Origin of the sequence: Gracilibacillus alcaliphilus (assembly GCF_016909015.1) — a bacterium.
In the GTDB taxonomy this organism is placed as follows: Bacteria; Bacillota; Bacilli; order Bacillales; family Amphibacillaceae; genus Gracilibacillus; species Gracilibacillus alcaliphilus.
Map to the genome: position 1 here is coordinate 1 of NZ_JAFBFA010000003.1, position 57,671 is coordinate 57,671.

Genomic DNA, 57,671 nt, shown 5'->3' on the forward strand with positions numbered 1-57,671 from the left:
CATGAAAATGACCGTTGTTTGCCTGGATTAAGCTTTATTTCCAGTGATTTTATGGAAATTGGGTCATTTTCACTCTTGAAATTCCGAGAGTCTATTTTGATAAACAAACCCAAGTTGATTGGTCACTGGATTTGTATAGGTTCTACATTTTATTTGATATAATTTACTAATGGTTTCAGGGGTCAGCACCTCTTCCGGTGTTCCTTCTGCATATATTGCTCCCTCATGAATGGCATAGATATAATCACAATATTGAGCTGCCATCTCCAAATCATGCAAGGCTGCCAGCACTCCTATATTTAATGCTTTTACACATTGCAGTATTTCTAATTGATAGCGAATATCTAAGTGGTTTGTCGGCTCATCCAAGATCATAAATTCTGGCTGTTGGGCAATCGTACGCGCCAAAATTGTACGCTGCTTCTCACCGCCAGACAGGGAAAGATAGCTTCGATCTTTATATGCTAATAGATTAGTCCGTCTTAATGCTTCTTCCACTATTTCCATATCTGTCTGATTATCCACTTCTAGCAGTTTTTTATGAGGAGTTCTTCCCAATAACACCATTTGATGGACAGTTAAATCAAAATGCATTTCATTGAATTGCCCAACTACTCCTAATCGTTGAGAGATTTTCTTTTGCGGAGCATGCAGTAAATTCATATCATCTAAGTGCACAGAACCTTTATGTGGCAGGATACTTTTATAGATACTTTTTAATAATGTTGATTTTCCGCAGCCATTAGGACCAATTAAGCCAACAAACTTTTGATTCTCAACTAACAGAGATATATTTTTGACGATATCTTTTTTTCCAAGCTTCGTCTCTAACTGCTCCACTACTAATTGCATATACTACCCTCCAAAGTTATAACCTCGTTTTACGATCATGTAGATAAATAATGGTGATCCAATAACAGATGTTAGAATACCGATCGGCAATTCCACATTCTCTACTAAGATACGTGATAATACATCTGCCCACATTAAGAATAGACCTCCTAATAAAAGCGCAGATGGCATTAAACGCTTATGATCAGAGCCAAACAACCCCCGGCAAATATGTGGAATAATTAAACCTACAAAGCCAATCATTCCTGAATAGGCAACCATCGTTCCAGCAATCAATGCGGCAATAATCATGTATAACTTGCGAAATAAACTTAAATTAATGCCTAAGGTAACCGCTGATTCATCCCCTAACAGCATTGTGTTTAATATCCGGTGTTGAAAAAGGAAAAGAGCACAGCCTGCGGCCACGGTGATGGCCAAAATCGGAACCTTGCTCCAACTTGAGGAAGCCAAACTACCCATTGTCCAGAACGTTACATTTTTAATACCTTCTGCATCATTGGCAAAGAAAATAATTAAACTTGATAAAGAGCCACATAAGGCACCAATCACAACTCCTGATAAGACCAACTTGATAGAAGTTACTTTTCCTCCAATACTAGAAAGGAGCAGAACTAAAGCCGAAGTAATGATTGCCCCGACAAACGCACCAAAGGCTACACCCAATTGTGCTAAGATTGCCCCGCTGCCAAATCCAACTAGAATAGCAAAGGTAGCTCCTAATGAAGCACCAGATGAGATCCCCAGTATATATGGGTCGGCTAATGGATTCTGAACGATAGCTTGCATGACTACCCCACATAAAGAAAGCCCCATTCCAATTAATAAGGCGAAGATGACCCGAGGCATCCGCACTTGCATAATGATGTTTGTATATGAATCACTCTCCACCTGGTCCAAAGATCCAAAATGACCATTCGTGATAGTATGTAGTACAATCTGCCTCGATTGTTGAAACGGGATCTGAACCTGTCCGATGGAAACGGAATATACTGCTGTAATTGCAATACCACAGAAAAGGCAGATCATAATCAATACATAAGATGTTCTATTTCCACCTATCCTGCTCTGTTGTTCATTATTCAACTGTTCACCTCCTCTTTTTAATTGATAATGAGAATCATTTTCATTATAGAGGATGGATTTATATTTTGCAATCTATATTTATATATTTTTTCTGCAAAATGCGGAAATTTTCTGAATTTTCGTTCTATATAGGATAATGAGGAGGTATTCCTGATAGTAAAAAAAGCGGATTGATGCAAGTAGGCAAATGGTTAGTTTGTGAACGGGGTATGGTTATGATTTTGATCTAGTGAGGCTTTAATCTGTGAGTAAAATGGGCAAATTTAAAGAAAGATTGGAAATCGTAGTATAATGATAGAGTGGGCTTACATAAATGAATAATTGGATAGATCTATTTTGTGCTAACCTTAGGCAAACATAAAATACTAGGAAGGTTGGCACCTCACTAAAAGATGGAAACAGCTATCGTGGAGGCAAGTGGAATAGATGGAAGCGGTTAGCACTTTTTATATTTTCAAGTCTTGGTGCGCAAAGGGTTATGATGAGCGCTGTCACATCCTTGTGTGATGTGTGGATTGAAATACATTATGTTCCAAACCACGTATAAAATCGTAACGGTCACACCCTTTATGAAGGCCATACATAGTACAAGTTACAACTCTTTAAAAGTAATGCCAGAATTAGCAACTTCCATACTTTACTACTACGAATTAGTCTCAATCTTATTGCTCAATTTGCAGCGGTAGCCTTAATTAAACACCATGGCAAATAGCCCTAATCAGCGTTAACCTCTAATCAAAGGCAACTCTGTTAAGGCTATTAAACTGATTTTTTAGCAGAATAAGCTGATACCACTTATCTAAATGCCCTTTTTCAAAAACCGTTATTTAAGGTTCCAATAATAATTTCCAAATTAACTTTACCAACAGTTGATTAATAAATCGGTACTGGCTGTTGATCATCAGTGGGTGCTTTAGGCCCTTGAGAAGTATAGTAATCTTGATAATGAACCGTTTGTACATCTAATTTCTAAAGATTTTATATTCCTTTTTGGATAAGCATCTAAAAAGATAAGTTCTCCTTTTTGTTGATTATCAGTAACATTTCCTCCTGTACCAAAACACCTCAAAAAGAAATCTGAATCTGCTATCACCCTTTCCTTATCCTCCATTATATTTCTCATGGAATAACAACATATCTGATAATTCCTTTTACTGCACTGATTTAATCTACGAAACCATCTAGAAATTTACTCGCATCACTATTGAATTTCCACATTACACCAAATTTGTCGATTAACATTCCAAAACTTGCTGACCATGGTGTAGAAGATATCGGCATAATCACAGTACCACCTTCCGAAAGCTTTTCGAAACATTGTCTATTCATTTCTGGAACAGCATCAATAATACTGATTAAGACGGTATTACCTGTTGTGATTTCGCCTGCCGTAGCTTGCATAAAAGGCGGAACATCAGAGATCATTAAAATATTCCCTGAAAACTCAATACGAGATTCCATAATCATGTTTTGTTCTTCTACCGTTAATGGGGCATTTGGATCTTGAGCAAAAGCACCAAATCTCACCATTTTTACATTTGTTGCTTGTAATGACTTTTCATAAAAGGCTAACGCTTCTTCTGCTCTTCCATCAAATTGTAGATAAGATATTGCTTTCATAACTTTACTCCTCCTTTTCATATTTGAAGTATAATAGGACATAGGCGACAACATCATGTCGTATACGGGAGGGGAATATGAAAAAAATTGAACGACTTATCTCGATAGTGATGATCTTGTTACAAAAAGAAGTTGTTTCGGCATCAGAATTTAGTCGACTTTTTAATGTAACGAAACGAACAATTCAACGCGATATGGAAGCACTAAGTTATGCAAACATCCCAATTTATGCGGAATACGGTGCTAAAGGGGGGTATGCGCTAATGGAAGGTTATAAATTTGATAAACGATTACTAAATCACAAGGATATTGAAAATATACTCGTAGCTTTAGGTGGTTTTGAAGGACTGATTACGAATCAAGAGATTCAAACGACTATTCAAAAAATCAAAGGAATGGCCAGCAAAGATATTTTCCCAAAACTTGGTGTATCTTTTTATGATTGGGTTGGAAGAAGTCAGATTAAGGAAGAAATTTTATTTATCAAGAAGGCAATTGAGAATAATTTGTTATTAAGGTTTGAGTATGTAGACCAAAAAGGAAACATAACTTATAGAGTCGTAGAACCCTATAAATTACATTTAAGTGAAATGCATTGGTATCTTATTGGTTATAGTTTAGAACGCGAAGACTATCGAACGTTTAAATTGACGAGAATAATAAATATCCAAAAAGACGGTTTTTTTGTCCCAAGGCCTGAAATGGAATTTAAGGATGAAAAAAAACACAATGTACAACAAAATTTGGTTACTGTACAACTATCGATAGATGTTGCTGTAAGGGATCAATTTATCGAGAGATACGGAAAAAATGCCGTTACAAAAGTAAATACAAGAAGTTACCTTGCGACAATTGAATTGCCTGAGAATCAATTTTCCTACCAATTTATAGCCGGATTTGGTAATAAAGTTAAAATTATGAAGCCAAAAGGTTTTGTTTCTAAATATTTGAACTTTCTTGAGGAAGCAATGAAGCTGTACAAATAAAATGTTTATAGGTCAGCTTTGAAGATTCCTGATGGATAGGGTTTGTCAAATAAAGTGTGTAAGTTCCCATTCACTTAAGGTACTTTAACACTCTATCTTTCAGTTCATCAGAAGTAGAAGGTGGTTCATAACCATTGCCCTGTTTTGGATATGGCCACCTTCCCAGTTGGATTCCTTACCCTTCCTTTATTTAATTCTGTCCAATTACTTATTTTCTTTCTTGGAGAAAGCCTTTGAGCCGGTTCAATATCTGATATTTCCTCTTTATACCATCAATAATCCAACCAAAGCATAATGCTTCCGTGACTTCAGTTTGTTCATTCAGGCTTACCATTCCTTAACAATACCTTGTCGTATTTGAATTTTTCTCAAGCCAACCTCTCAATTCCTGTCTTATCTTAACTCTAATTAAATTCTTAATCTCCATTTTTGAGTATATCCTTTCTAATTCAATATGAGTGATTTCGCACCAATGTTATTGGAATCCAGACCTTTACCAAAGAAGATGAAACACCTGCTATAATATGTAAGAAATAATTAAGTATCTTATAAAAAATACATATACCCATATTTAAAGTGCTAATGTTTGTATTAAGCGATCGAACGCTTTTGTTGAACAAAGAGCCATCTCGAATCGTCTGCTAAACTGCTGCGATAGTTAAACAATTGATAACCATAGAATAACGCAAACGCTTGGATCATTATCCAAGCGTTTTTTAGTAATATGCCGTATCCCTACTCATACAGTTATACCGTACCTCTCTTCTTAACAGCTATCCAAATCTCACTGTACACATTATCAAGGTCTGTATAATCTTCGATATACGATATTTCTGGTGCTTCCACTAACTGATAGTCAGAAGCGGGCAGCCACTCTGAGGCAATCTTCGCCCATGTTTCCTGAAGTTTTTTGGGGAATTCACCTTGAGAGGAAAAAATCGCCCAAGTCTGACTTGGCACCTCTAATACATCCACGTCTTCAAACAGATCTTCCTCCGTTGTAAGCATGCCGATCATATGATCTAGCAACCCTGCTTCCTGCATTCGATCACTATCAAAATTATAAGAAGCATTTATCACTTTTTTTGGTTCGATATTGGCATGCCGATGCATAACTTCCCACTGCTTATCAGTAATGCTTTTTGCCAATTGTTCAATTTCTGGGTTGACTCCTTCAAACTGAACTGGCACCCGTTTACTAACACCAATGACCTTAAACGCTTCTTTCTCTACGATTTTATAATCCATATTTATTCCTCCTTGAATCGTTAATTGGAAGGTAAGTTTTGGAAATGTCCGCAACCGCTGTCTTTGTTGCTGTTTAACTTCAGAAGGGCTGAATCCTGCCCATTCGCGAAAAGCACGCGAAAACCCATCGACAGAATCATAACCATACTTAAAGGCTGTGTCAGTGACACTTACACCTTCACGTAATAAATCAAAAGCAGCATTTGACAGCCGGCGATTGCGAATATAAGCTGTCAGTGTCATACCTGATAAAAAGGTAAATAATCTGCGGAAATGGTAAATGGATGTCCCAGTGATTTTCTCTAATTCTCGTTCCTCTATCTCTTTATCCAGATGTTCTTCGATATACTGCATGGCTTGATTCATTCCTTTCAACATTTCCATCCCCTCCTTCCGTTGATTCCAGTATAGCTGGTATAAGCAGCCAGCACCCGACCAAAAATGAATGACTTTCATCGGGTAAATAATTTTCACATCAATAACTAGTTAACAACACCTTCCCCTTGCGCTGATCAGAAACAACTGCAAGTGCTTGATGTATATCTGCTAGATCATAGGAAGCTTTTACTGACATAAGTGTTAAGTGCTGGTTTTCAACCAAATGAATGATTTGTTGAAAAGTCTGCTGCCATGTTTCATTAGAAACTTGATCGTTCCAATGCCTTAGATGAAAAATATCAGCATGAAAATTGGCATGTAATCCCTGCCAATTAATTGAAGAATCGGATAATAAACCAATATTGATAAATTGACCGCCTGAACGCACACAGGCTGCCAGCTCCTCACCAGCCTGTCCCCCAATGGAATCGATAGCTGCGTTGGCACCCAGACCATTGGTCAGATCTATGACTGTTTGGTAGAGAGAATGTCTGGAGGTATCTATAACCGCACTTGCGCCAAGTTCTAACAGGTTTTGTGTATGTTGGCTGTTTCTGGTCACTGCAATGAGACGAAAGCCTAAAATGTTTGATAGCTGGGCATAAATATGACCAATTGCGGACCCGCCAGCATTGATCAACAGGATCTGACCTTGCCTTAATCGCAGTTTTTCCACACTTGTCACCCATGCCGTAATGGGATTGATATAAAGTTGGGCAGCAATTATATCAGGGATCTCATCCGGCACAATCACAATCAACTCTACTGGCACGTTGACAAAATCCTGCCATGTGCCTTCCCCGCGCAATGGTAATACGCGTTTTCCTATCAGTGTTTTGCTAACGGCTGATCCGACATCTTCCACTATCCCTACCCCTTCATAACCGAGCGTGAAAGGCAGTAATATTCGATTGGCATAGCTGCCGTGGACCGGGATCATATCAGAGGGGTTAATTGGCCGAGCCAGCATTCGAACTAATACTTCGGTCGCTTTTGGCGGTTCAATCTCCCGTGGCTCTATCTGTAATACCTTCATAGGTTCACCAAATTTATAACAACAAATAGCTCGATTTTGCAAAATAGCATGTCCTTTCCGTTAAGTTCTTGCTTCTATTATAACGAAAAAAAATCGCAAATAAAAAACCAAAGAAATATCTCTGGTTTTTTACTTTATCTATTATTCTACTGCTCTGCCTCTTCTTTGCATATACCACATCATAACAGCTGCACCAATAAGCAATACTCCTGCTAGCAATAGATTATATTGATCTGTCGCTGTCTGTGGTAAGAGACCAAAATACTTTTCATCTTGCTTATCTGTAGTATCACGCTGGTTATTATCTCCAGCTGCTGTTTCATTATCATTATCATCGTCATTTCCAGACTCCTTAGGTCCAGGCGTCTCTTCTTTTTGCTTATCATCTGTTCCATTTGACGTTTTATTGTCTTTCGGATCACCCGATCCATCTGAAGGCTTTGGATCTTCTGGATCTTCAGGAATTGGAGTTTCTGCATGAGCAAACACACCATAATTAGAAAAGTGTGACACAACTAAACTCACTTCTTGTGCTTCTGAATCCACTGTACCCTTTTGATTTTCCCATGTACCTGTAACCTCATTGAAGTAATAGATGTTTACTTCACCTGTGGTATTGTTATCATACCCCATAATCAGCTGATAACTGCCTTGATAATCCTCAAACCCGCTTGGAAATGTAAAGGAGAAATCCAAGACATCGCCAATTTGACTGAGATTTTCTGCCTTTGCAAGTAGTTCCTCATCTGTCACAGTTACCGTAAGGGTTGTACCATCTGGAAGGTCATTCGGTAATAATAATCTTACTTCTGTTCCGGCAATATAGATCCATTGCCCTTTATTTACAGCCATTTCTTCGCCTAAATTAATCTCTAACTCGCTTGGAGCAGGTTCTGGGCCTGGCGTTGGCTCTGGATCCGGTGTTGGCTCTGGGCCTGGTGTCGGCTCTGGGTCAGGCGTTGGCTCTGGATCCGGTGTTGGCTCTGGGTCAGGCGTTGGTTCTGGGTCCGGTGTTGGCTCTGGATCAGGTGTTGGTTCTGTTACTTCTGGGAATGACTCACTTATTCTACCCATAAATGCATCCGCCATCACACGATAACCTGCTTCATTTGGATGGATATCTGCCGGATTAGGGAGGTATGCCTCGTGCTTCCCTGCAAACAGATCAAAAGTAGGGACAAAGGTTGCTCCTGTTGCCGTTGCAGCTGCTTGATTCGCATCGTTTAAACCAGCTAATAATGGTACCGTGTACGTTTGTAGCTCTGGTGATAAATAAGGTAAAGCATTATAATAGCCTAGTACATACACTTGCGCCTCTGGATTTGCTTGTTTCACTGCCGCAACTATTTGACCTGTATTTTGGCCAGTAGCTTCTAGCTTGCTCGGAAGGCTTGCAAGCATTTGCTGTACTTCTTGTGCATTTGCTACTAAACTATCAATGTGCCTTATCCGCTCATCGTATTCACTGACTTTAATCGAGGCATCATCGATCATAATTTTTGCTGTATCTATCTGTTCTTTAGCGCTTGTGTTCAATGTTCCTGCTGTCGCTATACTATCTGCTATTTCAGGGAAAAGAGCTGCATAATTATCCATTTCTGTTGCAAGCACTGTGATAGCTTGATTAATTCTGTCTAAATCCCCTGATACAGCTCCTAGCTCATCGGATATAGTACGTAATAACTCCCTAGAGTTGTCCTCATCAATTAGAAAGTCTTCTTTTGTCTTTTGTATATTATTTTCTATATTTCCCATGTTTTCTTGTACGCTTGCTAAATTGCTTGTAACAGACACAATTGCTTCTTTCACACCATCTGGTAACAATGCCTCAAACGGTGCTATTTGTTCTGCTAATTCACTGACTATTATGTTCACAGCATGTATATTTCCAGCAGCCTCATTAATTGATTCCTCTGCCAGTCCTATAGCAGTCTCAATTTCTAGGTTAGCACCACTTGCAACGTCATTTTTCATTTCAGCTACAGACTCTGGGTTCAAATAAGCAGGGTCAAATAAGGCAACCTTTGACATATCCACTTCTCTCAAGAGGTCATTTGCCCCAGCACTAACCGTGACAATATCCGCTTCCGCTAACTCCAGTGCATTTAGCTGTGCCAGCACTTCTGCTGAAGTTGCGCCAGATACACCTTTGTTATAAAAATTCACATCATATCCTTTAGCTTCTAAATCATTCACAATGTTACCTGCATAACCAATCCCAATTTGTCCATTTGATAATTGCCCTGCTGCCAAAGAATCACCTAATGAGACATAATTAAGTCCCTCCTTTTGCACGCCAGTCTTTGCTAACGTTGTCATCGGTGCCCATACAAGTAACAGCACTAACATGACTAGCCATACTCGTGACTTCCTCCTAATCTTTCGCAAATACATTCATCCTTTCTATTTTTTATACTCTCATTTACAGAGCTGCTTAAGATAGTGTGCTCCGCAATTGGAATCAGGTAAAGGTAGCATAGAAAAACACGATACATATGTAATCTTTAAATGAATTACTCGTATGTTGCTGCTTTACTAGAATATATCTATTCTAACGAAGTCTCTCTTCCCTTGAATACTGAGGAATGTTAATAGTTTTATCATTTTTTTGCTAACACACCTCTGTTTATATGGAGATTTCAGCCAGACAATAAAAAAAGAGTCTGCTCTCTCTCCTTATGTACACTCTTATTTATGATACCTGTTTTCCAATTCATTGTGATCAACCCTTTCTACAAAAAAAGCAAAAAGGTGGAGCAGGGAGGTGGAGGTTTTTTTGTAACATCCTGCTTTTAAATTAAAAGTAAGGGTAGAAAGATAAGTTGGATTGGCCTCCAGCTTCTTTTTCTTTGCACCAAAAAACCACCCTTATTACAAGGGTGGAAAACGATCGAAAAGCTATTGACAGATGCAATAAACAGTTTTAAGGCTGGCAGCTGCGGGATGTTAGTTCATCCCTCCCGACTCCTTTCTTATTCAAACAGCTTTACGTTGAAAATATAAATAACCACCGAAGAAAAATACAATAAAGCTGCCGCCTACAACCATTAACAGCTGCTCCCAAGGGATAAAAAAGAAATTGTCCCCCTCACCGCCAATATTCATCATCAAAAATGGCTGTCCCCATGGATAATAAGGACCGAACCGCTCGGAATTAATCACTAATAAGGAAGGCAATGTAAAAATGACATTAATCGAAAATGGTGCCGCAAAATTTTTAAAAATCATCGACATCCATAACTGTAAGGCCACAAGCGGAGACGTTGCTACCCAGCCGCCCAAAATACTCCTCCAGACAATTTCCCAAGGGAAGGGATCTGTAATACCTTGAATGGCGCCTAATATTAACATAGACCCTAAATAGAGTAATTGCATGGTAAGAACAAGGAACAATACCAAAATATATTTGGTCAAGTAAACCTTCCCTCTTGTCACAGGTAATGCTAATAACTGTTTCCATCCCCCTTCCTGATGTTCATAGCGGCAAATAAAGCCTGCTACTACTCCAGTAATTAAAGGCAAGAAAAGTAAAGCATAGGTTGCATTTGCCATCACCAGCTTTATTATCCATTGATTTGCTTCCCCTATATCCCCCATGCTGATTTGTCCGAGAAATAAACCAATTAATGGCGGGATAAATAACAGCCAGATTACCCACGATTTTCTTAATTTATACCATTCCGATCTCATAATAGATAACATTTATTTAACATCCCTTCGTTTAAAATCCGTCATGCCGATGAGATAGATGGCCAGTCCCATTGCAATCCCCATTAACCCATTAAGATAAGGCTGATCCCATTGATTATCCAAACTCGGCCATTTCCAAATCACCCAATCCGGCAAGTACATAGCAGAATAGGCAAAGATCACACTGATCACTCCCACTGTAGTAGGAATTGCTTGATTTGTGCAGACTGTCGCCAGCCAAAGCTGCAATCCCAACACTGGTAAGGAAGCAAAAAAAGGCAGCAGGCTGTACTGGATGATTTGCAGATAAGGAATATCTTCTCCCAAACCTAATGTTAACCCATAAAAATACGTCATTAGCAGCAGAATAATCGATGACACAAATAACAGACAGCTAATCATCGTGAATTTGGATAAATACACTTCCCGCTTGGACACCGGCAAGGCAATTAATTGCTTCCAGGCATTTGTTTCATCTTCAATACTCGCCATAAAAGAGGTCAAAATAACAATTCCTAATATGATAGCAAGTGGTGTGAAGGCACTAACATTACCAATATACTGCTGCCAATGATCATCTGTCAGTGAGAATAAATAGTCTTTTCGGACACCATAATTGACCATCTGCAAAGCTACCACACCGATTGGTCCAATAAAAGTTAACAGCCAGAGGCCTTTACGTCTGATTTTCAAAAAGTCAACCGCCAGTAACCGAAGGATCATCTTATTTGTTCCTCCTTTGTCATCTCTAAAAAGATATTCTCTAAAGATCGCTTCTCTTCTTCCACCCGATAGATGGCAAAGCCTTGCTCTACAAGATATTGGACGATAGAGGCCACCTCTTCATCAGCAGTTGTCTGGATTGCGACACTATTTTCCTTTATATCTGCCTTTTGCCCATATACAAGCAAGGCTTGATGTACTGCCTTAGGATCATTCACTCTTAAATGAATCGAGGCTTGAGCAATTCGCCGCATCGCTTCGATCGAATCTTGAAAAATCATCTTCCCTTTAGATATCACACCAACTGTTGTAGCCATTTGGTCAACTTCAGATAGTAAATGACTGGAAATCACCACTGTTATGCCATATTTCTCAGGTAATTGCTTGATGAGCTTACGCATTTCAATAATACCGGAAGGGTCTAACCCATTAGTAGGTTCATCTAAAATTAACAGTTCTGGCTGATGTAACAAAGCAGCAGCAATTCCTAAGCGCTGCTTCATCCCTAGCGAAAAGCCTTTTACTTTTTTATTAGCAGCATCTTGAAGGCGGACCAGTTTCAACACTTCTTTCATCCTTGCCCGTGGTACATCGACAATTTTTCGAATCGCTTCTAGATTCTCGTAAGCTGTTAAATGTGGATAATAAGATGGATTCTCCACTAATGATCCAACACGTTTTAAAATAGCAATGCGGTTATTTTTTAAATCCTTGCCAAACAAATGTACCGAACCAGAACTAGGCCGCATTAACCCCAGCAGCATCCGAATAGTCGTCGTCTTGCCCGCCCCATTTGGTCCCAGAAAACCATAGATTTCTCCTTTGGGTATTCGGATTTCCACCCCATCTACAGCCTTCTCTTTTCCGAATTGTTTTGTTAATTGATTGGTTTCTACAATATATTCCATCCTAATCACCTCTACCTTCATCATAGAGGGGCAAAGTTAAAATGAGGTAGGTGGTTTGTTTAAAATTCGTTTAAAAAAGAGACAGGCAAAGCCTGTCTCATGATCTATTCATAGCTGTATCTAGTATACTCTGGTACACTCTATTCCACTTGTGATAATAATTAGTTACCTCCTTTGGACTAATCAATATCCTCTCACTAGATTCGTAATCGGCTTTAAATGGATGGAATTGATTAATATCCATGCGGTAAAATATCTGATATCCCAATTTTGGATAAAGACCTTTCGGATCCCACAGAGGATTGTCTGCATGGTCAACCTCAATATAGCCGAGCAGAGAACAATCACCGGTAACGTAAGCTTCTTCATATGCCTCGCGTTTGAAACATTCTTCCGGTGTTTCCCCTGATTCAAGATGCCCGCCAGGCATATCCCATCCTCGTTCGTTTAAATGGACAAAAAGAAGCTGTTCCTCTTTGAAACACATGCCGTGAACACTAGTAATCAGTTGTTTAGACGGCAATTTTTTTGCCATCTTCCATGTTAATTTTACTTTTGCCTCTCCCCAATAGGTATAGATGGTAGTCATTTTTTCCTCCTTGCCACGATGATAACCACGTGAGAATTTCATCTGTTGTTTTTATGAAAATCACCCGCTTTGGTCTTATTTTTCAATAATTAAATTATACTTGAAATGGGTTGATAAAGTGAAACTTCGTTCAGTGGGGTTTCGACGCATAGGATATGCTAGTGCAAATCACTTCGATGGGATGAGTAATCGCAATCCCAGACGTTGCGACACGACGTCGCGAACTTAGTCTGTTTCCTCTCTCCACCACTGAACCCTTAGTTGAACCAATCGGGCCGTTATTGGTTGTTGGATCTCCCACTTAGACATGACGTATTCCCTTATTGCTTGAAGTGGGAGTCTTACGACGCACAGGATGTGTTAGTGCCGACAATGCCACAGGACGTGGTGTTGTTGTCGGCCAGCCAGTTACACTGCGATAAATTATCTTCGGGTCTCTACTTTGTTAAACCTATTTAGGTTATTAACTTAACTGGTAATTTCGTTTCAAATGGCATCGACTCCAACTTACCTTTTTCAACTATTTCAACAAGTGCTTTTATAGATGTTTCCGCTACTAACTGAACAGGCTGCTGAATTGTTTTTAAGTTTGGCAATAATAATCGAGTAGTTGACGCACCATCATAACCGACTATTATTATATCCTTTCCTTTTCTATTAGCCGCTTCTAATAGTGTAGAAGCCATTAGATCATCACTCGTAAACACACCATCCACATCTGGATGTTCTGCAAAAAGCCTCTCAATAACATCTAATTGAATTTTTTGACTAAACACATCTTTAATTTCATAAGTAATAGGTACTCTTCCAGCTTTAGTTATTACATCCTCATAAGCTTTTCTTCTTAAGTTAGCTGGGGTTTCTAAATCTAATGGGCCATTAAAATGTACAATTTTTCTGCAGCCTTTTTCTAGTAAATAGTTGGTTGCCAGTTGACCGCCGCCATAATTATCGGATCCAACAATGGGGATTTTATCAGACAAATACTGGTCAATAGCCACTATTGGTAAATTATATTGTTCCTGATTATCCACTAAGCCGCGGTTATGTGTGGCAACAATTACGCCATCCACTTGATTACGCACTAGCATTTCCCAATATTTCTTTTCCTTATCTACCCTATTTAAACTATTGCATAATAACACTTTATAACCCAGATCTGCACAGATATTCTCCATATGAAAAACCAATTCACCAAAATATGGATTATTAATTGTTGGAATAATTATTCCAAATAGGTTAGTCCGCTTACTAAATAAAGAACGTGCTAGATCATTAGGAAAGTAATTGATATCCTTCATTGCCTTATAAACATTCTCTCTAGTTTTCTCACTAATGTAACCTCTATTATTAAGCACTCTCGAGACAGTGGCAGGCGATACACCTGCCACTTTAGCGACATCTTTTATTTTGGGTTTCATATCCACACTTCCTTAATTGCTTGAGCCTTTTTAACAAACATACGAACAACAGAATTGAATAAGCAATATTTTTTTGAATTTCGAGATTTTGTAGTAAATGATAAGATAAAGATTTCCTTCAGCATGGTCTAGCAAATGGATAACAGCCTAATAAAAATGCACATGGAACGGGATGACATAAGTAGGCTTAATGAATCCAAACTCTCAACATAAAGGGGGAGTTTCCCATTTTCACTGCTAATTAGTCTTGTTATCGACATTATATATACACTGTCTATAGTATAGCATAATTGATAATGATTAAGTATGAGAAATGGTGGTCTATTTTCAAGATCTGCTGGTTATCAACTGCAATTCCCTTTAATCATTATCTCTCAGCGCTTATTAGGAGCAGACAATGAAAAAAACAACAGATGAAAGAGGTAACTTCCTCCATACATCTGCTGTTAACATTACACACCTCTATAAACTTTTACCTCATATAGCTTTAGCATAAAAACAGGACAAGCAGTGTTTCTGACTGTTTATCATTACTAATCAACATCGTTTCTGCCTGAAAAGAAACATCATTTGGCAAATGGAGTTCAATAGACTGCTTACTAAAATTCGTAATAACTAGCAGTTTCTCTTTCTCGTAATAGCGTAAATAAAGATAATTCTGATAAACGCTCTTTTACTTAAGCGATCCTCTCATCACTCCGCCGATAATCCATTTCTGTGCAAAAATGTAGATAATAATCATTGGCAGCATCGCCATTAAATAAGAAGCAAAAGCTAGGTTATAGTCGGTGCTAAATTGACCTTGGAAGGCGTACTGTACTAATGGCAAAGTGTATTGGTTTGTATCGCCCAAAATAACGAGCGGCAGCATAAAGTCGTTCCAAGCAAATAATGCCGTTAAGATGGCTACTGTAGCATGCATAGGCTTCATAATTGGGAAAATAATTTTCCAGAATACTTGCCACGTTGTTGCCCCATCAATATGAGCGGCCTCTTCTAACTGAATTGGGATCGACTTCAGAAAGCCTACATACACAAACACATTAAAGGCCAGCTGCATAACCACATTAAGAAAAGCCAAGCCGATTAAGTTATCCATCCCTAACATGCTCGTCTGTTTTACAATCGGCAGCATAATAATTGGAAACGGGATAAACATCGCACTAATAAAATAAAAATAGAGAAACTTATAAAATTTCTTATGCATATTTCTAGCAATTGCATAAGCCACAAGGGAGTGAGTCAGTAATACCAACACAACCGTGATAATCGTGACAATGGCACTATTGGTGAATGCCCGAAAGAAATTGGTCACCTCAATAGCTGTCAAGAAGTTGGATAACGACCAAGATTCTGGTAAAGTCAGTAAGTTGCCCGACATTTCCTGCGGTGTTTTAAACGCTATGGTTATGGTTAAATATAACGGAAAGAAAATCAAAATAGAGCCCAGAATCAATAAGAATGTTACTTTCCAATTCTTTTTTCCCATCATGTTACTTCTCCTCTCTTCGTTCAAGTACACGTAATTGAATCACAGAAATGAGCACAATCACGATAAAGTAGATAACGGCATTTGCTGATTGATAAGCAAATTCTCCGCCTTCGAAACCGCCTCGATATATCAATAATGAGATCGATTCGGTTGCTTGGCCAGGTCCTCCGCCAGTTAAGGCCATCACTTGATCGAATGCCATTAAGAAGTTTTTCATCGCCACCACCATATTGATCGTGAAGAATGGCGCAATAAGCGGGAAGGTGATTCTCCAAAACTTAGACCATGCCCCTGCCCCATCAATATCGGCTGCCTCATATAATTCATTGTCAATCGTTGATAAACCAGCCAAATATAAAAGGGTGTTAAACGCTGCTGACTGCCATACTGCCAAAATAACAACACCGATCCATGCCAAATCAGGATTCCCTAAGATATTTGTTGACAAAAACTCAATTCCTAAGGCACCGCCTAGATCAGGCAGTAAGTGTGTAAAGATAAATTTAAAGATGTAACCAACTACTAGCACACTTAATATAAATGGTAAAAAGTAAACAGCACGTAATGTTTTACGCAGCTTAATATTAGCATTTAACCCCAATGCGATTAACAGACTAACAATATTTACTAATATCGTTGCTGTAATAGCGAATTGAAAGGTAAAACCATATGCATTTAAGGCACGTCCATCCTTAAATACGTTCAAATAATTGCTAAATCCGACAAAATCCCATGTTCCATACCCTTTATAGTCTGTAAAACTATAAAATATCCCTAACAGCGCCGGGAAGGTATGAAAACTAAAAAATATAACAAATGCTGGAATAACCATCAATAGGTAGGTGCGATTTTTTTTCGCCAAGATACTCTCTCCCTTGTCATTCTTTATTAGGAAAACTTCCAGGCCGCCACCAACCTCTTTAAGAGTAGTTGGTAGCTTAGCCTGATGTTCCACGAGGAAGGATAACGAAAATCCTTCCTCTTATTTTCTTGTATTGCTCTGATAGCTTGCGTTTTCTCAATCATCCATCCGTGCATACTATCGATTAATAATTTTGTCCCATTCGGCATCTAATTTCTTTAGAGCCTGTTCTTTATCTTGTCTGATTAGGAATTCTTGTATAAGATTTTCCTCTCCCATTCCAGCCGGATAAAAATGGTCAGGGAAACTTGTTAAACGCTCTTCTTCAAAGTTTTGGTTGATCCGTTCAAATGCTGGATCATCTTGTAGCACCCCTTGAAAAGCAGAGAATGCCTTTTGATCGTCTATATAGCGCTGAGCAATCTCATGATCAGCCAAAAATTCAACAAATTTTAATGCTTCTTCTTTGTGATCAGATTCCTCATCCACCGTTAATACTACATCCACACCAGAGACTAAGTCATTTTCTTCGGCAATATTGCTGGCAGGTAAAACAAAGGTCCCTACCTCCAGATCTGGATTAACATTCAGAATATCAGGGATTGCCCAGTTACCTTGCAGATAAAATACTCCCTCTCCATTTGCAAACGCCGTATTCCCGTCATTATAATCAATACCAAAGTTATCTGGTCGGCCATACTCTAACAATTCCAATGCCTTATCTGCTACTTCGTCATAATCTTCGATAAAGCTGGCTTGGCCATCACCTTTTCGCTCGGAAAAGTCAGTTTCAACCAAGACACCTGCCAGACCATTCCATAAGGGCATCGCCGTCCAAGCTTCCTGTAAGGTAAAATTAATCGGTATTTCTCCAGCTTCTTTTGCTGTATCTAATGCCTCGATAAATTCATCCCATGTTTCCGGAATATCAATCCCAAGTTCATCGACTTTTTGTTTATTAAAAATAACCGTATTCGCATTGGTGGCATAAGGAACACCATAAACCCCTTCTACATTAGAACCAACTAATAAATGAAGGGTTTCCAAGTAAGAATCCTGTACATCCGCTAACAATTCTGAATGACTAAAGTCATGGAATATGCCAGCTTCCGCTAATTCACCATAAGTTGCGTTCCCGCCTATCGACATCACATCTGGGATTTTCCCTCTGACCAATTTGGTTTTCAACACCGTTTCTGCTTCTGGCGGAGCTTCAAATTCGATGTTAATACCCGGGTTTTGACTTTCAAATTCTTCGATCAATTCGTTGTATATCCCTATACTTTCCGATTTATTTGAAAAAAATTCTAAAGTGACTGCCCCATCTTTACCACTGTTGCTTCCACAACCCGTCAACAATAAAGAAACTCCCAGTCCCAGAGCTGCTGCTCCTTTTACTAACTTGTTCATACTAAACCCTCCACCATTCATTATTCATCATTACGTAAACGTTTACGTAATCTGCACAATCCTTTCTTTACGATAACGCCTTCACACTTTGCCTTTCCACAATTTCATGTGGAAATATGTAACTCTCTACAGGCTTATTGGTTTCCATCATCTGAAACACCAATTCAGCAGCCTTTTTACCCATTTCTACAGCAGGCTGTGACACAGTAGTGAGTGTTGGTGTACTCATTTCCGCAATTCTAAGATTATCATACCCAATAACAGATAATTGATCCGGTACAGAGATATTTCTCTGATAAGCGACAGACAACACACCTAATGCCAGTTCATCACTAGCCGCAACAACCGCTGTCATATCAGGAAATTGATTAATCAGTTGTGTAAAGCCCTGCTTACCTTCTTCAAAATTGAACCCTATCGGAACGATCCATTCCTCTTTCATTGGAATTTGATACGTATTCATCGCCTTGATAAAACCATCAATTCGCGGCTGACCAGCTATGATATCACTTCTGTTGCCACTCACCATGCCAATTTTGCGATGGCCTTTTTTAATCAAATATTCGGTGGCACTGTAAGCCGCATGACAATCATTTACTTTCACATGCGGGATAGGAAAATCTTGTGATTCCGTGGACAATAATACAACTGGTTTGTTAGTGTCATTAATGATTTGATAATGATCTTGTGTAAAGACTCCACTCGTAAAGACAATACCGTCAATCTGTTTTTCCTGTAATAATTGTAGATATTTCTGCGTTTTTTGACCTTTTGATTCTGTATGACAAACGATCACACTAGACCTATTTTCATGGGCAGCGTGTTCAATTCCTTGTATAAACTTGGACATCAGCATACTGGAAATTTCCGGTACTAAAACACCGATCGTATGGGTGCGTTTACTAATCAATCCTCGAGCTATTCCATTGGGATGATAACCTAATTCTTGTATGACCTGCAGAACCTTTTCTTCTGTTTCCTTCGTATAACCAGGCTTATTATTTAGAATTCTGGAAACCGTAGCAATCGACACATTGGCCTTTTTCGCTACATCTTTAATAGTAATAGTCATCTTCCAAGCTCCTTTTTCATGACGTAAACGTTTACGTTGATTATACTAACATGAATAGAAACGGATTTCAACAAAAAATTTGTCGGACGGTTGTATAGAATAAGAGAGCAGAAATACAGAATACACTAAGGATTCCTTGTGTTAAAATCAAAGTATTCCATACAAAAAAAGGAAAAGGAAGATCAAATGAGATATCTATTAGAATCAGAACATTTATATTTTAGAAGATTCGAGCCTTCAGATGCTTTCAAATTATACGAAAATCACTTAGAGACAGCATTGAAACAATGGGTTCCTAACGAGTTCTATGCAGACATTTCAGCAGCTGAGAATGCCATCTCTTTTTTCAATGACTGTATAAATAGAAATACATCACCATTTGTGCTGGCTATCGAATCAAAACTTGATGGAGAACTTATTGGGGACATAGGTGTTATGAAATAACAGGAAACCCTGGAGAGATAGAGATTGGCTATACTATTTGCAAAAACTATAGCGGAAAAGGTTATGCAACAGAGAGAATGACAGCTTAGAATTAAAAAAATCTTTTAGGATACACCCTTTGATATATCTATCCCTTTCTCTTTCCACAGTAAGAATGCTATTAAAAGAACACCGATCATGGTAATGAAATGTTGCAAGCTATCCTTTAATTCACCACCATATTGTGTAAGCACCAAGATTCCATCAATCAAAGGGATGATTGCAGAGACTAGTGAAAAAGCAATCAACACTTTTTTTATCCTCATAAAAACAAAAACAATGATACTTATTCCAAGTGCTAAATCTCTTGTTGCCTTCACCCGGACATATCCACTGTCTAACGGATTCAAAACTTCTAAACCAAAGGCTTTTGAGGCAGCAATAGGTTGAATAAAACCATTAATACCTAAGCCAATCAAACCACCTGCACATACAATCGTCAGCCAAAAAGACAATGATTTCGGACCCCATCGTTTTACTTTTCCAAGTTCCTCACTCACTTCCTAATCCTCCCCTTTACTTATCATGTTTAAGACAGATTGTACTGCAAGTTCCTCGGCTTGCTCTCTTGTACCATATAATCTGCCGGACATAAATAAGGATGATATTCCGTGCAATGTTCCCCATGCGGCATAGACATAATGATTAATCTCTTCATCGTTGCAATAAGGCATGTAAGATGCCAGCACTTTTTTACTAATCTCTCCTATACGCATTCCTTCTTGCCAAGTCTGTTCGACTCCAAACGGAACCCCATCCATACCATACATAATCCGATAATATGCTCCATTTTCCCAAGCAAAAGTACAATATGCTTTTCCCAGAGCTATTGCTTGTTCCTGTGGATTTGAATATTTACTGACTGCTTCTTCCAGTTGGTTAGCTAATAATTTAAAACCGTTACGTAAAAGTTCAAGGATAAGATGTTCTTTGTTTTCAAACAACTCATAAACTTTTGTCGTACTGTACTCAATTTCACTAGCAATTTTCCTTATGCTCACATTTGACCATCCGTCAGATTCAGCAATATGTAAAGCTGTTTTAAGAACTTCCCCTCTTAAACGAATTTGCTCTCGCTCAAATCTACTTACCATAAACTAACTCCCCTTTATTCAAGAAATTTCATCCCTTCTTGAATAACACTGTTTTTTTTATAACATAGTTATATACTATATTTATTTTTAAGTTTTGTAAAGACAAAAAATAAATATAGGAAAGGCTTCGGAATAACGAGGCTGTTGCACAATGGGAACTACATGGTGCGACACTCTCTCTTTATTAAGTGTATGACTTATTTTTTTCATATGGTTGAAAAAGGAGGCTGTCAAGCCATCTATTTCTGTTGGTACCTATAGCTACTCGACCTTTTCAAATCCTAAGGTGTGGGTTTTTGATCAATTGGTGAGGTTATCATCTTATCTGTTTAAGCTTTAAGGAACTGGCTTTCGCTAAGATGTCGGGGTCTACTTAGCTGTTTAAGCCCCAAGGAATCAGCCTTCGCTAAGATGCCAGAGTATCTTATCTTTTCAAGCCCCAAGGAGCCATCTTTTTAACCAGCTACTAAGGCTATTCTTTTCATGATGATTCTATCAAACATTGGCATCAACACAAATAAGAATTAAAAAAGGGATATTGCTTTTACACAACGTCCCTCATTTCCCTCAACTTTCTCTTGTGGAATTTTGGCGGAGAACCTATTGATTTTTAGTTGTTTTATCCATTTTACGCACCATCAAAATGCCGTCAAATCAACATTTTCACTCCAAATATCCTTAGTGAATTATTCCCCTTCTACTAATGCCTTCAAATTAGCAAGCGACATCTCATAGCCTTCCATATTAATGATGACCTTCGTACCGTTATTTTCTGGAACTAACTCAAAAGAAATCAATGTCTCGTCTGCATCCATCTGGAAGGAAAAAAGCTGATTAGGAATTATATCCACAATGGTCAAGGACATACGCAACGGTTCCTCTAAATGATTATGCCCACTTGGCATTAATGTAAAATACATTGTTTCTCCCATTTGCAGCTTGGGAATTTCCCATGGAGAGCCAGGTGCATACCACTGTGTCAATTCTTTTTCATTTGTCACCGCATGCCAAACTTTTTGTATATCGCTGTTAATCACAATGGTACTTTCGCCCATTTTTTCTCCTCCTTGAACGTCAAAGTTCATGAGATATTTCAGAATAGCATTTATTCAATCGCAATATAGATTTCCACTTGTCCATCTGTCGGACCGCTCTCTTTGCCATAATACTCAAAATCTCCTGTAAAAGTCCGTTGATTTCCTGTTTGTCGTGACCATTCCCAAATAGCAGCCCATGTACGCTGAACCATTTCTATAATCGGGCCTTTTTCTGTTACAAAGACGGCATACTTAGCAGCTGGTACAGTGAATGTCTGAATACCCTCCCCTTCTTGAATGGAAGAGACATCATCTACCTGGACACTTACCATGATTTCATATAACCCAGTGTCATCTGTCTCGTAATTAAAATAGCAGCTATAGAAACCTGCTTCCTCTATATTAACACCTAATTTCCCAGCAATATTTTGTCCGAAAAACTGGTCAAATAATGCGCCAATCTTTCCTGCTCCAGCTTGTTCTGCTTCATTTGCAGTAACCGCACTTACACCTGCCAATGTAAAGGAAGGACGCTCCTCAATGCGAGTTGGCTGGATGATTGGCTGTGTTCCCTTTTGTTGGTTTGTTTTTTCTTGGTTCATAACTATCCTGCTCCTTTTCTTTAGAATAGCTATAGTATAAACCAGCTAACTTGACAACTATTTGTCAGGTTTTATTTAGTTTTTTAAAAAAAGATCTATTATGGATGATATATAGCAGCAATTTGTGCGGCACGTTTGGCAATAATTTCTCGTACATGTAACGGTTCAATTACTTCCACATAAGGCCCAAAGCCTAGAATAAACCCATACAGCCATTCATCTTCCGGGTATTGCTTACGTACTTGCCAGCCGCCGGTTTCTGTCACAATCAGTTCCTCCACTCCGAACCAATCTTCCGCCAAATGACGGGCCTCTTCTTGGAACTGCAGTACAATGGTAGTTGTTTCGGAAGAAGTGCCTTGACCCTTAGCTGCTATATTTTGGCTGGAAGGAACTTGACGACGAGTAAATACTTGTTCCTCATTGATCAGTAGATCCTTTATTCTATTTAACTTAAATAAGCGAAATTGTTCTTTTTCTAAACAATAAGCTTGCAGATACCACTGCTTTCCTTTTAGGATCAAGGTATGCGGTTCTGCACTTCGTTTGGTAACCTTCCCTTGCGCGTCAGAATAAACAAAGGTGACGATCACCTCTTGATCGATAGCCCCTTTTAGTAAATCCAGCTTGGCTTGCAGCCGTTCCTGGCCATCCCATGGTGAGTAATCGATCAGCACACGATTGGTCTTATCTTGAAAAGATTCCGCTTCATTTGGGAGCACAACACTATTCATCTTTTCCATTAACTGCTTATGATGTACTTCCCCATAAGAAGTGGATATACTGCGTAAGGCCGTCACAATCGAAGCCAATTCATCATTGGTTAAAATATTTCGATCTAACCGATAGCCTTCTGCCAGACTAATCCCGCCATTTGCGCCCTGATAAGTAACAATCGGAATACCTGCCATATTAATCGTCTCTACATCACGATAGATCGTTCGTATCGACACTTCAAAACGTTCTGCCAATTCCTTTGCTTGTACCATCCGGCGATTTAACAGCAAAATAATAATCGATAATAACCGTTCTAGTTTCAATGTAAATACCGCCTTTACCCATCTAATGAGATTTCTTCCTTAATATAACTGCTTCTTGCGAATAAAACAAATGAGAAAAGCACTTGCAGTCTGATGAACCAAATCCTTTGACAGGCATTTCTGCCCCATTTTCATGTAATAAGCGATGAAAAAGCTGACATTCGCCTTCCTCCCCAGAAAAAGTTTGAATTTCTTCTATTTGTAAATAGGGTCGTAAGTAATCAAAATGCCAGCGCAACTTTTTTTCTTTTTGCATATGACGTTTGAGTCTGGAATCTATATTCCGTTTGGCACTGCCGACATAGACATACAAACCTTTTGGAAAATCAAATCTTCCTAATTTACCTATCGTGAGATGTTTTTGTTCATGTGGTAACAGGGCTTTAACAGTATAAAGTGTATCGGACTTGTTAATGTTACAGTTTATGTTTTCCATTTTAGTTCACCCCTTCTAAAACTCTTGGTGACAATATGCCCCTCCATTTAGGAGCCAGTTTCAATACAAACCTTTGCAATAAGTTATATATACGTCCTATAGATTGGCGGATACCTTTAAGGTGGCACACCCGTCTCTTAATGTTTTTTGATCAAATATAACTTCCTAAACTGTAAGGGCGTATAAGTCGTTGTTTTCCTAAAAAAGGAAACGAAATAACTCGCGTCAGAAAAGCCGCAAAAATGAGCTATCTCTTGAATTTTTAAGGAAGGGTGATTGATTAGTAATTCTTTTGCTTTATTGACTCGATAGGTTTGCAGAAAGGAAATGACGGTTTCCCCCATAAATTTTTTAAACACCCTTGAGAGATACTGCGGACTGACAAATAAATCTTCCGCTAACCCCTCCAACGTAAGTGCTCGGTCATAATAATTCTCGATAGCTTCTATTGTAGGTAATACATAGTTGCGATAAAGCGAATGATCACTATGCTCTGCTAGATGATCTTTCCGACTTAAATTCAATAAAAATTCATAGGCAGAGGTGGATAGCTTTGTTTGATTCTTTACACCAGACATATGCTGATCTACTACCTCGTCAATCCAATCACCAAATGAGAAAGAAGTTGTATTCTCACTAACCACATAACTCCTTTTTCCAACAATGTTCTCCAAGTGATCACTTAATGTCCCATTAAAAGTTACAAACTTAGTTAACCACCCTTCATTAGCATAATACGAGTGCGGGACAAAGGGACGGATCAGAATACCTTTGGACGGTGGCAAACGAATAATTTCTCCATTAATACGAATTTCTCCAATACCTGCTTCTGTCTGTAACCAATGAAAATGGGGATATCCATCCGGACGAACAATACTCTCTTGATTCCAATGATTCCCTATGCTAGCAATTGCAATCGGAAGGGAACTGTTAGACACTTGAAAAAACAATGGCATATCTATCACCTCTGGTTCTAAATTTCATATAATTTATTTCATACTTTCATACATTTAGCCCTTGAACTCCGGTATAATAATATTACCATAAATATAGAAAGGTTGATGACTAATGAAGGAAATACAACATTTTTTGTATGGCGGAGATTATAATCCGAATCAATGGGATCGTGAAACTTGGAAAGAGGATATGACTTATTTTAAAGACGCCCGTATTAACAGTGCTACTGTTAATGTTTTTTCATGGGCAAAAATCCAGCCTACAGAACATCAATATGATTTCTCTGAATTAGATGACATCATGGATATGTTAACGAAGGAAAATTATCAAATTGTCTTAGCTACCTCCACTGCAGCTTTGCCTGCTTGGATGTTTAAGAAGTATCCAGAAGTAGGCAGAACGGATTTCGAAGGCAGACACCACAAGTTTGGTCAGAGGCATAATGCCTGCCCGAACAGCTTGGTATATCAAAAATACGCCAAACGCTTAGCCTCCAAACTGGCTGAACGATATGGAGATAATCCTCAGCTTGCCTATTGGCATATTAATAATGAATATGGCGGAGAATGTTTTTGCGAAAATTGTGAAAAGGCTTTCCGAATCTGGCTGCGCGACAAGTATAAAACCATTGAAGCCTTAAACAAGGCTTGGAATTTGGAATTCTGGGGACATACTGTATATGAATGGGATGAAATCGTCTTACCTAATGCCTTAAGTGAAGGGATTTCCTATAAAGATACTGCCTTTGCCGGCATCTCGATTGATTATCGCCGGTTTAATTCTGATAGTATGCTGGAAAACTTCAAAATGGAACGAGAGGCTATTCGAGAATGGGATAAAGAAACCCCTATTACCACAAACTTAATGGGTACGTACTATTATTTGGATTATTTTAAATGGGCCAAAGAAATGGATATTGTCTCTTGGGACAGCTATCCAGCTTATAATACACCTTGGAGTGAAGTTGCACTGCGACATGATTTAATGCGCGGTTTAAAGAAACAGCCGTTTATGCTAATGGAACAAACACCCAGCCAGCAAAATTGGCAGCCTTACAATTCACTGAAAAAGCCAGGCCAGCTGCGAGCTCAAAGCTTTCAGACGATTGCACATGGTGCCAATACGATTCAGTATTTTCAGTTAAGACGTTCAATCGGCGCCTGCGAGAAATTTCATGGTGCTGTTATCGCTCATAGCGGAACCAATAATACAAGGGTTTTCCGGGAAGTGAAGCAAATTGGCGAAGAATTAGAAGCCGTTGGCAAGGAGCTGCTTGCTACCAATATCAAAAGTAAGGTTGCCCTTATCTTTGACTGGGATAATTATTGGGCATTGGAATATACAAGCGGCCCTAACAAAGATCTCACTTATGTAGAACAAATTCATCATATCTATCAATATTTTTACAAGCAAAATATTTCGGTAGATTTGGTTTCCCTCGACGATGATCTGTCCGATTATCAGCTAGTACTTGCACCTGTTCTCTATATGATAAAAGAAGGAACAGCCGAAAAGATTGAAAAATTCGTTGCTGAAGGAGGCGTGTTGGTGACTGGCTTTATGAGCGGTATTGTGGATCAATCCGATAATGTCCATCTAGGCGGTTATCCTGGACCATTGCGCCAGCTCTGCGGGGTTTGGGTCGAAGAAATCGATGCACTGGCACCAGAGCAGCGCAACCAAATTGCTTGGACAGACGGCCAGCAAGGAGAAGGGAAATTAGTCAGCGATATTATTCATTTGGAAACAGCTCAAGAATTAGCACAGTATGCTTCCAACTTCTATCAAGGCACTCCTGCTGTAACCGTAAACGATTATCAAGCAGGAAAAGTATATTATTTTGGTACGTCATTAGATGATGACAGCTTAGCGATTTTATTAGACAAAGCAGCAGCCAGCGCACATATCGAGAAAGCTGCTGTCGATACCAAATTGGAAATTGTGACAAGAGAAGGAAATGACGTCTCGTTTACCTTTATCATCAACTTTACCGACGAATCTGTGCCAGTACCAGAAGCATTCACAGGTAAAACAGACTACTTAACCAATCAAACCATTGATGACCAGTTAGAGCTTACTCCTTATGATGTATTGCTAATTAAAGAATAATCTGAGGAACAAGAAGAGGAGCAATAACAAGTGGCTAGTAAAGAATATAAAAAAATTGCTAGTGAGATATTGGAGGCCGTTGGCGGTTCCGATAATATAATATCCATGGCACATTGTGCAACGAGATTACGACTAGTAGTTAGAGATAGAGACATTATTGATGATGAGAAAATCGAAGCAACCGATCAAGTAAAGGGGTTTTTCTTTACTTCTGGACAATATCAAATCATTTTAGGAACAGGCATTGTCAATCGTGTCTATGAGGCAATGGAAGAAATCGGCGTTTCTGCAACATCTAAATATGAATTAAAGGAAGAAGCCTCTCAACAGGAGGGCAGCAAATTAAAACGTTTGATTCGTGTTTTCGGTGATGTATTCGTTCCTATCATCCCTGCTCTGGTAGCTACCGGGCTATTTATGGGGATGCGCGGTCTAATTACTCAGCCGCAAATGCTTAGTATATTTGGACTGACTCCTGAGGATATATCACAGAATTTTATTACGTTTACAGAAGTCCTTACTGATACAGCCTTTGCCTTTCTGCCTGTTTTAGTATGCTGGTCAGCCTTTAAAGTCTTTGGTGGCAGTCCATTGCTTGGTATCTTGCTGGGTCTCATGTTAGTTCATCCAAGCTTGCCTACCGCATGGGAAGTGGCAGAAGGTACGGGAGACCCATTAGTATTCTTTGGCTTTATCGAAGTTTCTGGTTATCAAGGATCCGTATTACCTGCATTTATTATGGGATTCCTTGGTGCCCATATTGAAAAGCGGCTCCGACGGGTCATTCCGCCTACATTTGATTTAATTATTACACCATTTCTCAGCTTGTTACTGATGATCTTTTTAGCTTTCTTTATTGTAGGACCTATTTTCCACGGAATCGAAATTTTGATGTTAAGCGGAGTAGAGTTTATCTTAGGATTGCCATTGGGTATTGGCGGCTTTCTGTATGGTGCCCTCAATCAAATCATTGTGGTAACTGGGATACATCATGCGCTGAATTTAATAGAAATCCAATTGTTAGCAGATACAGGCTGGAATCCAATTAATCCAATTGGTTCGGCATCTATTTGTGCGCAAGCGGGTGCTGCCTTGGCAGTAGCTATCAAAACAAAGCAAGCAAAGATCAAGGCGATTGCCTATCCATCCACTGTATCTGCCTTATTGGGTATCACAGAACCAGCTATTTTTGGGGTTAACCTTCGTTTTATGAAGCCATTTTTAATGGGATTAGTTGGTGGAGGTGTCGGTGGTTTCTTAGCAACCATTCTGCAGTTAAAAGGAACAGGCATGTCCATCACAGCCATCCCTGGTATACTGTTATATTTGAACGATCAAATTCTGCTTTATTTGCTTGTATGCAGTGTTGGCTTTGCCGTTGCCTTCCTATTAACTTGGTTATTCGGCTATAAAGACGGTATGTTATCCAAATAAAAGAAAATTTCCATCAGCAGTGAGTTCTTGAGCTCCTGCCTGATGGTTATTGAATTGTAGCAGCAAATTAACGTTAGGAGGTTATTATGGAATTATCAGAAAAAAATATAGCAGCAGCAAAATATACACCATATGATCAATGGCCAACAAACCATATCGAAAACTTGCAGAAAAAGGTTCAGCGTTCCAAATGGCGATTGGCCTACCATATTCAACCGGAAACAGGGCTGTTAAATGACCCGAATGGGTTTAGTTTTTTTAATGGGAAATGGCATTTATTTTATCAAAGCTTCCCATTTGGCACATTCCATGGTTTAAAATCATGGTACCATGTAGAATCTGTTGATCTTGTTCATTGGGAAAATAGAGGATTGGCTATCCCTGCGGATACTGCCTATGATAGTCATGGTGCTTATTCCGGCTCTGCGATTCCATTGAATGATCAACTTCGCCTTTTTTATACCGGAAATGTAAGGAACAAGGACTGGACTCGATCCTCTTTTCAATTAGGGGCCACCATGGATACAAACGGCGATATTGCCAAATTAAAAAAACCATTAATTGCAGAACTGCCTGAAGGCTACACGAGTCATTTCAGAGATCCGCAAGTATTTGAATACCAAGATAGGTATCTAATGTTAATCGGTGCGCAAACTGAGCATAAAGAAGGACATATTTTAATCTATGAAAGTGATGATTTACTGACGTGGTCACTGCTTGGTCCATTAAACTTTACCGATCAGCAAATGGGCTATATGATTGAGTGTCCACATCTAGTTAGAGTGAATAAGACTCCCATTTTAATCTTTTGTCCCCAAGGGTTAGATCAAAAAATCGTAAGTTACCAGAATAGTAACCCTAATTGTTATCTGATAGCAGATGAGCTAGATGTAACCAATCGCTCTCTCCTGTCTAAACAGCCGATAAAAAGATTAGATGACGGATTTGATGTTTATGCCACACAAGCAATCGATGCCCCGGATGGCCGAACATTAGCGATCAGTTGGCTGGGATTGCCCGAGCAAGGTGAATACCCCGTTTCCGTTGATGGCTGGACCAATTGTTTAAGTCTAGTGAAAGAATTGACTATTATAGATAACCATCTCTATCAATACCCAGTAAAAGAATTTCATGCACAAAAGACGTTAGTTTATGAGAAACAGCACACCATTGATGACATAACACATGTTTATCAGGCAAATGACAACTGCTATGAATTAGAAATAACTATACCCGCCAATAAACAAGGAGACTTGTATCTATTAGCTGATAAGCAAAAAAACCGTTACTTACAAGTGACATTTGACTCCGCCTCTGGGATAGTTCATGTAGACCGCTCAAAGGTGGGGCTTGTTCAGATTGAGGAAACAAATTCCGTAAGAACAACGACATTACCGAACTATAGATCGATTAAAATGAATATCTTTGTTGACCATTCCTCCATAGAAATATTTTTCAATGAAGGGTATAAAGTACTATCTGGTTTAGTCTTCCCAGAACAGGAAGATACGAATATCTGGATTGAAGGCAGCGAACTCACTTATAAAGAGAGGCTGTATACCATCTCTTTATGAACAGATAAGATACTAAAGCGAAACTGCCATCAGTGAGTTTCCTTGGTTAGCATAATAAACAGAATGCTGTTACAACACGTAAATATTACAAGTTGTAACAGCTTTTTTTGATTGTTCGCTAATGATGGAAAAGTGCATTCACATAAGGCTTTTTTCCAGCTTTCTAAGCCAGCTTCAACAGATAGAATCATAGCATGAAAAGGATGGAATAGCCTTGGTCTCTGATTAAAAAGTGGTTCATAGGGGGCTTGAACAGATAAGATAAGCCTGGCATCTTTGCAAAACACGACTCCTTAAAGCTTAAACAGCTAGGTAGAACCTGGCCTCTGATGAAAAGCCCATTTCTTGGAACTTGAAGCGATCGACCAGCCATAGAGGTGTCAACAAAAAGGGAGATCTTGACGACACTCCTTTTCAACCATCTGAAAAGAAAATGTCTTTGCATAAGTCAGTCGGACTGCTTCCATCAAACCTTCTTATCAATGGTAAATACCTATAGCTGGGAAACAAGCACATCCCGCGTTTTTGTGCTGAATGTAACTGCCATCCATAGATCAAATCCTTTGTGTGGTGCAAAGAAACAGACTGTCGCACCATATGAAGTTCCCTGCTTTATCCAACTTATTCTTTCACGCTAATCTCTCTTACTATCCCATCCTGTCCTCCTAGAATCACTAGATCTTGATACACTGCCGGCGTGGAGTAGACACAATCTATTGAAAAATGATAGGCATCTGCACATTTACCAGTGGATAATTCGATTCCCATCAGTAATCCATTCACACCCATAACATAAGCTCGATCTTCATAAAGGAGTGGGGAGGTATAGTACGGGTACCGATAAAATCAACCGTTCATTTATTGAAGCCAATGCTGCTAATGCAGCGATTGAATTTAATATGGCAAAAGATAACCTTGTCATTTATTTTGAAGATATTTTCACCCGTCAGGAACAGCAGAAGCTTTGGCATCCCATCGATAACCAAAATAAAGCGAAACTTATTCAAAGTTTGAAGCTAGGAGACCAAATTGTCGCCAAAGAAACACTAACCACCATTTTATCTGATTTAAACAAAAAAGATATAACCGTTCCTATCTTCAAGTGTTTATGTTTTGAGATTATTAATACGATCTTAGAGAATATCCCTGCAGAAACATCAAAACATGCCGCAGAGGATGTGAAGGCAATTGTTGAATTTCGCTCGCTGGATAACCTAGAAGCCAATATTAATCGCTTGATCGTAAAAATTTGTGACGATATCCAACAGAAAAAGGTCAGCAACAATCTGATACTGCGAGACAACATCTTGACCTACATTCACCAGCGTTACAAGTCCCATGACTTGTCCATTGATGAAAGCACTGAGAAATTCCAGCTGTCACCTTCTTATCTAAGTCGATTTATCAAAGAACAAACAGGTGAAACCTTTTCACAATATGTCTGGAATTTACGACTTGACGAATTTAAGCGTCAACTGATGGAAACAGATTTGCCGATTAAAACCATTGTCAGCAATATTGGCTATATTGACATTGCCAACTTCACCAGACGATTTAAAAAGGCAGAAGGATTAACACCGGGACAGTATCGAAAATATAATGCTGCACAATAAATCAGCTGGAAGTGTGACCATTTGTCCAAGATTGACAAAAATCACACTTCCAGCTGTATCTTGAGAATGATTGATTTTTAACGGAAAGAGAAAGAGGCTATTGTTCCCTGAGACAAAGTGTATTTGCTGATTTATTCTTTTTTTCCATACAAGGTGTATCTGGTCTCTTTTTCAAAAAGGGGTACCTCTTTTTGAGTTCTTTTTTCCATAGGCAGCGCACTTGTACAATTTGTTACATCCGAAAACGGATAAATATCATTTAGAAAATCGATAAACTTCCCGCTTTCTATTATTTCAATTAGTTGGTTGAGACCAGCTAAAGCTCCTTTTTCTTCAAACGATGTCAGATTGTTTTTTCTTATTTCCTCTTTAAAATCATCTTCGTCTATTATAATATAGTCCTTTCCATTAGGATTTACCAGCACATCCAGTTCGAGGTCTACATTATATATATTATTGCCGATACTGAAGCACGGTGAACAGATATCACAATTAAAGCTTCTTTTTATCGGACCGTTTTCAGGAAGGAGCTTGCCTTCCCTGTCAAATGTACAATTAATTTCGAACCATTTATCGTAGAAAGAATAATGTCTCAATATCGACTGATAATCATCGATTCTAACGTCAAATACTACTACGTTATCATTCCACAATTTCACATTTTCCTTTTTCACTTGAAAAAGCCGGATTTCCTCTGACCCATGATAATTATATAGATTAAGTTGACTGTCTTTTATGTTAACCGCCTCCTATTCATCCCACCAACTCGTCTCCATATCAATCAGCCAGTGGTTTCGCAGCATCAAGGCTCGTTCCAATGCAGCGATAGTCGCAGCAACAACAAGAGTGACGTTTAACCAATCAGGAAGCATGAATGGTGCTTCAAATGATCCCCATCTATCCGCAATAAAAGGGATATGTGAAATCAGAGATGCCAGCTGTGGCAGACCAAGCACAAGTGAGATCAGCAAGATTACGATCGCTGCCACACCAATAGCTGAACTGAATTGAGGAAAGCTAGCATCAAACCTTTTTCGCAACCCTTCTGCCGAACGGCGATCAGGTGTTAATACATGTTCTTCTTCCCCATCTTCGGTGACATAATGCATACGCCTCACCCCATAAGTCGTGGTAGCTGCTTCAATTACACCTCCCGGGACAGGAAAGGTGGCAGGCAAAGAAGAGGTTGCGTAGTGCTTTCCATCCCGATATAATTCAGCAACAGACTCCTCACTAAAGTAATCAATATGAACAGCATAGGTATGCATGTTACCGTCCTCTTCCAGCAGCTTTGCATAAAACAAAGAACGATAAAAAACCTCGTAAAAACGATAAGGCTTCAAGGCATGACCATCCCCTGGTTTCACCTTCTTGATTGATCTTTGACGCTGTCGATGTTTCCATAAACGTAACACAGCTTCTCACCCTTCTCTCACGTTTTATAACTTTAATAGAGTATACGAATCTCCACTAAAAAAGTTTCTAAAAGGTTCATTTTCTGTTAAAAGAGATGCAAACAAGCATTGCACTTGGTACTTTATTACGCAAATTCTCAGAAGAGTGACTTCCGTTTGATGAATTTCTCTATACAAGCAGCTTGATGATTTGCAGCTAGCTGGATTTTATTTTCTGGTATTCTTCTTTGCCAGATGCTTACGGTATGTTTACTAGCCTTATCTCTGGGCTTGTCTGTTATTTCTATGATGACGGACTTTTCCACGGCCTCACCTCAAGTTTTGTCCGTCATTTCCCCGATGACGGACTTTTCTATGCCTTTCCCTCGAGTTTTGTCCGTCATTTCCTCGATGGCGGACTTTTCTATGCCTTTCCCTCGAGTTTTGTCCGTCATTTCCCCGATGACGGACTTTTCTATGCCTTTCCCTTGAGTTTTGTCCGTCATTTTCTTAATTAGATATTTTTGAAAGGTTAGTATTTTGTCTTTTTAAAAACCCCTTTAGATACTAATCATCTAAAGGGGGAGGTCATTATTCGTTCTCTTTTACACCGCTGCCTACACTAAAACCAACTAACATTTGCATTTCAAGCATTTGCAGCTTACGCAAGGCGATTCCTTTCTCACTATCTTCCGCACCATCTCGATAGACACGCTCTACTTCATCGACCATCGCAGCCGGATCCCAGCGACCCCGCTGCTTAAGATCGTTGTCTATCTTTTGGCCTTCATCGTACAGCAAGGCATGGATCGGGTGATCGCCTGCCAGTCTAAACCAATACTTCGCATTAGGAAAATCCCCTTCCCGACGGTGCATCACACCATGCAAATAAGAACCTAAGGAATCTTCTAAGCCTTGTGAAATATCATGAGAGGCGTCTAAATCATCATTCAATAACAATAAACTGCTGCGAACAGCTTCCACTACTTGTTCTGATGGTAAGGCTTCCCCCTCTGACACAATATCTTCCGCCGTTATCGTCGCAGTCTCTTCACTTAATGCCGGATCCCATACCTTATCTGGCACAAGCAGAGGCAGCGGATCTCTGTTATTCAGCCGTTGCAATATAGTTGTAATTCCTTCCATGAAACATCTTCCTTTCTTGATCATTGGACTTATTATTTATTATACATGGTGAACGGACAACGAAAAAGGGTTTTCATTGTCTGCGTTATTACCCCTTTCCCTAATTTGCCTTCTTTCAAACGCACCTCCATCTATACAATTTTTTTTCTTGGGTCTCTTTATTGTTACAGCTAACTTTCACTTATTATTTTCAACTACTATATAAAAGTGACACCTTCACCATTTATTTAGGTGAGGGTGCCATTCTTCGTTTATTGTTCTGATCCAGCTTTTCGGCGGTATATAGTGATAACTATTACACCAAAGATAAGCGCAAGAGTTCCAAACAGTAACCAATTAAACATATTTGTTGTGGTATCAGGTAACGCCTCTTCTTCTACTTCTAGCTGTTTATCAGCTGCATGTTGTTTGCTTGTTGATTCCCCTTGTGTTGCTACCTTCTTACTATCCATCGGATTCGTATTCATCGGCTCTTTTTTTGTATCTGTTGGTTGCTTGCCCTCTGGATCTTCTTTTGTACCCATCTGTTTCTCTTCTATTTCTTCCTCATCCTTTGGTTTTGTTGGTTTCTCCGGTGATTCTTCCTTCTCACCGTTTGGTTTTTCTGGAGGCAGATTCTCTTCTTCTTCGGCTAAAACACCATAAATAGAGAAATATGAAACAGTTGCTGTAAGTTGGTTCGCGATTTGTTCGCCGCCGATGTATTCCCATATCTGTGTTTCGCCATTGTAATGATACAATGCTGCTTGCTCCTGCTCATCTTCTACACCCATGGTAAGAATAAAATCACCTGCATAATCTTCTTTACCCTTTGGATAAGTAAATATAAAATCATACAACTCTCCTGTTCGCACAAATCCGGATATTTGAATGTCTTTGACCGACTTGACCTGTAAGGTGGTGCCTTCTGGTAAGTCCTCTGGTAATTGAATAGTCGTGTTAGTTTCTTTAACCTGAACAAATGCACCTGGATAGACTAGTTCTGCCGGTTTATCCAAGATAATCTCTACCATCTTGGGCGGATTGACAACGACTTTGACGGTTGCTTGTTTAGCCTCAGGATTGAGCACATCATCTGGTAAAGTAATATCTCCATTAAAAGTGTAAGTACCCACTAGATGCGGATCATAAGCTGGTTCACTTGCATACCAATGAACGGGAACTTGCAGCGTTGCCTTATTTGTTAGGATGATTGTTACCTGATCCGGTAAGGAAAGATCTTTCCTTGCCGTACCATATGCAACAGACAGATCAGTAAGTTTCTCTATATTTTCCACTTGTACTTTTTCCGTTTGTTGCGTCGTCACTGTCAACGTGGCTTCTTCTGATAGGTTATTAGAATAATCCACTGCTGCAAGCGAGTAAGTATACGTTTCGCCGGGTTGCAATGTTTGATCTGTATATGTTGCTGCCTCTCCATCGATCGTTGCAATTTCTTCCCCATCACGGAATAATATATACGTCTTTATCCCAGCTAAATCAAAAGCAGAAAATACTAATGTAATAGTATTTGTGGTTGTTTCTAGAGCCGATAATTTCAGATCGGCTGGTGCGGTTGTATCGACAATGTGAACAGTACGAGTACCGCTCGTTACATTACCTGAACTGTCTGTGACGGTGTATATCAATTCATAGGTACCCACTTGTTCGATATTCACATCTCTTATGATCTTGATTTGATCGCTAATATCTCCATCATAGTTATCCTTCGCTATGGCACCTGATTCTTGATAACTGTCACCAAGCTCTAAAGTGATTTCAGCCTTCCCTTCTAGAATGATCTCAGGATTGGTTGTATCCACCACTTCGACCGTTCGCATTACCTCTGTTTGATTACCAGAACTATCTGCCACTTTGTATGCCACTTGATAGCTTCCTAGTTTGCTTATATCCACTTGCCCTGTTATGATCATTTGATCACTGATATCCCCATCTGCATTATCGTGCGCTGTTGCCCCTAATTCTTCATATGCCGTGCCAACTTCAATAATCAATGGATTATCTCCATTTAGTGTGATCACAGGAAATTCTTCATCTACTACATGTACCGCTCGTGTTCGATTGGTTTCATTTCCCGCTGCATCTTGTACACTATAAGTTAACTCATATATACCTATTTGACTAATATCTACCTCTCCTGTAATAGCTACTTCTAGATTTTCTGTAAGATTATCTTCTGCTAGATAACCAGGGTCCGCAAAGATTTCGCCATATCGTACAGAGATAGGATTATCGCCAAGCAAGGTCAATTCTGGCGCCGTACGGTCGATTCGGACTACATTCTCTACCACCTCACTAGTATTGCCTGCTTGATCGACTGCTCGTGCGTAAATTGTGGTTTCCCCTTCTTCTGTAATGACAACATTTCCAGCATACGCCAGCCATTCCTCTTCTGTTCCGTGCAATTGATATTCCACGAAACTTGTATCATCCTGTTTATGCATGGTCACAGCAACGGTTGCCGCATTTGTCCATGCACTCGTCTCCACTTCCATACTTGGTTCAGCTGGTGCTGTCCGCTTGATTTGCACTGTTGCTTCCGTTATCTCACTGTTATTCCCTGCTTGATCAACCGTACGGGCATATACAACGGTTTCCCCTTCTTCGCTAATCGAGAAAGCTTGCTCATAGATTTGCCACTCCCCTTCTTCGATACGATATTCGGTTCGGGCTGTACCGCTTTCATGATCTTCACCAGCAGTAATGCTTACAACCACTGCCTCAGCATTGGTCCAGCCTTCTGCGTCCAACATAATCGCAGGTGATCCTGGCATGGTGTTGTCGATGATAAACTCACCCGATAGAGCAGCAACCGATTCCCCGTGATCGGTAACACTCTGGACGCGAATTTCTGCCTTATCCGTATCCAGACCAATTGGGATTTCTAGTGCCACAGTTGTTGGCGGGTTTTCCTTGTCGTCCTCTGTAGGATAGACTTCTTCTGTTAACACTTGCCGCTCCCCATCATACAACTGAATGACATAGTGGCGAGCGGATCCACTCCCCCAATCGGTGGTCGCTTCCCACTGAACCATCTGCCTCCCACCTTTAAGTGGTGAAGGTGTGGTTACAGATTGAGGTGGTTGAGGGGACACTTTCCCCATCACTTCTACTTGTTGTGAGGCAAAGCTCTCAAAGTTATGAACCGTTTGCGTGACATAGTATCCTTCTCCAGCACTTACATTCTTAAATGTATAGTTTCCGAATGTATCTGCCGTACCGGAGGAAATTTCCTGCACACCTTGATATAGCATTAGCTCAGCATTTTCTTCTGCTCCGTTGACGCTGACGTTTTCGTACCCTCCCATAACCGCTACTCTTTGCGGTGCAACAATAACGGTGCGCGTTGCGCTCGCTTTATTGCCATATTCATCTTCCGCTATATACGTGACTGTATATTCACCCACTTCTGCCATGTTCACAACTTCTGCGGAATCGTTCGTGACTGGAACATCTGCACCAAAATAATCCTCTGCCGTTGCTCCCGGATCCGTGTATGTACTTCCTTTTTCCACTTTGTACGAGTCCTGCCCACTAAGGGTAATTGTTGGGGCTATATCGTTAATCACGTTCACTTGCCGTGTCTTCTGCATTTCATTTCCAGCCTCATCTTGCACAGTATAAGTGATAGTATACTCTCCAACTTGGCCGGTCTCCACTTCCCCGGAAATCTCAATCTCATTCGTCAAGTCGTTCTCAAAAGCATCTTTCGCAGTGGCACTTGGCTCTTCATATTGACCGTTAACCGACACTTCCAATGGGTTATCACCATGAAGTATGATCGTTGGTGGTGTGCTTATAATCGTAAATCTGTTCGATTCTGTAAAAGTGGATTCGCCTACTTCAGTGACACTTTTGACCCGAAATTTCGCCTCTTTGGTGTCTATATTTTCCGGTAATGTGTACTCATAAGTCGACGTCTCAATGTTAGTTATCGGATCATACCAGCTTTTACCGTTAAAAAACTGTAACACGTATGACCTCTGCATACCTATTCCCCAGCTATCCGGTTCTTCCCACGAGAACTGCACAGAAGTCCCACCTTGTTGAGCTTTGTCGGGAGCAGTAACGGTTTGAGGCGGCTGGGGATTTTTATATGTATATTCCAAAATATGCGCCGGTTCCAATATACCGTTGCCTGCACTATCATAAACATAAATTTCAAAGGTGTTCAGCCCGTCTTGCAAAGGAACCTGGACAGTAAAGCTACCATCATCAGCAATCTCTCCATCTGCCTGCTTCTCGCCGTTATCTTCGTATATGGCAGCCACTCCGATCGCTGAATGATCCCCAAGCACATCGATCATCAAGTCGCTGACAACCTGTCCTGAAATGACTCCTTCGTCTTCTTGAACCGTAAGCGGGGGATCATCTAATGTTGACACCGGAGCCGTCACATCCACAACGAATGGTGATGCCTCATTAACAATTGGGTGAATAATACCATTAACGACCCCATGCCACGGTATGACGACATATGAGCCTTCATCTAAGGAGGAGCTGCTTTCTCCCGTTAGTACAACCGTCCCATCCCATCCGCGTTTGATATAGCTTCCAGGCATAAGTCCGTTGGAGGATTCAATTATAGTTCCTCTCCAGCGTGAGGAATCGGGATCATATACATCCAACGAAAAGTACTCGGTATGCCTATTAATTTTAAACCTAATATCTGTCGTATCCTGTGTACCATCATCATTTGGAGAGAAATACTCGGGATACAGAATAATATCGGTCACCACAGGTAAATCGGAATCGTTGTCTTCATTCATCGTAGATGGAGCTGCCCCTTCGGTTAAAGCAGTCTCCCCTTCCTCAACAGGAGTATCGGTTTGTACGAGCTCTATCGACTGAGAGCCAAATGAGCCTACATGCTCTGGCTTCTCTAAGGAAGAAATGTTGTCTTGATCTATGTCTACTAATGTATGTAAATTGATATCTTCAAATCCTTTGGGTTTTAGTTGGTTGGAATTGTCGGCTGCCCATGTTACTTGAACAGTGGACAACCCAGAACTAGAAAGCCAACTAGTACACACCAGCAACAAGATTAAAAAACACTTTCCTAAGAAACTTACACTACATCTAACATTTTTATCTATCATTCTCTCACCTTCCACTAACATTTTTATAGTCTTATGATTATAAACGGGTTCCCCTTTCCTACTTCCTGTGTTTTATTAGCTATTCCGATTACTTACCATTTTGAGGCCTTTCTTTTCCATGTTTAATACATTAAGCTTATCCGCTATCACTTGTTTATTTTCTTCCTCCCTTATCACGGAACACTATTATGTCCGATTATACCTGCATTCCGCCTAGCTGTAATCCACCCCTTGCAGCCAGAAAAGCGGAAAGGTGGAGACAGGGAGTGGAGAGCTTTTTTGCAAAAAGAAAAACGCACGCAGAATAATGGTTATATTCTGTGTGCGTTCCAGTACCTATAGAGATTGTTCAAATCTAATTAATTGGATTAGTTGCCCTTCTCACATTTTTCCATATTCAACCATTCGTTTTTCTACACTGGAGGCCATTTGTAAAACACTCCGCTGCCCTTAGAAAAATTCTCGAATATGCAGAGGAGGAAGAAGTATGAATTTGAGAAAATAAAAAAAGGGAAACTGGCATCCTTCAAAAAATAGACGACTACCATGACATGATTGACAGCTACCCCAAACAAGGCTGGGTACTCAAGCGGAAGGCTTACAGCCAGTTACAGTTACACTGCGATAAGTAAAATTTAGAGCAAATAGCTGCCCGTTTTATGATAGAATTTACATGGAATGCTAATCATAAAATAATACAAAAAAGTGAGGTCATATAATGATCGCTAAAACGGAAGAGGATTTTAACGGATTAAAAGAAATTGGTAAAATTTGCGGGGCGATTCGCGATGAATTAGTCGATTGCACCAAACCAGGAATAACTACAAAAGAACTTGATGAAATGGCAGGAGCGCTTTTTAAGAAAGCAGGAGCACAATCGGCACCAAAAGGAGAATACAATTTCCCTGGCTACACATGCATTAGCATAAATGAAGAAGTAGCGCACGGGATTCCAGGGGAACGGATTATTCAAGAAGGAGATCTTGTTAATATTGATGTGTCAGCTTCAAAAAACGGTTATTTCGCAGATACTGGCATATCTATTGTAGTTGGGAAGGGAGAGAGCATCTTACAGGAAATATGTGACGTTACTAAGGAAGCATTCGACGCTGGACTTAAGCAGGCAAAACCAGGTGCGAAAAAAAGCGCACTTGGAAAAGCCGTACACCATACAGCAAAACAGCATGGCTTAACAGTCATAAAAAATCTTACTGGACACGGTATTGGCCGTTCCATTCATGAAGCGCCAGATCATATTTTCAATTACTACTCTCGCTGGGATGATGAAATTTTAAAAGATGGCATGGTTATTGCCTTTGAACCTTTTATTTCTACATTAGAAGAGGAAGTGTTCCAATCCGATGATGGATGGACCTTACTAACCGATGAAAGCTTTGTGGCTCAATACGAACATACGATTATTTTGACGAAGGAAGGACCGATTATCACTACCTTATAAGAATACTGTTGGCATAATAGGAGGCTATTGAGCAACACAAACAGCATAATCATCGATTTTATTCACAAACTAACAGCCACTCCCCTGCCTACCAAACTGTGTAGGTTACTGCTCTAAACCTGCTAATGGCTGACCGCTTGCTACAGATACCAGTTAAACTAATTAGACTGCCAAAACGCGGCAGTCTAACATATTCCTTATGCTACTCTCTGTTAAGATAACCGCACTTCTACCCATGTCCCATCACTAGGTATTTCTGCCTCTAGGTTTTGTTCGTTAAAACCATATTTTAATATACCTTTGCCATAGTTTGACTTAACCTTGATTCGATCCTGGTTCATCTGGATCTCTACCTCTCCTTGATGAATCGGGATTGTTCCTTCAAACCATGCTAATCCACCAAGTTGTGGTTCGATTACAAAGGTTTCATAACCTGCACTTAACGGACGGACACCTAAAAAGTATTTACCGATCAAGTAAATCGGACTGGCTCCCCATGCATGACAGAGACTTTTACCATAAGGCATGCCATACATAGCCAGATGTTCACGGCCCGATTGCTTAGGATCATATACTTCCCAGAAGCTAGTTGCTCCTAAGTCCAGCATCCCGCCCCAATAATCCAGCATTTCTGATAATACCAATGGCTGTTCCCCAATTTCACACAAGGCAGCTAGTTCAAAAAAACGCATAAATGGTGTGGTAATTGGCTGTACTTCTTCATTTAACAAAATATTCTCTTTCACACTTTTTGCTTGAGCAGGCGTTAAATAGCCAAACATCAAAGCAAACATATTCGGATACTTTGTCACTTTCTCCCCTTGCTCACCATCTACACAATGATGAACTAAGCCGCCTTTTTCTTCATTCCAAAAGGTCATCAGCACTTTTTCTTTTAACAGCGTCGCTTCTTGCACGTATAGATTTTGTCGTTCGCCATCTTTCATCAGCCCTGCAACCATTGCCATTGCTTCCAGACTTCGGCATAATAGAATCTGAATCGTACTCACTTCGCCACGGTTATCAAGATCCGCCCAATCGACAAATACCCAGTCTGACTCGATCCCTTCCATCATGCCATTTTCATTTCTTCGATTCAGACAGAAATCCATCAAAGATACCATGTTCTCATATTGACCTTTGACAAATTCAATATCGCCGCTATACATATAGTAATCATAGATACTCACAAACCAATATAAGCTGTAATCCAGAATCGTATTCAAATGCGATTTGATCGGATCTTTTCCCCTTAGTGCTATTAACGTTCGTTTCACGGCATCTTGATCAAAGAAACTATAATAATTCATTAAGAACGATTGATAGGAATCTCCCGACCATACCCACCTGTCTCGCTTAATGCCATCTAAAAAGAATTCTCTTGTATTAAGATGAAAAGTATATAGAGATGTCTCCCAAATCTGATTTAATAAGGCATCTGAACTGTGAAACTTACTGCGATAGGCAACTGGCAAATATTCATACTGCATAGAGATATCCCCTATACTTACCTGATTAGAAACAATCTGTACATAACGAAAGGCGCGTGATTTCTCTAACGTATATCTTTCTGTATCTTCTGTAATCTGCACCTGATCTATCATGACACAATGTTCATGATCTTCCGCCTCTTCCAACGATTCTCCATAATAAATCATGATTTCACCGGATCCCTGTATCTGATCTAATTCGATATATCCAAATGTCTCCTTGCCAAAATCAATCATCAGGCTGTCTGAGCGCTGTTCCATAGATACAGGGTGATATGTTTGGGTTGGAAGCCGGTAATTAGCCGGAGTGACAGCTGCCTGATGCAAAGTTGATTTCCAATGCCCCACAGCCTTCCATGTTTGATCATAACAGGATACCTGCCATTGATGATTGGAATAGACTGTTTTCCCCTCTACATACAAGGCCGGAACAGCTGCTCTATTATATACGGTAATCGTTATTTCATGTTTCCCAACAGGTAAGCGAAATGTCCGCTGATTTGTACGATAATTATCCTGACCATCAATAAAAATCGCAAAGTCGCCGTCTGCCGTAATCTCAATCGTTTCCGAGTGATCCAGTTCATACGTGTATTTGTACATAACCGAGCTATAATGACCATCTAACCGCCAATAGGCTGGATAAATAGCTCCCCTCATTTCCCGTTCCACCGATATCTTCTCATGTAACCATAACTCCCAGTCACCAGGGTACCAAATCCAATAGGCTTTACTCATTCTCTCCCACTCCCCAATCATATATTTATACACTATTCATAGTCTTCTACCTTCCATTCATTCGTCCAATCTAAGTATGCCATCTTACCATCAAATCGAAATGGTAACCATACATAATCTGCTTCAGATGTGTTAACATCAAATTCTGAACCTCTAAGTTCTTCCTTCGTTTCAATATCCGGATTAAAAAGACTCTCAAATATGACTGCTGATTTCTCATAAGACAGTGATAATGATTCATCTGATATCCACCGATCTGCTAATGCAATGTATAAATCTTTCTTCTTTGGATGCTTGAATATAGAACTAATTTGCGATCGAAATGACGTATTAGAAGCGTCATCCACATGAGGATTTCCTAATATTTCAAATGGACCATGATATAATGGTGAACATGCTACTTCAGACGGATTTTGAAAATACCCGGTTGTACCCGATGTCACTAAATAGTGTAGACCTTTCCGATAAAAATGCGCTGGTGCCTCGCGAACAAAAGGCGGAAACGGATTTGGAAAGTGTGTCGAATAATATCCTGTGACATCTGTATAATCATCGGTTAAATCGGCACAAATCAATTCACTGTGAACTCTTTCAAAATAATAATATGCTTTTCCATCAGATGGATTGACTACTAGATCAAAACTCTCATGCACTCATTCCCAGTGGCTTTAAATCCTTTTTCACTAATTTATAGGGTCCCAAAATATGGTTGGCAACCAATACTGTTGATAACTGTGATTCATCTTTTTGCATCACCTTAATCCAACACACATATTTTTTTGTTTGTTGATTATAAATAATATGCGGCCTGTCTAAGAAACTAGTTGGATGCAATGGTGATGCTTCATCTTCTAACTCTGGCGGAATAATTATACCTTTATCTTCCCAGTTATAGAAATCTTTAGAAGCATAGCAACGCACACCCCAATGCCAAATACCACTACCTGGTTTCGATTTTTCTTTGTTCTCCCCGTATCAATAAAAAGTATCATCAACATAAATAATTGATCCTCCATGAGCTTGGATCCTTTTTCCTTCCGTGTCAAGCCAAACTTGTCCTGGTTTAATTGAATGATATTTCATTTTGTTATTCTCCTTCATTTATCCTTTTACAGCTCCATCAGCTAAGCCTCTAATAATATATTTTTGAGTAATCAAGAAAAAGATTAACACAGGTATCATTGTCAACACAGCTGCTGCAAAAGCTAAATTATAATTTGATGAGTATTGTCCGAAAAATACATATTGTTTCAAAGGTATGGTCTTTACTGACTCCTCTTGCAAAATAAGCAGTGATACAGTAAATTCATTCCATGTCCATAAAGCAATTAAAGTAGCTACAACCATTGTTATCGATCTAACCAAAGGCAAGATAATATGGACAAAAATCCGAATAGGACCATATCCATCCATCATCGCTGCTTCTTCTAATTCTTTTGGCAAACTTCGAATAAAACCTACATATAATAAGACACCAAATGGAAAAAACATAGCCACTAATAACAAGATCAAACCTGTATGTGTATTAAGCAATGAAAGGTCCCGAAACATACGATATATCGGATAATGGTCTGAAAAGGTAACATCATGGAGGCCAGTAACAATAATTGATACATTCTTAGTGATTTAATTTGATAATACCGAGCAATAGCGTAGCCAGCTGTCGATGCACAAATTATCACTAACAAAACAGTAGAAACGGTTACAATTATGCTATTGCTAAAAGATTGAACAATTTTTGCCTGTTCTATTGCATCTGCAAAGTTGGACCACTGAATAGCAGACGGCAAAGCAAAGAAATCAGCTGATGTTTCCTGTGGTGTCTTAATTGACATCAATAAACTAAGTCCAAATGAAATAAGAAAAACAATCGCAAGCGCATATACCAATATATTAATTAGTATGAATCAATCTCTGTCGTCTCCTTCAAATACTTCATAGCACGACACTTATACCCTGGTCATTGTCTCCCTTTATTGAAACCTGTTTATCTATGTAAAGAAAGAGGAGATATATGACATACCTCCTCTTTTTCACCCATCGAAATTAGTTCTCCATTTTATAGGTAAAGGCATATTTCCCTGAAACAAGCGAGACTTCCAGCTGTTGCTCCTGTTCGTTCACTTGCTGAATTCCCTCTGCGTGTGTTAATTCTCTGCCATTCTCCCGCACCTGTTCTGCCTTAGTTTTCAATAAAACGACGGTTGCTGTTGTATTAGACGGAACAGTCACTTCCAAAGAGATGCTGTCATCTGTTTTCTTCCATGCACTTCGAATGGTTCCATAGACAGATTCTAACTTTGCTTCCACCCAGTCTAATCCATCCCCTATATGTGGTTTGATCATAAATTGCTTAAATCCAGGCACCTCTTCATCCAGTTCTATACCTGCTACTTTTCGATACAGCCAATCACCAATTGCTCCATAGGCATAGTGATTAAATGAGTTCATATCTGTACTCCAGAAAGTACCGTCTTCTTTGATGCCATCCCAATGTTCCCAAATCGTGGTAGCACCTTTGGTAATCTGATAGAGCCAAGATGGATAATCACGTTGGAATAACAGCTTATAGGCCATTTCATTCCATCCATTCTCCGTCAAAACATGGTTCAGATATGGCGTACCGACAAACCCTGTTGTCAAATGGCAATCTGTTTCATTCAACAATTGTTTTAATTGTTGAACAGCTTTATTTTTTGACTCTCCTTCTAATAAGTTAAACATTAAGGCAAGTACTTGACCCGTCTGTGTAGATATGTTTAAACTACCGTCTGATAAGACAAACTCATTATGCAAGGCTTCTATGATATGATTTTCTAAATCGGCAAAATAGCTATAATCTGCTTCTTTTCCAAGCACTTTGGCTGTTTTCTTCACTAGTGATGTGGAATAAGCATAGAAGGCTGTAGCAATATAAAAGCGGTCAGTCGCCCCAATATAGCTGTCTGGCTCTGCATCTAATGCAAGCCAATCGCCAAAATGAAAACCTGTATTCCACAGATATGGATGATCACCTTGTGCTTTCACATACCCAATCCAAGCCTTCATACTCTCGTACTGTTCCTCTAAAATGCGTTTGTCACCATAGGCAATATAGAGAGTCCAAGGGCAAATAACAGCAGCATCTCCCCATGCTGCTGAATTATATGGATGCTGGTCGGTATTCTCATGCGGCTCATTCATATCAACCAGGACATTTGGAACCACAAACGGTACACTGCCATCCTCTAATTGATCTGCTTCCAAATCGCGCAGCCATTTGGTGAAAAACGGAGCAACATTTGCTAAATAACTGGCGGTTCGAATAAACATTTGTGCATCGCCTGTCCAGCCTAATCGTTCATCACGCTGTGGACAATCTGTGGGCACATCCAGAAAATTCCCCTTTAATCCCCAGACAATATTATGCTGCAACTGATTAATCATCGGATCTGAACAGCGAAAATCACCTGTGAATGTCATATCAGAGTGAAGCACTTCTCCGCAAAAATTCTCCGGTTTAAGCTGCCCCTGTTTAAAACCGATTAACTGTACATAGCGAAAGCCTTGAAAGCTGAAATGCGGCTCAAAGGTCTCTTTTCCATTACCACTAAGAATATATTGATTCGTCTGTTTTGCCGTACGCAGATTGGCGGTATAGAAATTGCCATCGTTATCCAAAATTTCGGCATGCTTTAATTCTACTGTTTGCCCTTTCTCTCCTTCTATCTCAAAAGAAACCCAGCCAACCATATTTTGGCCGAAATCCAACACCACTTCCCCATTTGGTGTCGTGATTAACGCTTGAGGAGCTAGTGTTTCTATTTTTCGAACAGGTTCATTCTCCTGTGCTTTAATAATGGATGTAGGATGGTCAATGACCTCTGCCCGCTCCCATTCGTTATCTTCAATCCGAGCGTCAATCGTTTCACCATGATAAATTTCTGAAGTGACAATATTACTTTTCGTTACTTGCCAATCATGGTCTGTTTTTACCACTATTGTCTCACCGTTTTGCAATTCAATATGTAGTTCTGCTAACAGTGCCAAACGGTCTCCATAGATATCCTTTTTTCCTTGCCAAGCCAAATTCCCTTTGTACCAGCCATTGCCTAATAATCCTGTCCATTTATTTTCCCCCGTTCGCAATTGATTGGTTACATCATAGGTCTGATATTGCAATCTTTTATGATAACTGGTCCAGCCGGGGGTAAAGTATGCTTGACCTACCCTTCCCCCATTTAATTGCAATTCATACAATCCTAGTGCTGTTGCATAGATTCGTGCTTGTTTCACTTCTCCATCGAGCATAAAGGTATGTTGGAATTTTGGAATGCTCTCATTTTCAGCCTGTTTAGGAGAACTAATCCATTCTGCTGTCCACTCACTAGCATCCAGTAAGCCGGTTTCAAAAAAGGCACTATCCGACCAATCCGATCGCCTGCCTAGCTGATCCGTTACCTTGACACGAAAATAATAGCGAGTTCGGGATTGGACAGGCAGGGAATCTAATGCCACTAAATGACTTTCATCTGACACTACCTCATTCGAATCAAATAGAATATCAGTAAAACTAGCCGACAAAGCAACTTGTATACGATAAGACTGCTGCAGGACCCCTTTTTGTTCTGCTTCTAATTTCCAGCTGATTCGCGGTATGCGAACATCAATACCAATTGGATTAAACTGATATTCTGTACGTAAATTTACTACTTTTACCATAATAAAAACCTCCTTTTTTTACCCTTTTACTGCACCTGCTGTCATACCTGCCACAATTTTCTCGCTAAAAATTAAGAATAAAACAAATGGAGGGATTGTAATCAGCAGGATATTGGCAAAGAGCAAATTCCAATCTGTGCTGTACATACTCATAAAATTATATAATGTTAATTGTACAGTCGCATTTTCCGAACCAGGGAAAAAGTATAGCGGGTGCACGAAATCATTAAAAATTTGCACTGATTGTAAAATAATAACAGTAGAATGAATTGGTTTTAACAAAGGAAAAATAATCGTTAAAAATAACTTCATACTGCCACAACCGTCAATAATTGCTGCCTCATCAATTTCTTTCGGAATACTTGCTATAAACCCTGTATAAAGCACGATACAAAATGGGATAGAAATAGCTACCATCACCAATATAATTCCAGGAAAAGTCTTAAATAAGTGAAACTGTTCTAACACCCAAATTGTTGGTACAACGGCAGGCGGTATCATTAATCCGGCTAGAAAAGCAGATGTTAATAGACCAATTGTTTTTCCTTTTCGCCGCTGGAGAATAAACCCTGCCATAGAACAGATGAGTACTAATATACCTATAGAAACCGCAGTAATAATAGTACTATTAATAAATGCAGTGACTAGCATATTATTCCGAACCTGAAATACCTCGACAATATTCTGCCATAACTGTGACTCTGCTGGCCAGGCCAAGGAAAGCTGGGCTGCTTCTGGCCCTGTCTTCATGGCTGTTACAATAATAAAGTAAAAGGGAACAATAAAAACCAAGATACAGATGAATACCGCTATTACTTCCGCCAAGATTTGCACCACATGTTTTCTTTGTTTCCCTTGTTTTAACTGTTCTGCTTCAAGTGATTGTGCCATTATAGATCTACCTCTTTTCTTGTTAAGAACTTAAAGATAGGGTACACAATACAGGCAACTAGAATAAACAACAACACATTCCCAGCTGTTGACAGTCCATAGAATCCTGCCTGATACTGCTTGTAAATAATCGAAGCAATTAAATCTGAACTAAAACCTGGTCCTCCGCCTGTCATCGCCCATACTAAATCGAATGTCCGCAATCCGCCAATCAGTGCCAATAAAATAACCGCATTAATCGCTGGTTTAGATAATGGCAGTGTAATATGCCAAAAGGCATTGACTGACGTACCGCCATCAATTTGATGAGCCTCATAGTAATCTTTTGGGATTGACATCATCCCAGCAATTAGAATAACTGTCGCAATTCCTACGCCTTTCCAGACATCGACTAAAGCTATTGAATAGATAGCTAAATTGGGATTGCCAAGCCAGTCAGGACCCGTAATGCCAATCAGTTCAAGGGTTCTGTTAATCAAGCCATTGGAAGGATGCATTAACATTTGAAAGGTGATCCCTACAGCTATAGTACTAACCAATACAGGAAAAAAAACAGTAGATCGAATAAAACGCTTCGTTTTTATCTTGCTGATTAGGATAACAGCCAGAAATACACCAATAATAACTTTCAATCCAGCTGTAAGTACGGCAAATATTAGTGTATTCTTGAATCCAATCATTAAAGAGGGTTCCTCAAAAAACATCTTAAAATTGTCGAACCCTATCCATTCCCATTCCGTCAAGGTCCATCTTGTAAAACTAAAGAAGAAGGAGACAGCAGTTGGATATAGAAACAATAATACATAAATTAAACCTGCTGGCACAATGAGCCAATAGCTGTAAACTTTATTAACCTTCATTTTCTCACCTCATTACACGATAGAATGAAATTTTCATTGATTCAGGGTAGTACTTATCGATCACCAACCTTCTAAATCTAGTTGTTGGGCTTGTCGGTCTACATCACGATCATATTTTTCGGCAGCTTCCGCCGGGCCGATCATTCCTAACCCTAACTCTACTGTTATTTGTTCTAAGTTAGGGCCTTTTAATGGAGAAACAAATTCCAATGCAGGAGCTGTTTTTTCTGCTTCCACATACTCATTCATTTCTTCTACTGCTGTAAATGAATCCACAGGCAACTCTACACCATCTACCATATAAGGACCATTAGGTTTCACAGCTTCCATATGCTTTTCCACTCCTTCAGGAGAAGCGGCATAGGCCATCCATTGTTTCGCAGCTTCCATATCTTTTGCCTCTTTATTTAAATAGAATCCACTCGGCAGCCAAAGGGTCATTCCATGCACTTCTGATTCATCACCTGGGATACCGAAAAAGCCTATATCATCAATAGTATCAGGATGGTTCTTTTCCAGTTCGGTTAGGGATCCGGTCAAGATAGGGTAATGGGCTGCTTCTCCTGTAGCCAGCATCTCTAACGCGTTTGTGTGTGAAGTGGAAGAAGCTTCACTATTGTAATAGCCGTTTTCATATAATTCTGCAATTTTCTCAAGTCCTCTCACAGCTGCTGGCGTATCAACAAACTTCTTTTCATTAGCTGTATACTTTTCTGCAAAATCAGGGTCTTCTAACTGCAGGTTATAATAATCAGCCAGTAAAATGATTTGTGATGTATGTGTATCTTGATAAGCTGCAACTACTGGCGTGATTTGTGTTGCTTTGATTTTCTCATTATTCTCCATAAATTCTTCCCATGTCTTTGGCGGTTCTAATTCAAGCTCTTGATAGACTGCTCTGTTGTACAAAATACCGCCGCCCTGACTTGCCTCTGCTGGGATACCATAAATACTTTCATCGTCTGAAACAACTTCTTTAAATGTGTCTTGAATGGAATTCATGTAGTCTTCTTCTGACAAGTCAAGAAAGTGTTGACTCGGATTTAAAGCTTGAAATAATGCCCCAGAATTATAGAACATAATATCTGTCATCTCCCCTGTTGCCAGCCTAGTTTTGACAACATTGTCTCCTTCTGAGCCGCCTGGCCGAACTTCTATGTCTGTATCAATGTTATATTTTTCTTTCACACCTTCTGCAATTGCCTCTGCACCAGCTAAGGCATTCTGTCCGTTATCAATTAGGATGGTGACTGTGCTTCCTTCTGCAGTGTCCTCCTCATTACTTGACGGATTACCACCGCAAGCTGCCAGAAATGCTAGTACGCATATTAGTAAACTTACAATCTTTTTTCCTCTCATACTTCTGTCTCCTTGTTTTGTTCGCGATCATTCTGCAAACTACTCATTTATTTCACGATAAGAGGGGTAATCTATCGAATCACTCGCTCTTATCGTGATCAGTTGTTATCCTATCACTGCCATTGGTATGAGAGACATTCCATCAATCTGCTGTATAACATACCTAAAAAATCCGTTTACCATCCCTCTAAATCTAATTGCAAAGCTTGTCTCTCTACATCACGGTCATACTTTTCAGCTGCTTCTGCAGGATCTACCATACCTAAACCTAGTTCTACGGTTATTTGCTCCAAATTTGGACCTTTTAATGGAGAACTAAATTCCAATGCAGAAGTGACATTACCGGCTTCTACATATTCATTCATATCCAAAACGGCTTCATACGTATCATCTGGCAGTTCTACTCCCTCGACCATATACGGACCATTAGGTTTAATCGCTTCCATTTGTTTCTCGATACCTTCTGGTGAGGTTGCATATTCGACCCAGCGTTTGGCCGCATCTAAATCTTGTGCATCTTTGTTAACATAGAAACCGCCAGGTAACCAAATCGTCATACCGTGTATTTCGGGATCATCATTTGGAATAGCGAAAAAACCAATATCATCTACTTGATCAGGGTGGTTACTCTCAATTTCTGCTAGTGCATCCGTAATGACAGGAAAATGGACTGCTTCACCTGTTGCCAGCATTTCCAAACCATTTGTATAGGAGGTAGAGGAAGCTGCATCGTTGTAATGCCCGTGTTCATGTAGTTCAGCAATTTTTTCGAGCCCTCTTAATGCAGCAGGTGTGGAGGAATACTTCATTTCATTTGCGGTATATTTTTCTCCAAAGTCTGGTTCTGCTGCATGCAGATTATAATAATCGCCAAGCAAGATGACCTGTGATGTCCACGTTTCTTGATAAGCAGCCACGACAGGAACTTTTCCTTCTGCTTTAATCTTGTCATTATTATCTAGAAATTCTTCCCAAGTCTGAGGTACCTCCAAACCTAATTCTTCATAAACTGCCTTGTTATACAAAATACCTCCACTTGAAGTGGAGCCGCCCGGAACACCGTAAATACCGTCTCCATCTGAAACAGCTACTTTAAACTCTTCTTGTATTGTATCCATATAGGGCTCATCTGATAGATCAGCAAAATGCTGACTTGGGTTAAGTGCTTTGAATAATGCTCCTGAATTATAGGACATAATATCTGTCATCTCTCCTGTTGCCAATCTGGTCTTGACCACATTATCTCCTTCTGCGCCTTCAGGCCGTACTTCTATTTCAGTATCAATGTTATACTTCTCTTTTACCCCTTCCGCAACCGCTTCCACACTTGCGCTAGCCCTTTGGGAACCGCTAATTAAAATACTTACCGTACCGCCTACTTGATCAGACCCATTATCGCTAGACGACGTATCATCGCTTCCACATGCTGCAAGCAATAGTACAAATAAACCAATTACTGCTAAAGCTAACCACTTCCCAGTCTTTAATGCCTCCATGAATGAAACCCCCTCGTTTTTTTAATTACATGTTAATCATACAAATACTGCCACACGTAAAAAACCGCAGATTTTAACTATAGAAGGGGGCGATTTTTACAATCCCCCCTTCTATACTCTGTAGGTGTTATTCCTGTTACCTTCTTAAATACGGTTCGAAAATGTTTAGGGTCTTGATAACCAACCATCTCTCCCACCTCAGCTGTCCTTTGTAAACCGCTGTCCAAAAACTCCTTAGCCTTTTTTATTCGATACTGGGTTAAGTATTCAGAAAAGGTCACTCCTGTTTGTTCTTTAAATTCTCGTGATAAATAACTCAAGCTGACGTGATGCTCATCTGCAAATTGCTGAAACGTGATATTCTTGGCATAATCGGTTGTAACCCATTTTTCAACAATAGGAATAAGGTGTTTTGGTGCTAAGTTCAAAGGTTTTAAATCTTCCGCAATATATAGTACCAATTGATTGATTAATCCTTCTACTTCATGAAAGGTTAAAAAGGTATACATCTGAGCTAATTTCTCTTCCATATCTTTGATCCGCGTTTTCTCATTTATTAATCGATTCTCCAGTTTATAGGAAATCGCGTAATACATATCCCAAAGAAGTCTTACTAATTGTCTTTGTGTTAAGTGTTTTTTTTCAATTTCACACATTAATTTTGAAATAATAGGCTTTAGTGACCCGAACTCCCCATTACTTAGGGCATTCTCCATTAGGCGAACATAATTCCATAACGCTTGAACATCCACCTCTTTTTTCACTGAGTCACATATAACAAAGGAGGCATGACCAAAGAGAATACTTTGCTCCATTGAACGGTGAAGGCGGTCAAAGGCATGACGTAGTTTCTCTTCTGCTGTCTTAAACAGGTATCCGATGTGTACTAAACATTTCTGATTCAACTTACTATGTATTTTTCGATAAATATCTATCTGCTTATCAGCATCTGATTGGCTTGGAATTAAAATAACCTTTCTTCTTTGATCAATCGGCAAAAACCATACCTCATCCGGCCCAAGCAATTGTTTTATCTCTTCTGTATAGTCATCTATGTCACTCCAGCTGTGCGAAGCCTCCCAGTTACCGAGAAGTAAATAAAGCATGTCAAAACTCTGCTGATCAAATAATGCCAGCTGTTCATTTTCTTTTTCTGTTGCATTTGATAATAGCTGCGTAAGGGACCAGTTTTGCAATGCTTCCCTTTCGGAATGTTTCTCTTCAATGACTTGAAGTATCCAGTCAATCGTTTCAAACAATGTATCTTTATTAATAGGTTTCAGTAAATAATCTGCAACACCTAGGTGAATCCCCTGTTTGGCATAATCAAATGTATCATGCACGGTAAGCAGCACACATTCAATGTCCGCAGACAATTCCTTTACCTTGGCGACTAATTCCAATCCATCCATACCTGGCATGGTAATATCCGTAATAACTAGTTCTGGCCGAATTGATTTCATTGCTTCGTAGGCATCGTCACCATTACCAAAACAGTAAATTTGATGTTCTGTCTCATAACGACGCATCAGTGCTTCCAATTCCATTAATGCCCAATATTCATCTTCCACCACATATATATTCATTCTCCTTCTCCCTTCTTTTTTTCCAGAGGCAAATACATTTCTACGGTTGTCCCTACCCCTTCCTCACTATAAATAGACAAATTGGCACGATGTCCATATACCAGCCTGAGCCTCTGAGCAATATTGTGCAGTCCCACACCTCCTTCTGCTTCAACAATATTTTTCTTTAGCTGCTGTTGCAATTGTTCTAATTTCATTTCAGACATACCTTGCCCATTATCCGCAATGCGCACAAACAAGTAGTCACCTTCCTTATAGGCGTATATTTCAATAATTCCTTCTCTCTTTTTCCCCCCCAAACCATGATTGACGGCATTCTCTATAATAGGCTGCAGCAAAAGCTTTGGAATAAATACCTTCTTTACCTCATCTGTAATATATTCACTCACTATAAAACGATCACGAAAACGGTACTGCTGAATTCGAATATAGTTATGAATATGAACCATTTCTTCTTCCAGATATACATGTTGACCCAGCCCCCTCATTGTATATTTGAATAAATCCGCTAACGATTCTGAAATCTCGGCTACTTCTTCCACCCCCTTTACCCGGCTGATAGATTTCATAATATTTAAAGTATTGTATAGAAAGTGAGGATTAATTTGTGATTGAAGCGCTGAAATTTTAGCATTTTTCTCGGTAATACTAGATTCATAGACCTCTGTAATAAGTTTGTGAATGCTGTCCAGCATGCTATTGTACACCCTAATAGAGACATTCACCTCTTCATTGCTACTCAACTCCATCCGTTCTGCTAAGTCTCCCTGCTCCACTCGTTTCATATTTCTCATCATATTAACAAATGGTTTCGTAATATTATGGGATAACAAGTAGGAAATGCCGGCAATAATCAGAATAGCTGCTGCCCCGCTGATACCAATAAATAATATCACTTGATTTCTTTCATGGACGACAAAGTCATTATTAATCAGTGTTAAGGCATGCCAACCGGTGAATTCCGATTGATCATCCGCAAATAAATATGCTGTTTCTTCCCATTCCAATGTACCACTCTTGTCTGCTGTCATCGGCAATTGCCGCAGCTTTTCTCCCGTCAATGCTTGCTTATCATCATAAACCACATGCCCTTCATCTGTTAGAATAAGTACACGCAAATGCTCCTCTAAGACATCGACATTTTCTATTTCTAGCAGTTCCTTAAATACATCCACATTTATATCAATTTTGAGAGTACCAATCCGGTCTCGCACCGGTATTTCATAAATATTTCTGATAAAAGAAATAACCAGTTTCTCGTTTCCATTTGGCATGATTTCACGATGAGTAGGCAAAAGCAGAAAATCATTTGACTCTCCTATTTCTTTCATCCAAATTTCCTCTGCCGGTTCATACCCTATTCTAGTGCCATCACTTTTATAATAGGAAAAATTCACCCCCGCTGGCGTATACAATGTCACTCCTTCCACATCTTCCCGTGGATAAGATTGATTAAAGATATTGCCGTATAATTGATTGCGAATCACTACATCACTAGCCACTTGTGTCGAATTCTTATAGTTGACTAATGCTTCCTGCACATCGGTATCCGTGAAAATAGATATAGCCATTCGCTCAATATCACGAAAATATAAATCGATCGTTTGTGTCATTTGGGCAGACAGTACAATCGACATCTCTTGAGCATTGTCTTTCATTTGATTGATATTCATAAAATAAATAAGTGTTCCAATCACCGTAATCACAATAATGTATACGCTTGCAAAAGTGATGAATATCTTGGATTTAATACTCAATGCCCGAAAACTATTCTTCATAAGCAGTTCCCCCAATTAATCAGAAGTACATTTATTCTAAGCTTACCGTTTATTAAATTCAATGGCTGATACAGTCTTCAGTTCTTTATCTAGCGCTGTTTTCCCGTCCTTTTATTTTCTAAAACCTGATTCTTATAGACATTCAAGACAAGAAAAAGAGAATATTTGTCCTTTTAGACGTCGACTTTCCTCTTTCAGATATTGTATTAATTAAGATAACCTTACACGAATAAGGAGGAAGAACAATGACTACACCATCCCAGCTTGATCAATTAGAAGCGGAATCAATCTATATTATTAGAGAAGTTGCCGCAGAATGTGCAAATCCTGTGATGCTCTACTCCATTGGGAAAGACAGCTCCGTGATGCTGCATTTAGCGATGAAAGCTTTTTATCCAGAGAAACCGCCATTTCCCTTTATGCATATTGATACAACATGGAAATTCAAAGAAATGATAGAATTTCGTGATCGCAAAGCCAGAGAACTAGCCATTGAAATGATTGTCTACACCAATCAAGAAGGTGTAGAACAAGGCATCAATCCATTTGATCACGGGGCAAGCTATACCGATATTATGAAAACCCAGGCACTAAAGCAAGGCTTGGATAAGTATGGATTTGATGCCGCATTTGGCGGGGGACGCCGTGATGAAGAAAAGGCTCGTGCCAAGGAACGAATTTTTTCCTTTCGTAACAAAAATCATGCATGGGATCCCAAAAATCAACGCCCCGAAATGTGGAAACTGTATAATACCCGGATTCACAAAGGAGAAAGCATGCGCGTGTTTCCATTGTCTAATTGGACAGAAAGAGATATTTGGCAATATATCCTTAGGGAAAAGATAGATATTGTCCCCTTATATTTTGCTAAAGAACGTCCCGTGATTGTGCGCGATCACAATCTTATCATGGTGGATGATGATAGAATGCCGTTAGCTCCACATGAAAACATAATATACAAGAAAATCCGCTTCCGTACACTAGGCTGTTATCCGCTAACTGGGGGTATCGAATCCAACGCAGGTACCCTGGAGAAAATTGTCGAAGAAACGCTAGGCGCTGTTTCTTCGGAACGAACCAGCCGAGTGATTGACCATGAAGCGGCAGGCAGTATGGAACGCCGGAAGAGAGAGGGGTATTTCTAACATGAAAGGACTATTAAAATTTATTACTTGTGGCAGTGTAGATGACGGAAAATCTACCTTAATCGGCCATATGCTATATGATGCAAAACTGTTATTCGCTGATCAAGAAAAAGCATTAGAACTAGATTCAAAAATAGGCAGCCGTGGTGGGGAAATTGATTATTCATTGCTGTTGGACGGGTTGACTGCAGAGCGTGAGCAAGGGATTACCATAGATGTCGCCTATCGTTATTTCACAACAGAACACCGTTCTTTCATTGTGGCAGATACCCCTGGTCATGAAGAATATACGCGGAATATGGCTGTTGGGGCTTCCTTTGCTGATTTAGCAGTTATTCTGGCTGATGCGACAAAAGGCATAGTGCCACAAACCAAACGCCATGCCAGAATTTGTGCCTTAATGGGAATCAAACATCTGGTATTAGCAATTAATAAAATGGATCTGGTTGGATTTGATCAAGAAAGATTTCAAGCCATTAAGGATTCCTTTCTACAGATAACCTATCATATGAACCTGGAAAGCATTCAGGTTATTCCTGTATCGGCTACAGACGGAGACAATATTACTGCTCGCTCCGATCGTACACCCTGGTATGATGGAAAAGCATTATTGCCTTATTTAGAGAAAGTCGATGTTCATAAAGAAGAGACTCATGAGCAATTTGTACTGCCCATCCAAAGAGTCAGCCGCCCTGATCATAATTTTCGCGGCTTCCAGGGACAGGTAGAAGCGGGTCATATTCAGGTGGGCGAAGAAGTGGTCGTTCTTCCAAGTAA

At 39.6% G+C, this 57,671-nt stretch carries 49 protein-coding genes and 1 pseudogene (1 of these 50 running past the window's edge); 9 read left to right on the forward strand and 41 right to left on the reverse strand.

Features of this window, described 5'->3' with window-relative positions; genetic code table 11:
* Positions 1–69: 69 nt before the first annotated feature.
* The 4 genes from JOD18_RS03000 to JOD18_RS03015 all read right to left on the reverse strand — a co-directional run bounded on the left by JOD18_RS03000 (position 70) and on the right by JOD18_RS03015 (position 3,558).
* A complete protein-coding gene (locus JOD18_RS03000; RefSeq protein ID WP_204667461.1) occupies positions 70–852 on the reverse strand; it encodes an ABC transporter ATP-binding protein in 783 nt (260 codons plus the stop codon).
* 3 nt (positions 853–855) lie between these two features.
* Positions 856–1,881 carry a FecCD family ABC transporter permease gene (locus JOD18_RS03005; RefSeq protein WP_204667665.1) on the reverse strand — a complete coding sequence of 342 codons (1,026 nt, stop codon included), beginning with the start codon at positions 1,879–1,881 and terminating at the stop codon, positions 856–858.
* Positions 1,882–2,851: 970 nt separating this feature from the next.
* A complete protein-coding gene (locus JOD18_RS03010; protein ID WP_204667462.1) occupies positions 2,852–3,049 on the reverse strand; it encodes a hypothetical protein in 198 nt (65 codons plus the stop codon).
* Between the two features lie 53 nt (positions 3,050–3,102).
* Positions 3,103–3,558: a VOC family protein gene (locus JOD18_RS03015; protein WP_204667463.1), complete on the reverse strand. Its 456-nt coding sequence runs from the start codon at positions 3,556–3,558 to the stop codon at positions 3,103–3,105.
* 77 nt (positions 3,559–3,635) lie between these two features.
* Here JOD18_RS03015 and JOD18_RS03020 point away from each other — a divergent pair, with 77 nt between their 5' ends.
* Positions 3,636–4,544: a helix-turn-helix transcriptional regulator gene (locus JOD18_RS03020; RefSeq protein WP_204667464.1), complete on the forward strand. Its 909-nt coding sequence runs from the start codon at positions 3,636–3,638 to the stop codon at positions 4,542–4,544.
* A 747-nt stretch (positions 4,545–5,291) separates the two neighbouring features.
* Here the strand turns inward: JOD18_RS03020 and JOD18_RS03025 are convergent.
* The 13 genes and pseudogenes from JOD18_RS03025 to JOD18_RS03085 form a co-directional block, all read right to left on the reverse strand.
* A complete protein-coding gene (locus JOD18_RS03025) occupies positions 5,292–6,170 on the reverse strand; it encodes an AraC family transcriptional regulator (protein ID WP_204667465.1) in 879 nt (292 codons plus the stop codon).
* Positions 6,171–6,267: 97 nt separating this feature from the next.
* Positions 6,268–7,248, reverse strand: coding sequence for a zinc-dependent alcohol dehydrogenase family protein (locus JOD18_RS03030; protein WP_420827779.1), 981 nt, complete (start codon positions 7,246–7,248; stop codon positions 6,268–6,270).
* A 99-nt stretch (positions 7,249–7,347) separates the two neighbouring features.
* On the reverse strand, positions 7,348–9,594 hold the full coding sequence (locus JOD18_RS03035) for an SGNH/GDSL hydrolase family protein (RefSeq protein WP_204667466.1): 2,247 nt from the start codon (positions 9,592–9,594) through the stop codon (positions 7,348–7,350).
* A 588-nt stretch (positions 9,595–10,182) separates the two neighbouring features.
* Positions 10,183–10,908: an ABC transporter permease gene (locus JOD18_RS03040; protein WP_204667467.1), complete on the reverse strand. Its 726-nt coding sequence runs from the start codon at positions 10,906–10,908 to the stop codon at positions 10,183–10,185.
* The gene (locus JOD18_RS03045) at positions 10,909–11,619 is read right to left on the reverse strand and encodes an ABC transporter permease (RefSeq protein WP_204667468.1); all 711 of its coding nucleotides are present in this window, start codon (positions 11,617–11,619) and stop codon (positions 10,909–10,911) included.
* Positions 11,616–12,527 (reverse strand): ABC transporter ATP-binding protein, encoded by a 912-nt coding sequence (locus JOD18_RS03050; protein WP_204667469.1) that lies wholly within the window; start codon positions 12,525–12,527, stop codon positions 11,616–11,618. The genes JOD18_RS03045 and JOD18_RS03050 overlap by 4 nt, the downstream gene beginning before the upstream one ends.
* A 97-nt stretch (positions 12,528–12,624) precedes the next feature.
* Positions 12,625–13,116 (reverse strand): NUDIX hydrolase, encoded by a 492-nt coding sequence (locus tag JOD18_RS03055; RefSeq protein WP_204667470.1) that lies wholly within the window; start codon positions 13,114–13,116, stop codon positions 12,625–12,627.
* A gap of 455 nt (positions 13,117–13,571) precedes the next feature.
* On the reverse strand, positions 13,572–14,537 hold the full coding sequence (locus JOD18_RS03060; protein ID WP_204667471.1) for a LacI family DNA-binding transcriptional regulator: 966 nt from the start codon (positions 14,535–14,537) through the stop codon (positions 13,572–13,574).
* A 487-nt stretch (positions 14,538–15,024) separates the two neighbouring features.
* Positions 15,025–15,180, reverse strand: a pseudogene (locus JOD18_RS24945) (hypothetical protein); the annotation flags it as partial.
* Positions 15,181–15,210: 30 nt separating this feature from the next.
* Positions 15,211–16,029 (reverse strand): carbohydrate ABC transporter permease, encoded by an 819-nt coding sequence (locus JOD18_RS03070; protein WP_204667472.1) that lies wholly within the window; start codon positions 16,027–16,029, stop codon positions 15,211–15,213.
* A 1-nt stretch (position 16,030) separates the two neighbouring features.
* Positions 16,031–16,891, reverse strand: a complete 861-nt coding sequence (locus tag JOD18_RS03075; protein WP_239587893.1) for a carbohydrate ABC transporter permease — start codon at positions 16,889–16,891, stop codon at positions 16,031–16,033.
* Positions 16,892–17,068: 177 nt separating this feature from the next.
* Complete coding sequence (locus tag JOD18_RS03080; protein WP_204667473.1) at positions 17,069–18,301, reverse strand: ABC transporter substrate-binding protein; 1,233 nt, start codon at positions 18,299–18,301, stop codon at positions 17,069–17,071.
* Positions 18,302–18,368: 67 nt separating this feature from the next.
* The gene (locus JOD18_RS03085; protein WP_204667474.1) at positions 18,369–19,373 is read right to left on the reverse strand and encodes a LacI family DNA-binding transcriptional regulator; all 1,005 of its coding nucleotides are present in this window, start codon (positions 19,371–19,373) and stop codon (positions 18,369–18,371) included.
* A 186-nt stretch (positions 19,374–19,559) separates the two neighbouring features.
* Between JOD18_RS03085 and JOD18_RS03090 the strand changes: the two genes are divergently transcribed.
* On the forward strand, positions 19,560–19,817 hold the full coding sequence (locus tag JOD18_RS03090; RefSeq protein ID WP_204667475.1) for a GNAT family N-acetyltransferase: 258 nt from the start codon (positions 19,560–19,562) through the stop codon (positions 19,815–19,817).
* Between the two features lie 104 nt (positions 19,818–19,921).
* Here JOD18_RS03090 and JOD18_RS03095 read toward each other — a convergent pair whose 3' ends face one another.
* The 7 genes from JOD18_RS03095 to JOD18_RS03125 all read right to left on the reverse strand — a co-directional run bounded on the left by JOD18_RS03095 (position 19,922) and on the right by JOD18_RS03125 (position 25,021).
* On the reverse strand, positions 19,922–20,356 hold the full coding sequence (locus JOD18_RS03095; protein ID WP_204667476.1) for a DUF4267 domain-containing protein: 435 nt from the start codon (positions 20,354–20,356) through the stop codon (positions 19,922–19,924).
* 3 nt (positions 20,357–20,359) lie between these two features.
* Entirely contained in the window at positions 20,360–20,950 is a 591-nt protein-coding gene (locus JOD18_RS03100; protein WP_204667477.1) for a TetR/AcrR family transcriptional regulator, read from the reverse strand.
* A 686-nt stretch (positions 20,951–21,636) separates the two neighbouring features.
* Positions 21,637–22,005 carry an SRPBCC family protein gene (locus tag JOD18_RS03105; protein WP_204667478.1) on the reverse strand — a complete coding sequence of 123 codons (369 nt, stop codon included), beginning with the start codon at positions 22,003–22,005 and terminating at the stop codon, positions 21,637–21,639.
* 50 nt (positions 22,006–22,055) lie between these two features.
* Positions 22,056–22,589 carry a GyrI-like domain-containing protein gene (locus JOD18_RS03110; RefSeq protein WP_204667479.1) on the reverse strand — a complete coding sequence of 178 codons (534 nt, stop codon included), beginning with the start codon at positions 22,587–22,589 and terminating at the stop codon, positions 22,056–22,058.
* A gap of 98 nt (positions 22,590–22,687) precedes the next feature.
* Positions 22,688–23,629 carry a helix-turn-helix transcriptional regulator gene (locus JOD18_RS03115; protein ID WP_204667480.1) on the reverse strand — a complete coding sequence of 314 codons (942 nt, stop codon included), beginning with the start codon at positions 23,627–23,629 and terminating at the stop codon, positions 22,688–22,690.
* Positions 23,630–23,651: 22 nt separating this feature from the next.
* Positions 23,652–24,065 (reverse strand): GIY-YIG nuclease family protein, encoded by a 414-nt coding sequence (locus JOD18_RS03120; RefSeq protein ID WP_204667481.1) that lies wholly within the window; start codon positions 24,063–24,065, stop codon positions 23,652–23,654.
* Between the two features lie 137 nt (positions 24,066–24,202).
* The gene (locus tag JOD18_RS03125) at positions 24,203–25,021 is read right to left on the reverse strand and encodes an AraC family transcriptional regulator (RefSeq protein ID WP_204667482.1); all 819 of its coding nucleotides are present in this window, start codon (positions 25,019–25,021) and stop codon (positions 24,203–24,205) included.
* Between the two features lie 112 nt (positions 25,022–25,133).
* On the opposite strand from JOD18_RS03125, the gene JOD18_RS03130 reads away from it, so the two are divergent.
* The 3 genes from JOD18_RS03130 (at position 25,134) to JOD18_RS03140 (ending at position 30,139) form a co-directional block, all read left to right on the forward strand.
* On the forward strand, positions 25,134–27,131 hold the full coding sequence (locus JOD18_RS03130; RefSeq protein WP_204667483.1) for a beta-galactosidase: 1,998 nt from the start codon (positions 25,134–25,136) through the stop codon (positions 27,129–27,131).
* 30 nt (positions 27,132–27,161) lie between these two features.
* Positions 27,162–28,565, forward strand: a complete 1,404-nt coding sequence (locus JOD18_RS03135) for a sucrose-specific PTS transporter subunit IIBC (RefSeq protein WP_204667484.1) — start codon at positions 27,162–27,164, stop codon at positions 28,563–28,565.
* Between the two features lie 86 nt (positions 28,566–28,651).
* A complete protein-coding gene (locus tag JOD18_RS03140; protein ID WP_204667485.1) occupies positions 28,652–30,139 on the forward strand; it encodes a sucrose-6-phosphate hydrolase in 1,488 nt (495 codons plus the stop codon).
* A 621-nt stretch (positions 30,140–30,760) separates the two neighbouring features.
* Here JOD18_RS03140 and JOD18_RS03145 read toward each other — a convergent pair.
* Positions 30,761–30,928 carry a hypothetical protein gene (locus JOD18_RS03145; protein WP_204667486.1) on the reverse strand — a complete coding sequence of 56 codons (168 nt, stop codon included), beginning with the start codon at positions 30,926–30,928 and terminating at the stop codon, positions 30,761–30,763.
* Between the two features lie 26 nt (positions 30,929–30,954).
* Here JOD18_RS03145 and JOD18_RS03150 point away from each other — a divergent pair, with 26 nt between their 5' ends.
* Positions 30,955–31,752 carry a helix-turn-helix domain-containing protein gene (locus JOD18_RS03150; RefSeq protein WP_204667487.1) on the forward strand — a complete coding sequence of 266 codons (798 nt, stop codon included), beginning with the start codon at positions 30,955–30,957 and terminating at the stop codon, positions 31,750–31,752.
* Positions 31,753–31,883: 131 nt separating this feature from the next.
* Here the strand turns inward: JOD18_RS03150 and JOD18_RS03155 are convergent, their stop codons facing one another.
* The 4 genes from JOD18_RS03155 to JOD18_RS03170 form a co-directional block, all read right to left on the reverse strand.
* Positions 31,884–32,411: a DUF402 domain-containing protein gene (locus JOD18_RS03155; protein ID WP_204667488.1), complete on the reverse strand. Its 528-nt coding sequence runs from the start codon at positions 32,409–32,411 to the stop codon at positions 31,884–31,886.
* Between the two features lie 90 nt (positions 32,412–32,501).
* Positions 32,502–33,167: a hypothetical protein gene (locus tag JOD18_RS03160; RefSeq protein WP_204667489.1), complete on the reverse strand. Its 666-nt coding sequence runs from the start codon at positions 33,165–33,167 to the stop codon at positions 32,502–32,504.
* A 570-nt stretch (positions 33,168–33,737) separates the two neighbouring features.
* Positions 33,738–34,292 carry a hypothetical protein gene (locus JOD18_RS03165; RefSeq protein WP_204667490.1) on the reverse strand — a complete coding sequence of 185 codons (555 nt, stop codon included), beginning with the start codon at positions 34,290–34,292 and terminating at the stop codon, positions 33,738–33,740.
* A 251-nt stretch (positions 34,293–34,543) separates the two neighbouring features.
* The gene (locus tag JOD18_RS03170; RefSeq protein ID WP_204667491.1) at positions 34,544–39,391 is read right to left on the reverse strand and encodes an immunoglobulin-like domain-containing protein; all 4,848 of its coding nucleotides are present in this window, start codon (positions 39,389–39,391) and stop codon (positions 34,544–34,546) included.
* 718 nt (positions 39,392–40,109) lie between these two features.
* Between JOD18_RS03170 and map the strand changes: the two genes are divergently transcribed.
* A complete protein-coding gene (gene map, locus JOD18_RS03175; RefSeq protein ID WP_204667492.1) occupies positions 40,110–40,850 on the forward strand; it encodes a type I methionyl aminopeptidase in 741 nt (246 codons plus the stop codon).
* A gap of 212 nt (positions 40,851–41,062) precedes the next feature.
* Here map and JOD18_RS03180 read toward each other — a convergent pair whose 3' ends face one another.
* The 12 genes from JOD18_RS03180 to JOD18_RS03230 all read right to left on the reverse strand — a co-directional run bounded on the left by JOD18_RS03180 (position 41,063) and on the right by JOD18_RS03230 (position 55,749).
* Complete coding sequence (locus tag JOD18_RS03180) at positions 41,063–43,078, reverse strand: alpha-L-rhamnosidase-related protein (protein WP_204667493.1); 2,016 nt, start codon at positions 43,076–43,078, stop codon at positions 41,063–41,065.
* Positions 43,079–43,110: 32 nt separating this feature from the next.
* Positions 43,111–43,731: a family 43 glycosylhydrolase gene (locus JOD18_RS24135; protein WP_338029483.1), complete on the reverse strand. Its 621-nt coding sequence runs from the start codon at positions 43,729–43,731 to the stop codon at positions 43,111–43,113.
* Positions 43,724–43,999, reverse strand: a complete 276-nt coding sequence (locus JOD18_RS24140; protein WP_239587894.1) for a glycoside hydrolase family protein — start codon at positions 43,997–43,999, stop codon at positions 43,724–43,726. The genes JOD18_RS24135 and JOD18_RS24140 overlap by 8 nt, the downstream gene beginning before the upstream one ends.
* Before the next feature lie 180 nt (positions 44,000–44,179).
* The gene (locus tag JOD18_RS03190) at positions 44,180–44,611 is read right to left on the reverse strand and encodes a carbohydrate ABC transporter permease (protein WP_204667494.1); all 432 of its coding nucleotides are present in this window, start codon (positions 44,609–44,611) and stop codon (positions 44,180–44,182) included.
* Positions 44,587–44,916 carry an ABC transporter permease family protein gene (locus tag JOD18_RS03195; RefSeq protein ID WP_204667495.1) on the reverse strand — a complete coding sequence of 110 codons (330 nt, stop codon included), beginning with the start codon at positions 44,914–44,916 and terminating at the stop codon, positions 44,587–44,589. Before JOD18_RS03195 ends, JOD18_RS03190 begins: the two co-directional genes overlap by 25 nt.
* 208 nt (positions 44,917–45,124) lie before the next feature.
* Positions 45,125–47,779, reverse strand: a complete 2,655-nt coding sequence (locus JOD18_RS03200) for a glycoside hydrolase family 78 protein (protein ID WP_204667496.1) — start codon at positions 47,777–47,779, stop codon at positions 45,125–45,127.
* 18 nt (positions 47,780–47,797) lie between these two features.
* Positions 47,798–48,670 (reverse strand): carbohydrate ABC transporter permease, encoded by an 873-nt coding sequence (locus JOD18_RS03205; RefSeq protein ID WP_204667497.1) that lies wholly within the window; start codon positions 48,668–48,670, stop codon positions 47,798–47,800.
* A complete protein-coding gene (locus JOD18_RS03210; RefSeq protein WP_204667498.1) occupies positions 48,670–49,530 on the reverse strand; it encodes a carbohydrate ABC transporter permease in 861 nt (286 codons plus the stop codon). Before JOD18_RS03210 ends, JOD18_RS03205 begins: the two co-directional genes overlap by 1 nt.
* 60 nt (positions 49,531–49,590) lie before the next feature.
* Positions 49,591–50,889, reverse strand: a complete 1,299-nt coding sequence (locus JOD18_RS03215; RefSeq protein WP_204667499.1) for an ABC transporter substrate-binding protein — start codon at positions 50,887–50,889, stop codon at positions 49,591–49,593.
* 176 nt (positions 50,890–51,065) lie between these two features.
* Complete coding sequence (locus JOD18_RS03220; RefSeq protein ID WP_204667500.1) at positions 51,066–52,385, reverse strand: ABC transporter substrate-binding protein; 1,320 nt, start codon at positions 52,383–52,385, stop codon at positions 51,066–51,068.
* A 77-nt stretch (positions 52,386–52,462) separates the two neighbouring features.
* Positions 52,463–53,971: a response regulator transcription factor gene (locus tag JOD18_RS03225; protein ID WP_204667501.1), complete on the reverse strand. Its 1,509-nt coding sequence runs from the start codon at positions 53,969–53,971 to the stop codon at positions 52,463–52,465.
* A complete protein-coding gene (locus tag JOD18_RS03230; protein ID WP_204667502.1) occupies positions 53,968–55,749 on the reverse strand; it encodes a sensor histidine kinase in 1,782 nt (593 codons plus the stop codon). The genes JOD18_RS03225 and JOD18_RS03230 overlap by 4 nt, the downstream gene beginning before the upstream one ends.
* A gap of 245 nt (positions 55,750–55,994) precedes the next feature.
* Here JOD18_RS03230 and cysD point away from each other — a divergent pair, with 245 nt between their 5' ends.
* Both cysD and cysC read left to right on the forward strand, forming a co-directional pair.
* Positions 55,995–56,894, forward strand: coding sequence for a sulfate adenylyltransferase subunit CysD (cysD, locus tag JOD18_RS03235; RefSeq protein ID WP_204667503.1), 900 nt, complete (start codon positions 55,995–55,997; stop codon positions 56,892–56,894).
* Position 56,895: 1 nt separating this feature from the next.
* Positions 56,896–57,671, forward strand: partial view of an adenylyl-sulfate kinase gene (gene cysC, locus JOD18_RS03240; protein ID WP_204667504.1) — the start only. It continues 1,054 nt past the right edge of the window; 776 of the gene's 1,830 nt are visible here — the first part of the coding sequence; the start codon lies at positions 56,896–56,898; its stop codon lies beyond the right edge, outside the window.

Bases quoted from the DNA above. Each gene is read 5' to 3' on its own strand.
- JOD18_RS03000 (WP_204667461.1), bottom strand. From the start codon at position 852: ATGCAATTAGTAGTGGAGCAGTTAGAGACGAAGCTTGGAAAAAAAGAT.
- JOD18_RS03005 (WP_204667665.1), bottom strand. From the start codon at position 1,881: ATGATCTGCCTTTTCTGTGGTATTGCAATTACAGCAGTATATTCCGTT.
- JOD18_RS03010 (WP_204667462.1), bottom strand. From the start codon at position 3,049: ATGGAGGATAAGGAAAGGGTGATAGCAGATTCAGATTTCTTTTTGAGG.
- JOD18_RS03015 (WP_204667463.1), bottom strand. From the start codon at position 3,558: ATGAAAGCAATATCTTATCTACAATTTGATGGAAGAGCAGAAGAAGCG.
- JOD18_RS03020 (WP_204667464.1), top strand. From the start codon at position 3,636: ATGAAAAAAATTGAACGACTTATCTCGATAGTGATGATCTTGTTACAA.
- JOD18_RS03025 (WP_204667465.1), bottom strand. From the start codon at position 6,170: ATGTTGAAAGGAATGAATCAAGCCATGCAGTATATCGAAGAACATCTG.
- JOD18_RS03040 (WP_204667467.1), bottom strand. From the start codon at position 10,908: ATGTTATCTATTATGAGATCGGAATGGTATAAATTAAGAAAATCGTGG.
- JOD18_RS03045 (WP_204667468.1), bottom strand. From the start codon at position 11,619: ATGATCCTTCGGTTACTGGCGGTTGACTTTTTGAAAATCAGACGTAAA.
- JOD18_RS03050 (WP_204667469.1), bottom strand. From the start codon at position 12,527: ATGGAATATATTGTAGAAACCAATCAATTAACAAAACAATTCGGAAAA.
- JOD18_RS03055 (WP_204667470.1), bottom strand. From the start codon at position 13,116: ATGACTACCATCTATACCTATTGGGGAGAGGCAAAAGTAAAATTAACA.
- JOD18_RS03060 (WP_204667471.1), bottom strand. From the start codon at position 14,537: ATGAAACCCAAAATAAAAGATGTCGCTAAAGTGGCAGGTGTATCGCCT.
- JOD18_RS03070 (WP_204667472.1), bottom strand. From the start codon at position 16,029: ATGATGGGAAAAAAGAATTGGAAAGTAACATTCTTATTGATTCTGGGC.
- JOD18_RS03080 (WP_204667473.1), bottom strand. From the start codon at position 18,301: ATGAACAAGTTAGTAAAAGGAGCAGCAGCTCTGGGACTGGGAGTTTCT.
- JOD18_RS03085 (WP_204667474.1), bottom strand. From the start codon at position 19,373: ATGACTATTACTATTAAAGATGTAGCGAAAAAGGCCAATGTGTCGATT.
- JOD18_RS03090 (WP_204667475.1), top strand. From the start codon at position 19,560: ATGAGATATCTATTAGAATCAGAACATTTATATTTTAGAAGATTCGAG.
- JOD18_RS03100 (WP_204667477.1), bottom strand. From the start codon at position 20,950: ATGGTAAGTAGATTTGAGCGAGAGCAAATTCGTTTAAGAGGGGAAGTT.
- JOD18_RS03105 (WP_204667478.1), bottom strand. From the start codon at position 22,005: ATGGGCGAAAGTACCATTGTGATTAACAGCGATATACAAAAAGTTTGG.
- JOD18_RS03110 (WP_204667479.1), bottom strand. From the start codon at position 22,589: ATGAACCAAGAAAAAACAAACCAACAAAAGGGAACACAGCCAATCATC.
- JOD18_RS03120 (WP_204667481.1), bottom strand. From the start codon at position 24,065: ATGGAAAACATAAACTGTAACATTAACAAGTCCGATACACTTTATACT.
- JOD18_RS03125 (WP_204667482.1), bottom strand. From the start codon at position 25,021: ATGCCATTGTTTTTTCAAGTGTCTAACAGTTCCCTTCCGATTGCAATT.
- JOD18_RS03130 (WP_204667483.1), top strand. From the start codon at position 25,134: ATGAAGGAAATACAACATTTTTTGTATGGCGGAGATTATAATCCGAAT.
- JOD18_RS03140 (WP_204667485.1), top strand. From the start codon at position 28,652: ATGGAATTATCAGAAAAAAATATAGCAGCAGCAAAATATACACCATAT.
- JOD18_RS03145 (WP_204667486.1), bottom strand. From the start codon at position 30,928: ATGGGTGTGAATGGATTACTGATGGGAATCGAATTATCCACTGGTAAA.
- JOD18_RS03165 (WP_204667490.1), bottom strand. From the start codon at position 34,292: ATGGAAGGAATTACAACTATATTGCAACGGCTGAATAACAGAGATCCG.
- JOD18_RS03170 (WP_204667491.1), bottom strand. From the start codon at position 39,391: ATGATAGATAAAAATGTTAGATGTAGTGTAAGTTTCTTAGGAAAGTGT.
- map (WP_204667492.1), top strand. From the start codon at position 40,110: ATGATCGCTAAAACGGAAGAGGATTTTAACGGATTAAAAGAAATTGGT.
- JOD18_RS03180 (WP_204667493.1), bottom strand. From the start codon at position 43,078: ATGAGTAAAGCCTATTGGATTTGGTACCCTGGTGACTGGGAGTTATGG.
- JOD18_RS03200 (WP_204667496.1), bottom strand. From the start codon at position 47,779: ATGGTAAAAGTAGTAAATTTACGTACAGAATATCAGTTTAATCCAATT.
- JOD18_RS03205 (WP_204667497.1), bottom strand. From the start codon at position 48,670: ATGGCACAATCACTTGAAGCAGAACAGTTAAAACAAGGGAAACAAAGA.
- JOD18_RS03210 (WP_204667498.1), bottom strand. From the start codon at position 49,530: ATGAAGGTTAATAAAGTTTACAGCTATTGGCTCATTGTGCCAGCAGGT.
- JOD18_RS03215 (WP_204667499.1), bottom strand. From the start codon at position 50,889: ATGAGAGGAAAAAAGATTGTAAGTTTACTAATATGCGTACTAGCATTT.
- JOD18_RS03220 (WP_204667500.1), bottom strand. From the start codon at position 52,385: ATGGAGGCATTAAAGACTGGGAAGTGGTTAGCTTTAGCAGTAATTGGT.
- JOD18_RS03225 (WP_204667501.1), bottom strand. From the start codon at position 53,971: ATGAATATATATGTGGTGGAAGATGAATATTGGGCATTAATGGAATTG.
- JOD18_RS03230 (WP_204667502.1), bottom strand. From the start codon at position 55,749: ATGAAGAATAGTTTTCGGGCATTGAGTATTAAATCCAAGATATTCATC.
- cysD (WP_204667503.1), top strand. From the start codon at position 55,995: ATGACTACACCATCCCAGCTTGATCAATTAGAAGCGGAATCAATCTAT.